The following is a 57,671-nucleotide window of genomic DNA, read 5'->3' as shown; positions in this document are numbered from 1 at the left end:
TCTTGATAGTGCAATTGGTAAGTTACGTAATAAATATGGTAGTCAATTTGCCAAGAAAATAGTTTGTGATGTCTCTAATCATGAAGATGTTAAAAAAGCGTTTGACCAACTGGAGCTTGAAGATAATAAGCTGACAGTACTGGTGAATTGCGCAGGCATTTCTGGTGGGGGTATTACTGCTGAAATAAGCCCACGAACTTGGCAAAATGTCATAAACGTTAATTTAAATGGTACTTACTTTGTTATACGTGAAGCTTTGACAAGAGAATTAATGTTATCTGGTGGCAGAATTATCAATATTGCTTCCACTGGTGGGAAACAAGGTGTTATTTATGGTGCGCCTTATTCTGCTTCTAAGCATGGTGTTATTGGCCTGACTAAATCTTTAGGGCTTGAATTAGCACGTAATGGTTCAGGTGTCACGGTTAACGCAGTTTGTCCTGGGTTTGTTGAAAGTGATATGGCGGAGCGTGTCAGAGAACATTACGCCAAAATTTGGGACACTGATATAGCCGAAGCGAAAAGAAGAGTAGAAGAGCGTGTTCCTATCGGAAGATATATTGAACCTAATGAAGTGGCTGAAATGGTTGCTTATCTTGCATCCCCTCTCGCCGGGGCTGTAACCGCTCAAGCGCTTAATGTGTGTGGTGGATTAGGTAATTACTAATTATGGACGGTATTTCTTTATCATCTGATTTTTTCGATCTTTGGATTATAAAAATCGACGATATTGATTTAGTTTCTATTGAACAGTTAATTCACCGTTCTGATATAGTTCGCCATAACCACATTTGTTTAGCGGATAGAAGAAAAAAATTTATATTTAGACGGGCTGCATTACGTTATGTTTTAAGTCAATATTTATCGGATTATGAAATCATAACGAATGATAACGGGAAACCTTATATATCCACGGAGCGAGACTTCAAATATTATTTTTCACTGAGTGCTTCAAGAAACTATTGTGCCATCGGTTTTAGCTCAAGGGAAATAGGTGTTGATATTGAAGTCACTCCTTCTAAGATAAAATTTTCTGAAATTGTTGAACGTTTTATTCAGGATGAGGCGCTGGAATATATGAAAGGTGTAATGTTAAAACAACCGTCAGGAGTCAGCCCCGGATTTAAGAATTACTATCATTTAATGTCGTTATATTATTGGGTTAGACTTGAAGCATATATTAAATTATTTGCTTCGACTTTACATGAGAAATTATTGGCTAATAACTCTGATTCTGTTAAAGGTATGAAAGAACTAGAGGCAAGCACATTATTGATTCATCATCAGCAATTTGTTTGTGCCTTATCTCAAAAGAAGGTAATTTCTACACCAAATATCAAGGAAATAAACTATTCCGAAATTATAAGGAACAGAGATGAGTAATATTATTGACTTAAGTGTTCCTATAGATTGTGAATTTTGGGAACCTGAGAAAGTAACCAGGGGAGTCGTTGATCATAAAGAAGGTGCCAATAAATTAGGTGAGAGTTATTTATATTTCCATACCAGTTCATGGTGGAAAAGAGCCTTTATAAAACTGTTCAAACGCAAAAAGTGGATCATTGATCACAATGATTTTCCTGATGGTATGGGATTATCACTGATGCATTATCAATTAACCACGCATACTGGAACGCATATTGATGCTCCCTATCACTATGGGTGGCATAAAGGGCAAGATCAGCCAGCAACGATTACTGATATCCCTTTGGATTGGTTTTATAATCATGGTGTATTACTTGATTTTAGCCATGATAATCAATCAATTGATAAACAGGCGGTAGAAAATCATTTAAAGAAAATCAATTATAAAATAAAAGAAAATGATATTGTCCTTATTAGTACCGGAGCTGATAAACTGATAGGAGCGAAATCCTATTTTACTCACTATAGAGCAATTGAAAGCAGTGCTGTTCAATGGTTAGTCGAGCAAGGGGTAAAGATTATTGGGACAGATGCATTTAGCTTTGATCGGCCATTTATAGAGATGATTAACGATTATAAGAAAACTGGGAATAAAGATTGCTTATGGCCATCTCATTTTATCGGACGGGATCATCCTTATTTACAGATAGAACGGCTTTGTAATTTAACCAGTATTCCTAAACCTTATGGATTTAAAGTGTGCTGTTTTCCAATAAAATTAGAGAAAGCAGATGCTTCATGGAGTCGAGTGGTCGCAATATTATAATAATATGTAATTATATGGTAAGACGGGAGAGAATATGAGCAGAAAAGAGACTTCAAGATCATACAATTAAATCTAATGTCCAATATGCCTGAGTATATACCCTATGGATTTCAAGATGCATCGCGACGGCAAGTGAACGAATCCCCAGGAGCATAGATAACGATGTGACTGGGGTGAGTGAAAGCAGCCAACAAAGCAGCAGCTTGAAAGATGAAGGGTATATATTGTACTGTGGGCGGGTATATCAGCTCTATGATAATAAATTTGTCATCTCCTTTCTGGATGATTTTTAAGAATAAATTGAGTAATTAAGGAAAAGATTAATTATTCTATCCATATGCAGAACGAAGGGAGTTAACTTAGTTTGGTTTAGCCTGGGATATTCATATTATTATTGTAATTTTAATAGATGAAAGGACAGTGAAAGAACCAAATGAGTATTTAAATAGAGTTATGGTTTGGTGCTTATTTTCAAGAATTTTGGTTAGGAGATAAAAATCAAATATATATGACAAATATAATTTTATAGATGAAGTAGTTTAATATTACTACTTACAGATAATGATTTTCTTAAATGAAAAAGGGTAAATTTTATATTAATAAAACTTGCCTAAATAAATGTTTATTATATTTCCATCGAGATAATTATTGTGATAATAAATAACAGAAATGAATCTCAACCACGTAGAGTTGTGGTGACAGGGCTAGGTGTTGTTGCACCGACAGGTGTAGGCGTTAATGAATTTTGGAACAATATTCATAACGGGAAATCGGGAGTGAGTAAATATGAATGGGGAAGAGAAAGATTTGGCTTTAAAAGCGGAGCAATAGGACAAGTTCACGGTAACGATAGCAATAACAAAGAGTTTGTTCTGAAAAATGAGCGTAAATATCTCCAGTTTGCTCTGGAAGCTTCTGAGATGGCAATGCAAGATGCAAACTTAAAACCTTCAGACATTGATGGCCAGCGTTTTGGTGTTGCGATAGCAACAGCGATTGCCGATGCTGCGGGAATGGAAGAGTGTTTACTCAGGATCACCAAAGGGGGCAAAGAGAATATTCACCCTGATTTAATTAAATCAGAAGATTATGACAGCTTTGATTTCAGCTCTGCCGCAACTGCTGTTGCGAAAAAATATGGCGCATCTATGTCCGTCAGTAATATATCAACCGGGTGTGCGGCAGGACTTGATGCATTAGGCATTGCGATGGAGCATATCCGTTATGGCAGAGCGGATATTATGCTGGCTGGTGCAAGTGAAGCGCCACTTTGTCCACTTTCTATCGGTTCTTTTGAAGCTTTAGGGGCACTATCATCAAGAGAGTTGGAAAATCAGCAAGCAGCGACTTGTCCTTTTTCGCTTGAGCGGGATGGATTTGTGATTGCAGAAGGGTGTGGAATATTAATTTTAGAGTCTTATGAACACGCCAAGCAGCGTGGAGCACATATCTATGCTGAATTAGCAGGGTATGCATCCGTCAATAACGCTTATCATATGACTGACTTGCCAGCGGATGGAATGGCAATGGCACGATGCATTGATATGGCATTGAAGGATGCCCAGATATCGCCATCAGCGGTAAATTATATTAGTGCTCATGGCAGTTCCACGGCGCAAAATGATATTAACGAATCAAATGCGATTAAATTTGTTTTGGGAGAAAATGCATTTGGTATTCCAATTAATTCATTAAAATCAATGACAGGTCATGCTTTAGCTGCCGCTAATGCGATTGAGTCTGTAGCATTATGTCTTGAAATAGAAAAGCAGTATGTTCACCCAACAATTAATTATCAAACACCAGATCCTGATTGCGATTTAGATTATATTCCTAATCAAGGTTGCTCATATCCAATTAAGACCGCGTTAAAATTATCAAGTGGTTTTTCTGGTATTCACAGTGTTATTGTTATGAGGGCAGTAGACAATGCGTAGAAGAGTTGTCGTTACCGGGGTTGGTGCAATACATCCTGATGGCAATGATGTCACCTCCATAAAATCAAAAGTCATTCAGAAGTTATTGGGCCAAGAATCGATAAATAATACGACCGAAAGTTCTGTAATAAGAACATTGAGTGATTTCGATGGTGCAAAATATATCAATAACCGCTTAAGACGTAAAATTGATGAATTTTCGGTTTATGGTATCGTCGCCGTTGAAATGGCATTAAAAGCGAGTAGATTGGATGTCGATAAGCTTGATCCTAATCGCGTTGGAATATATGTCGGAAACTGTTTTGGTGGATGGCAACATATTGAGGATGAAGTTAAAGCGCTCCATATTGAAGGCATAAAGGGAATGGGACCTTATGTTGCCACGGCATGGTTCCCAGCGGCACTTCAAGGGCAATTGTCACTGCTTTATGGTTTTAGTGCGCAATCTAAAACGTTTTCTACCTCCGATGTGGCAGGGATGCAAGCAATAGGCTATGCGGCCGAGGCGATTTCCAATGGTGTCGCGGAAGTGATGTTATGTGGTGCGTCAGAACATCTTTCCAGCCCATTAGTTAAAAATTTACTGGAGAAAGCGTCAAGCCAGAAACACTCTGAGGTTTTTGGCGAAAAACGGCCAGGAGATTTTTCGGAGGGCGCTGCATTTCTGGTGCTGGAAGAGAGGCAACATGCTTTAGAGCGCGGTGCTTCGATATTGTGTGAATTAACCGGTTTTGTTGATTATTTCGCACCGGATAAAAATACCAGAAATAATACCTTGGAATATACTGCTGAACTATTCAGCCATAATGAAAATGCTGTATTTATTATGGATGGAATATATGATGATGAAAAAGAAATAACGAGTAAGGCTTTCTCAAATAAAGAGATAAAAACATCATTTATAAATCTGAGGCCTTATTTGAATAATCAATTTTCAGTCAGTGGTGTGATTGATTCAGTCTTGGCGTCATCATTCTTGTCAGAAAGTCATGGAGATGGGGAACAACAATCTAATAAAATTAATGAGTTTTCAAATGCTAACCAAATAATAATTCAGCGCTTCAGTAACCAAGGTCATGTGTGTGCGTTGAGTTTTTCAGCTATTTAATCTTTAAAATATTTAAGTACGTGAGGAAAAATATATGAATAATAATCCAGAAGTAAAAATAAAAACGATTTTGTCTCTTTTTCTTAACATTAATATTGATGATTTCAATATGGATGCAAACCTTGCTGATGCCTATGATATGGATTCCACGGAATTAGCTGACTTGGCAAAAGATATTGAGAAAGAATTCGGTATTTCTGTGACTAAAAGTCAATTCAGTCATTGGGCAACAGGAAGAGCGGTTCTTGATTTCGTCTTATCAAGTTTAAACGATAAAAATTAACTGCTAATTAAAGGGAAACAGAAATGAAACTAATCTCTATGTTGTTGCATTCAGAGCGTGATAACTTACATCATGATTGTATTATCACTAAGGATTATCATTATACAAGAAAAGAGGTCATATCTTCTGTTTCCCACTTAATTGATGACTTACTTAATCGAGGAGTTCAAAAAGGTAATAAAGTCATTGTTATATTTGAGCATGATGAATTAGGTATTTTCTTTTTAGCTGCTGCGAGTGCCATGGGGCTGCATTTATTAATGCCTTATAATTTATCATCAGCGACAATCGATGAATGGATTAATTTTACCAATGAAGTGCAATACGATTTTGTGGTTTATCTTAAAAAAGATAAACATTTTGTTGGAAGATTAAAAGAAAACAACATTAATGTGATTGATATTTCGGATTATAAGATCCGGGGCAGTGATGATATCGCGGAAATTCCAATGATAACGTATTCTCCGCAATCTATTGCTAATTTCATTGTCCTGTTCACCAGTGGAAGTACAGGTAAGCCGAAAGCTATTAGTATTTCAGAATCGTTAGTATGTCGACGAATTTATTCAGTGACAGAGAAATTAAAGTTCACTCAAGATGCTAAAATATTCATGTCAGGTTTGTTGAATAATACAACTGGAGTGATTTTTTCTTTCGGTTCATTATTACATCAATCAACACTTTTTATACCTGAAGACAGAAATGTAGAGAGATGGCCTGATTATCTTTCTCGCAATAAAATAACCCATATTATGTTACGCCCAGAGTCGATGAAGTTATTCGTTAAATCAACCGCGGAACATAATGTCGATCTCTCTGACTTACGGGTTGTTGCTTATGGCGCCGCAGCTATGCCGCCTAGCGTACTGGAGAAAGGGCGCCGATTAATTAGTTGTGAATGGATGCAGGGATATGGGTTAAGTGAAACTTATGGTCCTTTCTGTTGGGTCGATGAGCAAGATCATCGTGATAAAAGATATCTCAATTCAATTTATTGTGTTGGAAAGATTGATAATACATTAGAGGTAGCGGTTAAACCTATTATAGGCTCATCTGATAATATCGGAGAAATTATCCTAAGAGGTGAAAGTATTATGGAAGGGTATTATGATGTCCTTTCTAGAGAAATAACGCCTCCTGATGAGTGGTTTGCCACTGGTGATTTAGGTTATATAGATGAAGAAGGTTATTTAATTTTAAAAGGACGTAAGCAAAATACTTTTATGAGTGCTAACGGACATAGAATTTATCCTGAAGAAGTTGAATCTATTTTATCCCGAATACCCAATGTGAATGTGGCTACGGTTGTTGGTTTCTCTTTCCATGAAAATGGTGTCGCTATTGATCAACCGGTTGCCTGTATGAGTGGAGAGATATCGAAGAAATCATTACCTGAAATTGAAGATATTATTTCATCATTTTTAAGTTGTAAACTCAGTCGAGAAAAATGGCCGGATTGGTTCTATGTTACTGATGAATACTTTCCAAAAAGCCATAATGATAAGATATTGAAATCAGAGTTAATTAAGTCAATCGATCCTAAAAAATTATTTACATTGAGGAATCAATAATGAATTATGTAGAATCACATTCAATTATTTGTAATGCTCAGGTAGAGAATGTATACCAAATCATTTTAAATTCTGAGAAATGGCCAGAAATATTTGAACCATGTCAGGAAGTAAAGACTCTGTTTAGGGATAAAGAGGGTGAAAAAATAGAAGTTAAAGCCTTACTTAACGGTGTCTTAATGCAATGGGAATCAAATCGTAAATTTTATCCAGAAACATTCAGTATAAAATCAAAACTGAACCCCCCAATGACATTAGTTAAAGAAATGGAAACGTCATGGCGCGTGATTAAAATTAATTCTCAGCAATGTGTGCTGTTATTAGAGCATTTGTATGATCTTGAGTCTGAAATCACTGGGTTAATTGATGGTGTTGAAACGATAGAACAGGCGCACGAATTTATCAGTAAAGCTATTGATACTAATTCAGTTAAAGAGCTCAATAATATAAAAAATATCGTAGAGTCAACAGAGGGAGTGGAAAAAATATTAAAAGGAACGTTTACTCATTCAGCCATATGTGAAGCTCCAGCGCAGCAGGTCTATACTTTGGTTAAGGATGTCTCTTGTTGGACTGATATTTTTTCATTCTGTGATGGTGCGGAAGTTTTAAATAGAGCAGGCAATCAAGAATTGGTTGAAATCAAAGCAAAACAAAATAATAAAGCAGTAAGTTGGCAAACGCAGCGATATTATTTTGATGCTATTTATCGGATTGACTATGTTATGCCTACACCGATGCCATTATTAAAAACAATGAATGGCAGATGGCAAGTCATTCCTATTAATGATCAACGCTGTATTCTAACGGTGCAAAGGAACTGGTCTTTATTAGAAGATATCAGTGGTATCGTTGATGGTGTTGATAATCATGACCAGGCTAATTCCCTTATTATCTCATTTATCAATGATAATACTCGAATGGAGATGGACAGTATAAAGAGCCAGGTAGAAAGTCATAAAAAATCAGATTTATTAACGTTCACGGCAGGATATTATATTCCTCACCAAGTCGATGATGTTTATAATATCTTTTTAAATATCAATGATTGGAACAAGATATTACCTCATTGTGATTCAGTAAAAGTCATTTATAATGATAATAAGTATCAAGAATTTAACATGGAAGTATCAACGCCAAATGGAAATGAGACTTTCCGTAGTATACGATTCTGTGATGCGAATAATTTATCGATTGAATATTTTCAACCAGAGCCTCCTTTAGTATTGAAGTCTCATAGTGGCTCGTGGCGTATATTGAGTAAAGGAAGTGGTTCGTTCATTGTTTCTAGTCATGATGTTGAGTTAAATCATGATTTATGTGCAGTTAAATTTGGTACGGAAGATAAAGCAAGACAACAAGAGATAGTAAAAAATGCCATTTCAGAAAATAGTAAGAAAATGGTCTTTGCCTGTAAAGAGTGGTTAGACACTCGTATTTAGTAAATCAAAGGAAAATAAGATGAATAATAAAAATAAACCCAATAGAATTTCGCCAGAACTTCTTGCTACTTGTGGTTATTTTATGCCGAGACTATTTTTCTTAAATTCTCAATATGCTCCCCAAGTTCATTGGGGAGATGTTGTTGCGGCATTGAGTCATTTTCCAGCGGAAAACTTAGACTTATCCTCTGAAGAGTTTTGGTATGAATGGATGATTAATTGGTCAAAAGTGGGTGATAGCTATATTAATATCGCTAACTCGGCTAAAAGTGAAGTCAGCCATGTTCGTGCTTTGAGGAGTGCCGCTGCCTGTTATCATTGGGCAGAATTTATGTATTTCAGTGATAGGAGTAGAAAGATACAGCTCAGAGAGTATATTCGTTCATGTTTTTTATCTAGTATAAAATATAGTGATTTGTTGGTTGAGCATCAATATATTGCCGTTGATAAATTTCATATGCCGTTTTTCCTTATATTCCCTAAAGGGTATAAAGAAGAAGAGAATCATTCTTTGCCTTGTGTTATTTTATCCAATGGATTGGATTCGATGACTGAAATTGAAATATTATCTTTGGCTGAGTTTTTCTTAGGGAGAAATATGGCGGTAGCTATATTTGATGGGCCAGGGCAGGGAATAAATCTTGGAAATTCTCCGATAGCTATTGATATGGAATTATATGTTGCTTCTATAGTAAAATTATTAGAGGATGATGCCAGAATTAATAGTGATCTTCTTTGTTTCCTAGGAATTAGTTTTGGTGGTTATTTTGCGCTACGTGTTGCGCAAAGAATTGGTGATAAATTTTGTTGTATCGTCAATTTATCCGGTGGGCCTGAAATAGCAGAGTTTGATAAGTTGCCAAGACGGCTTAAAGAAGATTTCCAGTTTGCATTTATGCAAGATAGTAGTCGTATGCAGTCTCTTTTTGACGAAATTAAATTGGACATCTCTTTACCTTGTAAAACCAAGGTTTTTACTGTTCATGGTGGATTAGATGATATATTCCCGATCGATAAAGTGAAAAATTTAGATCAGTCATGGGGTGATAATCATAAGTTATTATGTTATGAATCAGAGGCTCATGTTTGTTTAAATAAAATAAACGAATATATGATACAAGTTTCAGATTGGGTTAGTGAACAATTTTGGCTAAATGGCTATAAAAAAGGCTAACTTATTTTATACTATACCGAATAGATTTCGAGTTGCAGCGCGGCGGCAAGTGAACGAATCCCCAGGAGCATAGATAACGATGTGACTGGGGGTGAGTGAAAGCAGCCAACAAAGCAGCAGCTTGAAAGATGAAGGGTATAACTGCCTATTCCATTAGATCTCATGATTGTGGGCTATTATTTTGTAAGTTAATAGTGAATACGGATAGTGTGCAGGAGTTGCTACGTATATTGTCTTGGCTCGCTCTTTTTATAAAGAATGGGAAATGAAATAGTTTAATAGGATGGGCGTTAAATAGGACATCAGGTTGTGAATAGCTGTTCTTATATTGAAGGTAAGCTAGTGATTATTCATCTTGTCTAAAAAAATTTATTTTTTTTCAATAGAAGTTAAGGTTAAACCTATTTGGGTATGCCTTTTAGTTCCGCTGCTCTTTTACATTAGTCACAAAATCAAAACATCTTCCCAGGCATTACGAAGAGATATGTCCGAATAAAATAAGACCCTATTTTCTCTATGTTCGATGTTCGACACTTACTTCAACCTTGTTTCGGCGTAATGCATCGAATATTTACTCTTGACAGAGTTTGGTAATTATGTAAGGCGGTAATGGTATTCTCGTCAATACAGACAATTGAGGTCTATATTAAATATAGGATTTCGAGTTTATGGTTTTATAGAGAAATCTCGACATTGTTCCATGATAGATAATTAAGAATATACCTAATAGATTTCGAGTTGCAGCGCGGCGGCAAGTGAATGAATCCCCAGGAGCATAGATAACGATGTGACTGGGGTGAGTGAAAGCAGCCAACAAAGCAGCAGCTTGAAAGGTGAAGGGTATAAATAGTTATATTGGGTAATTGGCTAGTCACTCAATCTTATTTATTTAGTAAAGCCTTTCCTATTTGATTTTTATTAAAATGAGGAGTACGGAAATGTCAAGAACCGAAAGACTTATAGTATTATTGCAATATTTGAGACAAAGAAGGTATCCTGTCAGTGGTAAATTACTAGCGAGTGATTTAAATGTAAGCTTGCGCACGCTCTATCGAGATATTGCTTTATTAAATAGTCAGGGGGCAAATATAGAGGGTGAGCCAGGTTTGGGGTATATATTACGGCCGGGCTTCATGTTGCCTCCTTTAATGTTTACAATGGATGAAATTGATGCTTTAGTTTTGGGCAATAAATGGGTTATTGAACAAAAGGATGTTGTTTTGGCTAAGTCTGCTCATAGCTTTATATCTAAGATTGCCGCAGTATTGCCCGAAGAACAGCGTGATCAGTTATATTATTCGCCAATGTTTGTAAAAACAGAAGGTTACAGTAAAATTACAGATAATAATTTAATGTTATCTGATATCAGAAGAGCTATATATCATAAATCAAAAATAGTGATAACTTTTCTTGATGTAAATAATACACATACTGTGAAAACTGCTTGTCCGTTGTCGATCTTTTTTAATAATGAATTCTTTTTAGTTTCTTGGTGTGAAGTTAGTCGTAAGTTTTCTAAGTTACAAGTAGAAAAGATAGAGAAATTGGAAGTATTATCTGAAAGATATATACAAGATAGAGTGTTATTACTAAAAAAATGGAGCGAGAAAGAGGGATTGCCTGATAATAATTTATCTTAAATAAATGATTGCGAATGAATAATTTATGTGGGTATTTATCCTGTACATGTTTAATTGTTATTTTTATTAAGTATATAGTTGCAAATATATGGTAGATTCTGATGATTATCTGAACTTTTTGCTTTTATTTATACTGAGGGTTTGAAAAGTTTAGTGATTTTATTAGGTTTGCTAAAATTCGGTTTTGTTTACTAAAAACGAGGGATGAGATCCCTTAAAGGATCGAGTGAACAAGAACGATTATTAGGAAAAAGCCGCCCTAGAGTGCCGATTGTGAATAGTAAGATAAATCACTTAATTTGGTAATCTGGGGCAACGAACAACATAGGGTTGGCTTGAGATTGTGGATAATAAAATTCAAGATAAGATTTTACGTCGATTGAACAAAGATCGTGATCCTATCACGATCTTTGTTTTGTCCGCTTGTGAGCTTGTCTTTATGTAAAACTGCTATTGATATTTCCTACATGGTGCATTTTACTGACGTAATAATGAAGTGGAAGAAACGCTACCATTTCCATGCATCTGGGCTGGTTCCCGTGGGTAATACACTAATGCCAAAATCACTAATGACGACAGCGACATAGATATCATTATCATAACAATTTAATTGATAACTCCTTCCTTTTGTCGTCCATTGCCAATAATCATTTTTCCAACTTTCTGGATAGAATTCTTGGATAAGTGAAGCGGTTGCTGGATGTAACCCATCAACATTGAGAGTACTCGTATTTCCAGAGCTGCTCCAAATCACATCACCGATTAAGTTTTCATTTGTAAGATTAATAACGAAAAAATAATGATTATTAATTCCAAGCATTTCACCTTTTTCTTTTTCCTCAGTCTCTCTCATCTTCGACTCCTGGTTAATGGATAAAATGGGTGAGTGAAAGTAGCCAACAAAGCAGCAGCTTGAAAGATGAAGGGTATAGAATGTAAAGTATATCATCATGAATATTTTACATGAATATTAAATGAAGGTTAATCGTGCTTTTTGGCAAGCAGATTGAAATGATGGTGGGAGCTGAAAAAAATGATTAGATATCATCTAAGGTTAATTGTGCACTGGAAAATGGTTTGATGAGTTGTTGGATCGGATTGATATCTCAGGAAGGTTAAAATAGGTTAGTAGGGGATGAATGTTTATAATATTTTGATTTTAATGACTTAATTAATTTTATGTCTTTAGTCGGAGGAAAAATTTTTGTGATATTTATCACGATTTATATTAAAAAATGCGCACAAGTAACCATATTGGACTAAAAATAAAAAGCAATGTGATAATTTTGTATGATGATTATTTTGAGTTGTTAAACGTAATTGAAATACAAATAGAGGTCATGTTGTTAAATTATTTTCGAGGTTATGTTTTTAATCATGTTGCCTGAATGTGGGTTAGATTGGCTTTATTTTTTTTCGTATAAGAATAAGAGGTGAGTTTATACCTAATAGATTTCGAGTTGCAGCGCGGCGGCAAGTGAACGAATCCCCAGGAGCATAGATAACTATGTGACCGGGGTGAGTGAAAGCAGCCAACAAAGCAGCGGCTTGAAAGATGAAGGGTATATATAAGTGTGAGGACAGCCATTATGGTAAAAAAGGTCTCTCGATTATAAATGGATTAATAGATTAAAAATAACTGCCAGTGAAATATCTTACGATTTTTAGATGGCAATAAATAAATTCATTGTCAAATACCGTGAGAACTTATAACTCAAAGAGATGAAATTTACATAGGCGCATCTGTGATGAATGTTTTAATAAATGAATATAAGAAGAAAATGGACAGTGTAAAATTAGGTGATCCTGAGGGAAAGGGATTTTTTTACGATGTTAAAGAAGCAATATGGTATTGTTATTCGTATGATATTTGTTCTTATCTTCTGAATTCAGATTATGTTACAAAAAATAAATTGAGTATTCCGTTGGAAATATTTTCTGCATCAGATAAGCGTAGTGTTGCCAGATTCATTCTTTATCTTAATAATTCACTCATTTTTAATGATGATAAACATAATAATGATGCAGTAAGTTTTATACGTAGAAAATTTGATGAGATAGATTTTGAAATAATCGCCAATGATCTTTTGTCTCCTTTAAAAGAGTTTGATGTTATAACTACGAAGCATCTAAGGGGAGTGAATAACTTGCTGGCTGCTTCTTTAGTGGGATTGAAAGCTTCGACGTTCTTTTCTGCTCACGCCTTGAGTGTCGGTATGTTTTTTGATGGGAGGGTGAGAGGGAAGGCATATTTTGTATCGATTGCGGAGTCTTTTATTGCCATATATCAGCAAATTTTACGGCAAATAACCATTAACGGTGAGGCAACGGATTTGATCTATGTTGAGAAATTTGTGGCTGATCTGTCGGTAACATTTATTGCCGCTCATGAAACGACGATGCAATTGATAGCTGCCACCCTGTTTTATATTAAAAACCATGCAATCACAGTGACGGAAAACAATATTAAAAGCATTGTCACTGAAACCTATCGTATATCTAGCCCAGTGCTTTCCGTAGATAGAGTATTTAAAGAGAGATTGATATATAAAGATACCTGTTTCAATAAGGGAGATCGAGCCCTGTTTTATACTGGATTAGCCAATTTCGATGCTGCGGTTTTTGATCATCCTTACCAGTTTCAGCCTGATCGTGAAGGCTGCCCACTTTCATTTGGTGTAGGAGTAAAAAAGTGTATTGGCATGAATATCGCGATACATTTTACTTGCCAGTTGATAACCAGAATACTCTCTTGTTATCAACTTGATGATGTTGAAATTCATGAAGTCACTGTTGGTTCGTCAGCTATTGGTTGTTCAAAATTTACATTGAGTGTATCGAAGAAATTAAAAGCCTCATTTTGAATAGATATGAAGTTTAATAGTTTTGCATATTCGGATTTATTTGCCCAAATCTTGATGATTTTTGTAAAAATCGATGTTAAATTCACTAGCAGTATATTCCGTGAGCTCCGCATAAATAATGTAAGTGAGTAGTGGATGTCTATAGTGAACTAAATTATCGTGACACAGAATACTGAACGCCCTCGACAGCATGATAAAAAGGACTTATCAAGTGTACTAGCTCAGACTTGATCTGACATCCATTCTTGATAGCTGTCAGATCAGGTTTGAGTTCTAGTACAAGCTATTACGCCACAGAGTTTCTGCGTGTTATTCTTCGGTAATTTTCTACCCTTCCTGTCATGACATTTTCTATGCCAGACAGTATCCCAGAACAATTATGACAAGCCGGGAAGTCTTCATTTTTTGCACCAACGAGTCGTTGTGTGAATATATAGGTCTGACTCAAACTGCTTGATATATTTTCTCCCTTTTTAGCAAGTTCAGTGACCATATAATTTAAAGATTGTACTTCAGCATGTAGGCCCGCAATACCCGCCATTTTCGGTAAAATGTTTTTGTTTTCCTTAATATGTTCTCTGATCCTCTGCTCAATCAGAGGATGTAATGCAGTGCCTGATTTTTGATATGCTTTTTGTATACCAGATATAAATTTTCCTTCATTAGCAACACGATAGCTGCCAAGATCCATATTTGGTCTCCAGAGTTTGGATGTTTGGAGTTTATCGGGGTGGTATTGTTCGAAACCGGGCTTCGCTTTTTCGCTGATAAGTTGCACGCCAGGGAAGGTGTTTTTTGCACTTAAACTACCACTCAGGTTTAAAAATTTATCTTTATAGGTATCGTGCTCTGTACTGGTGCCATGGCCCATAATACCGGCATGAGCAGCATATCCTTTTAGTTTTGCATTTGTATACATCATATCTCTGGATGCTTTTTCTCTATCTTTTGGTTTCATCGGTTTGAGTGTTGTTTCATTTCTCTCTGTTTCTTGTAATATTTCGCCGGTGCTTCTGGTGAAATATTGGTATCTCCGTTCAACTCTTGGATTTTGTTTATACAAAAGTGGCGGAATATTAGGTTTGTTTTGTGGAATGGCAAGATCAAGCCAATCTAAACTTGAGAGCCCCATATTATCCGCGAGCGTAACTGGGTTATTCATCACCATGCAATAGAGGTTTAATCCATCGATAGTGCCGGCCGGGTCTGCACTTAACCATCTTCCTGCCCACGGCTGATAATACCGATAGCCGTAATAATATAGTCCAGTGGCATCCCGTTCTTTACCCGAATACCGGATCGTTTTGTAACTGGCTTCTGTCTGGTTTCTTGCGGCCCATAGCGCTGTACCGCCAAATGGATAGTACTCTTCTTGACTGATGATTTGCCCGTCACTATCTAGCTCAAGCTGGCTGGAGCCAATAAGATTGTCGTAACTGTAACGTACCTGATTATTGTTGATATTTTCTGGTTTGCCGCTTTCCCAGTGCAGAACCCGCACTTGCGCGCGACCGGCTTCACCTACTGTAATGATCTGTAATGCTTCCGTTGTGGTAGCATCGTTTTGTGTTGTACGTAGTTCTAATCCTGGCAGGTAAACGACTCGTTGTTGTCGGAGGAGATTCTGCATTTGCTGTTCACTCACTTTTAGCAGTCGCATCCCGTCGTTGCCATAGCGATACCACTCTATGTCGTTGCCACTGTCGGTGCGGTTATCTCGTTTTACGGATGTCGTCTGTTGTAGTTCACCTCGTGCATTCCAGTTTAAGTTCTGTCCCGGTAATAATGTTTCCTGATGACCGCCTGCCTGAAACAACGCATCCACTTTGGTTGGATCAGTGGTCAAGGTACTCAGTACTGCACGGTTGCTGCGATTCGAGACGGTGATGTCTGTGGTGTAGTTGTTTTGGCTCGCGGGTGAACTATGCCGGATTTGGGTCAGGTTGCCACCACGGTCATAGGTATAAGTACGAGTGTAATGGGTATAAGTGTTGTTATCGGAAGGGAGTGCTGGAGAGGGGAGCTTCTGATTCTGCTGGCCGATATTCGCCATTTCGCGCCCTGTTGCGCTGATAAGCTGATACAGGGAATCGTAGGTATAGATATTCTCCGGCACCATTTTCTGATTGCGCCAGAAGCGGGTCTCTTCTGCATCGTTACGGAGACTGATTATGTTGCCAACTGGATCATATTCATAACGTAAGTCTTGCAGGGCCTTGTTATTGGCTGAACGACGAGTAGTGATGCCAATCAGTCGCTGAGTTTCCGGCTCGTAAGTGTATTCAGTGATGATACCGTTACCGTGCTCTTCGCGTAGTTTTTGTCCCGCAGCTGAATAGGTTAGGGATTTGATAATCACCTGTTCACTCTGGCCTTTCACCGTTAGCCAACTGCCTTTTAACTGACCGGCTACGTCATACGCCAGACGCTGGATGTTTCCTTTGGCATCGGTTTGTGTCAACAGAGCGCCGGTGGCGTCGGTTCTGTTTTCGGTGGTGTATACATCGCTATTTAATTTCTTATCCCAAACCTTTTTATCATCTCCGAACCAGTTTGCTTCTTGACCATCAGCCAGTAGCCGACGGGATTGTGATAAAACTGCTCCGGTCAGGGAAAGGCGATTCAGTTGGGTCACTCCTGCTGTATCGTAATGATGTACACACTGACCAGCAAGATTTTGGTCTTTTTCTGCTGGTGTGTTTCCAGCCCAGATAAGACGTTCGGTGATATGGAATGCTCTTTCCTTTGGCTCTTGTTCGGTTACGGATAACAGACGACCGGGCAGAGAGTTGTCTTCATATTGCCGGGTCTGCTTGACACCCGTTGCAGTTACAGTCAGGACAAGACGGTTTTCAATATCATGAAGCGTAACAGTATTGCCTGCATCGACGCTCTCTGTACGCAGGACATTGCCCGTTAAATCATACTGCCAGAGAAAATTGGGTTTCACCGAGTTATCTTTCTGCCAGGCGTCATACAGGCGTGGATCAATACTTTGGTGCAGGTGTCCGAGAACATCATACTGATGACGGGTGATACGGATATCACTATTTTTTTCCGCGGTAGTTCGGTGATAACGGATTTCACGGACATCCAGCCCACGGTTATCGTGAACAGTGATAGTGGGGGTATGTTGATAAATTTGGGGGTCAAAATTGTTCATAATTTACCTCTTTGTTGTGTTGAATAATTATGGTGTTGAATAATTTTTTGTCTGCATCGCAGCGAACGAATACTAAGTTCAGCTTCTCCACATAATGAGGATAACCTTTCTATTGAGATGCTAGCGGTATGCAAGATTTCAGGAGATAAGCAGGAGTGACCTCATTCAGAAGTATGCTGCTCAAAGGTGCTGTTGCAACCGAATAACAGTAACAAGTATAGGCAGACGAGTACAAGTATCGTAGAAAACAGCGTTAGGATCTTTTGCTATCGTTCATGGCTGTTTTTTCTGTTAATTGGTGAATTTTTCAATAAAGGAGAAGTCGCCTATCCTTATTTAACATACAGTTATGTATTGGTGGTATGTTAACGGGAAGTTCAGTTATCTGTTATAAGTGTGAGTTATTTTATTGGCTAAATAATTCTTGATGTTCTTCCATATACGAAATTCGGATTGGTTAATCTGGTGCCAAACAGATCGGATGTAGCAGATTATGGTGTCAGATAGACATTCCAATGAGTATCATTGATTTATACCCGTCATCTTTCAAGTTGCCTCTTTGTTGGCTGCACTCACTCACCCCGGTCACATAGTTTGCTATGCTCCCGGGGATTCGCTCCCTTGCCGTCGCGATGCATCTTGAAATCCATAGGGTATAGGCTTTATCTTGTGCGTTATGATGGAATAAATCCATTGTGTTTATACGGTATCATAAGACACTTTCTTAATTGAATGTTCTAATGCAATAAAACATAATTTATTAAATTTACTGATAATATTTTTAAAGGGAAATGATTTTATTGGATGATTCAATTTTTCTAAATAAATATACAATTTTAATTTTCAATTAAATTAAACTGGATAATATCTGTAGTGTAAGTCTTATGAGTCAGGTTTCAAATTGTATGGAATTTATATTACATTTATAAAATAATAAATTTGCTAAATAATGTAATTATTACATGGGTTAATGTTGAAATACATTATGAGTCAGATATTTGTTAATTTACCATTGTTATTTTAACAATACAAATAATATTGGATTGTAATTCTTGGTTAAATTGTGAAATAAAGCATGGATGTCGGCGATTATAAATGTAAATGTTATATTTTTAGTATTATAAATTGAGGTTGTCCATAAAATTAAGTGTTATATTTTGTATATTTTGGATATTGATAAAATAAAAACTTTTGGTTTTTTATTGAAATATCATTATATATAATATTGCTTATTGGCAATTCTTATTTTGGTTGTTATTGAAATATTTTATTCTTCCTGGGAGTTATAATGGTTGATAAAGAAATATTAACATGAATGATTAGTAAGGTAGGTAAAGTAATTATATAAAAGCAAATTTCTATCATGTGTATAGAAATATGTTTTTTGTTTTTAACTTTTTGATGGATTTTTATTTTAATAAAAACTTGATTGGTATTGGTAATATCATATACCTAATAGATTTCGAGTTGCAGCGCGGCGGCAAGTGAACGAATCCCTAGGAGCATAGATAACTATGTGACTGTGACTGGGGTGAGTGAAAGCAGCCAACAAAGCAGCAGTTTGAAAGATGAAGGGTATAAATTGCTTACTTTTAGGTATTGTAAATATCGATAATATAAATGTGGATCGTTAATCTGCTTTTCTTAAAATAATTCTGAAAATTTCTCATCATTGAATAGAAATAGACCATGTAATGTTTTACCCGAAATAGCTTTCGCGTTGAAAATAATAAGCTTACTACTTTGAATTTGATGGTTTTATTTTGGGTTTGGCGACTTTACCTATTGGGAAAATTGACGAAAATAAAGAAGTAACATTGTTGATTATCATGCTAAATATTAATTATGTGAATATCGTGGAGATCTCAGTATTCTATTTGTTTTTTAAATGTTAAATATTGACTATAAATTCATATTTGATGAGTGATTATACCCAATAGATTTCGAGTTGCAGCGCGGCGGCAAATGAACGAATCCCCAGGAGCATAGATAACTATGTGACTGGGGTGAGTGAAAGCAGCCAACAAAGCAGCAGCTTGAAAGATGAAGGGTATAAATAATGATGTCAAAATTCGTTGATAAGGTTATTAAATATAAATTGGTTATTACATTAGCGTTTATTAAATCATAATTGTTATGTTTTTATTATTTTTCTTACAAGGAATTAACAAAATTAAATGTTAGTTTTACCAGAACGGTGACCTGTTTTTATTTGGTTAAGGAGTTGTATTCAACATGTCGTTATTTTTTCTTCGGCAGAATTTATTTGCCGGAGGTTGAAACAACGTACCTATTATTTTAAGGGAGTAAATGCCCTTTTTTCTTTAATTTCTGGAGATGACTTTTGACCTCTCTTGCTTATGTTGACGCCCTTTGTGCGCTTGATCATCCTTATCGGGTCGATAGTGTTTGCGACCAACTATTTAATGCTGCCATGCGTGAGTTGACTCTGTACCACTGTGAAAATACTCCCGGTTATTCTCAGTGGTTGAAGGCTAACGGTCTGGAAGTGGAAAGACTGGAGAAACTGGATGATTGGTCGCGTTTGCCGCCTATTTTCGCTAATTATTTCAAACGTCGGTTGTTGCTCGGTACCACTGGTAGGAATGCATTGGAGTTGACCTCTTCCGGGACAACCGGCCAAAAGAGCCGTATGCGTTACGATGCACGTAGTATGCGTGCAGCTCAAAATATGGTTGAACGGATTTTCGAGTATTACGGTTGGAATACGCCGCAGCAGCCTTGTAATTACTTGCTACTAAGCTATGAGCCTGCCGGTATGGTTACTTTGGGAACTGCGTATACCGATCAGTATTTGTGTAAATATGCACCGATAAATCAAGCCTGTTATGCACTGCGCCACAATGGAAAAGGCAATGAGTTTGATCCTTTTGGTGTCATTCGATCCTTGCAAGAGTTTGCTGCACAGGGGTTACCAGTGCGTATCTTGGGCTTCCCGGCATTCTTGTGGTTCACACTGGAGCGGATGCAGGAAATGGGGTTGCCGCCGGTGCAGTTGCATCCTGAGTCACTGGTATTTTTAGGTGGAGGTTGGAAAACGCACGTTGATAAAGCCATTCCAAAATCCTTACTGTATCAGCGTTTGGGGGAACAACTGGGTATTCCTGACGAGCGGTGCCGGGATGGTTACGGCTCGGTTGAACATCCTGTGCCTTATGTTGAGTGCCGAAATCACCATTTCCATGTGCCGGTCTATGCCCGAACCTATATCCGCGATACAGCTAACATGGCGGTTCAACCCTATGGTAAGCCAGGTTTTCTGCATCTGGTATCACCTTATATCACTTCCAGCCCGGCACACAGTATCGTGGTGAGTGATTTGGCGGTGCTGCATCCCGCTGCTGAATGTGGTTGTGAGTTAGCTACCGATTGGTTTGAGTTATTGGGTCGTGCTGGTACCAGTAAAAGCCGCAGTTGTGCGATTGCCGCTTCTGAGTTGATAAAGGAGTCCTGAAATGTACTTAGTAAATGGTAAGGTTATCTCTGACTTGGAGCCCGCCAGCGTATTGGCGGAACTTAAAGCTAATTTAGCTGAGACGCTGGCTTGTCCTCCAAGTGTACAACAGGTATTGGCGTGTGCTGAGCGTTTTGTTGATGGTCTCGATACTGTTGCGGCTACGCTTAAGCTGGATACAGCCACCATCACCGCTTTACGTCACTTCTGTCATCGCGATTCTTTAGAGGCAAAGTTGCGGCATGAACTGGGGGAACAACCTTTTTCTCTGCGTCGTTTTGACTATACACAGCCCCGTTTTGAAACTTGGCAACCGTTGGGATTGGTGGTGCATATTACGCCGTCCAACGCGCCTTTGCTGCCATTTATGGCAGTGCTGGAGAGCTTGCTAGTGGGTAATGTCAATTGGTTACGTCCTAGTAGCAGTGATCACGGCCTTAATGCGCGGATACTGGCTGAATTCCTCCGTCATGACCTGAGCGGCACGTTGGCACCTTATATATCCGTGTTGCCTTTGCCATCTGATCAATTATCAGAATTACTGGCGTGTGCTGATGCAGTATCCGCCTGGGGCAGTAATAGCGCCCTGACCGCTATCCGTAGCCAACTACGGCCCGGTTGCCGTTGGATAGATTGGGGACATCGTATCAGTTTTGCTTATTTGGACCCGATGGTTGCCAGTGATGCTGATTACGATGCATTGGCTGATGATGTTTGCCGTTTTGACCAACAAGCGTGTTCCAGTCCACAGTGTTTGTTGGTAGATAGTGCTGACGAGAACGTTTTACGGGAAGTCGTTGGTGCTGTGGCCGCCGCACTGGAACGGCGCGCGCCAGTATGGCCAGCCTTACAAACAGACATACAGGAAGCGGCGGAAATCAGCAGTCAGATGGCATTTTTAAAGTTGGATCACATTTTTGCTGAACTCTGCGGTTCGGTAGAAGAGGGCAATGGCTGGCGGATAGCCTGGATACAGCGTCAAGAGCTTGCACCATCACCGTTGTACCGTACTCTGCAAATTCGTCCGGCACCGCAGGCACAATTGGTTGAGATTTTGTTGCCATGGCGTCCCTATTTACAAAGTTGTGCTTTGATAGCGAAAGAGAAAGAGCTGCCGATGTTGAGTCGTCAGTTGTTGGCCGCCGGTGTTAGCCGGATATGTCAAGCCGGGACGATGCATGATGGCTATGAGGGTGAGCCCCATGATGGTGTTTATGCATTGACTCGGCTGGCGCGGCGAGTCTCCGTCAGCTTAAAACCTGAACAACTACCAGGCCATGTCACGTTGGATAAATTGCCGGCCAATCCGCCAGAGTTGGCAGGGATTCCAGTGATGGATAAAGCAAAGTTTCAGAGCGGCGGTGTGACCGCAAAAGCACAGGTGTTTTTCCGTAGTGGTGGCAGTAGCGGCGAGCCAAAGCTAGCGGGTTTCAGCCATCGAGATTATCACAGTCAAATGCAGGCCGCGGCAGATGGCTTATTTGCTGCTGGCTTGGACCCATCCCAAGACCGGGTCATGAATTTGTTTTATGGCAGTAACTTATATGGTGGCTTGATGAGTTTCTTCTCTGTGCTGGATAAATTATCCGTGCCGCATTACCCGATGGGTGGTCCAATAAATGATGATTTTAGCCAAATCAGGCACTTTATTGTCACTCAGGGCATCAATACGCTGGCGGGAATGTCAAGTACTATACATCGATTGTTTGAATGTGAAGAGGCTGCGTTGCGCGCCTATGGTGGGATACGTAAAATTTTTACTGGTGGTGAGCATATTGGTGAAGAGCGACATCGGTTTCTGTCCAGTTTTGGTGTACAGATAATTCGCTCGGCGATTTACGGTTCCGTGGATGCGGGTCCGTTAGGTCATGCTTGTGCTTGTTGCCAAGAGGGAGAGTTCCATCTGTTATCTGATATTCAATGGCTGGAAATCTTGGCCCTTGATAGTGATCAGCCTGTTCCGACAGGGGAAAACGGTCGACTGGTGTTTACCTCTTTGGCGCGGGAAGGGCAGGTGGTCCAGCGTTACGATGTAGGTGACTTAGGTTATTGGCTCCCTGGTCCCTGCGCCTGCGGATTACCAGCGCCGCGGTTTAAACTGGGAGGTCGTCATGGTGCGTTATTACGGGTAGGTTCTATTTTTTTGAACCCAACAGAATTATCCGCCGGGCTGCCGTTTCCGGTGCAGTGGCTGGTAGGGAACAACTCCAGTGGTTGTGATTATATCCATATATTAGCCGACGGAGATGTTGATCAGGTACGTGTGCATCTGTTGCAACATAAGATGTTGAATCAGGTGGTCAGCGGAGGGTTACTGCAACTGGAAGTTATCCCTACACCTGCTGGACAGTTCCATCGTCATCCGCAAAGTGGCAAAACGCCGCTGGTGCTGGATAGCCGATTCTGAGACCAATAATACTACTTTTTGGGTAAATCATGACACTATCATTACACGATCTGGTTGAATACGCCCGCAATCATGCTCCCTTTTTTCGGGATCTTTATCGTGATCTGCCTCGGTCTGGTTGGACGCTGACTGATCTGCCATTGATCAATCCTGTTGATTATTGGCAGCAATCGCAATCGCTGGAAAATTGGCCGGTGTTAACCGGCCCTGTCAACGGTGGTCATGTTTTTAAAACCGGTGGCTCTACCAGTGATGGTCGATTGTCGGTATTCAGTTGTAGCGAATGGCGTGCTTTTGTACGCGCATTTGGTCAAGGGCTTGCACAGCAATTACAGCCTGGTGACCGCGTTGCTAATCTGTTTGTGGCGGGTGATTTGTATACCAGTTTATTGTTTATTCACGGTGCCTTGTCCTATTCGCCGGTGCCGGTGGTGGAATATCCGTTTACCTGGTCAGTTGATGATCGGGCTCTGGCCGAGGCGATTGTTAGCTTGGGGATTAATGTTCTGGCCGGGGTAACGGTGCAACTATTACGTTTTGCCAGTACCTTGCAGCAGTGCGGCCAGTCTATACCCGGCATTGATCGTCTGTTGTACGGAGGTGAAAGCCTGTTTCCAGAGCAATTGACACTATTGAGTCGCGTATTTCCTAATGCGCGTATTGGTTCAGTTGGTTGTGCCAGCGTTGATGCGGGTCTCATTGGTGCGGCGTCTCCCGATTGCTGTTACGGTGAACATCGGGTTTTTGATACCGATACCATTGTCGAAATTATTGACGAATCTAATGGTCAGCCGATTACGGTGCCCGGACAAAATGGCCTATTAGTTGTGACCAACTTGCAACGGCGTCTGATGCCGGTTATCCGCTATCCTACTGGTGACATGGCCTGTTGGTGTGAGGCGTCAGGCCAGCCGCGCCGCAAATTCGCTTTGCAGGGGCGAGCGGGTAGCGCTCACCGAGTTCGAGTGTGCTCACTGTCTATTTTTCCTGACCATATTGCGCGGTTACTGCAACAGCAAGAGGGCATACTGGCTTGGCAGTTATTGCTGAGCCGTCAGGGTGGCATAGATAGGATAAAACTATTGTTAGCTGGCGATTCATCACTGGCACCATCGACAACATCAGTACACCAGGCATTGTTGGTAGCACAACCTGCTATGGCAAAGTTATGTGATCAGGGATTACTGCATGTAGAGGTCACTTACTGTGCTTTGGAAAATATGGTTACTCATCCACGCTCCGGTAAATTGATGCGGGTAGTTGATCATCGTGGTTATGGTGCTGAAGAGAAGGCAGCATGAGCATGAATCCAGAAATACCATTAATTCGATTATTCCGGGAAGAAGATTCTACCGGAGTAAGTGCGTTATTTCGGGTTGTTTACGGCGAAGATTATGTCTACCCGGAAGTCTATTTACCCACCATGCTTGGCCGCTATAACGCGGCAAAACGGTGGTATTCCGCCGTTGCGGTACAAAATGGACAAGTGTTGGGGCATGCGGCGCTGTGGCGGGATGAACGCTGTCCATTAAGCGCTGAACTGGCATTGATCGCAGTACATCCGCAGGCGCGTGGGCAGGGTATTGCTACCGCGTTGGGACGATATTTGTGTGATCAGGCCAAGAAAATAGGGTTAAGTATACTCACGATTAAACAGGTGTCGTCGCATAACCATAGTCAGCGTCTGGCTCAAAATCTGGGTTTTCACACCACGGGGTTGCTGCCGGACTATGTAACATCACCATTTGATCAGGCACGACCGGAAAGCATCGTACTGGGTTGTTTGCCTTTACAAAGCTGGCCGTTTCCAGAGTTACATTGGCCTTCCGGTTGGCAAAGGTGGTTGACATCGGTGACTCAAGTGTTTGGTCAAGAACCTTTGCAACCAGAGGAGTTGGCTGATGCGGATATCCGTATAACCAATCATGGATGTCGGCTGGAAGTGTGGATAGAAAAGCAGACAACTGAACGGGTAAAAGAGGTGGCCGAGTTACCGGCGCACAAACTGGTCTATGTGAAACTGCCGGTAGGGGAAGGGACTCTTCAGGCTATGGAAATCTTGCAGCAGGCGGGATTTGCCTGTACAGGGTTTGTGCCAGGTCATCATCACCATTGGGAAGCTTTATTGGTTCGGGGACATAGTAGGAAAGAGTTGACCTTAGATTGTCAGTTTGCTCGTCGTTTGCACCAGCAAAGCATGTTTGCTTGTGCGGGCGCATAGCCTTCCTGCAATTATTAGTTTAGTAAAGCCCATCAAAACCTAAATAGTTTTACAGATGATTGACAAAGTGTTGGTCTTTCGGTCAGCACTTTGAACGGATATTCAATTTATTCGTGATCCTCATGTTTGTTAATTAATTGTATTTAATTTTGTTATAAAAAATGATGAATTATAGACATTAATCCACCAAATTTCTCTAAATTTCAGAATATTCCTATATATTTTTAAGTAAAATTCATTGCACCATTGATCACTTATTAATTCATAAGTGGCAATAACATGATGATGATTTCAATTAGAGCCACTCTTCATACGGTGAATCAATGGAGAAGTGAATAGATGGCAATAGGATATTTCCTGCTCGTTGGTGATAAAACAACTTGCGGCGGTCAGATTATTACCGGTGACCACACCATGACGTTTAATGGCCGAGCAACGGCCCGTGAAGGAGATAAGGTTACCTGTGGCAAACATCCCGGTACTTATATCATTGTCGGAGGTGTATCCGATGTGTTTGATATGGGGCGTAAGCTGGCTGGTACGCTGGATAGTGTGAGTACTTGCCCCTGTCGGGCCCGATTTATTAATTCTGAGATGGACAGTTATGAGAAGCAGGATAAGGCTGCTGACCGAGTTGTCGCTCCTGCGAATATAGTGATGCAGAGTTTCTCCTCGCCGACAAAGGAAGCGGGTAGTATTCAGCCAAAGCCGCCTGTAACGCCGACACCTCCGCTGTCGATACCGGTGTTTACGAAATCCTGCCAGCGGGGTAAAGGGTGTACCGATGCTGGAACTGAACCTGAACCGGCAGATAATTTTGGCAGAATGGCGATATATCAGGTGCCGTCATCTCCTGCTCCAGCCTCGGCGCAAGAGCCTGAACCACCTCCGCAGGACAAGAAACACCCGCCAGAACCGGATAAACCGCAGGATAAAAAATTGCCGTGGTATAAGCGGTGGTTTCGTAGTGGAAAAGGTAATGCCGAAGCGGCTGCTACCGCTGTGGCTGCCACTGCCCGTAGCGCGGTAGCGGATGGCGAGACACTGGTGATGCGTTACATTGGTGGCGGCGCTATCAGTGCTGGACGCTGGCTGGCGGCGCCGAATCCGGTAACGGTTGGATTAATGGGGCTGTTTTATTCACCGTCTTTGAATCAGGGGGAAGAGGATTACTTAGATCCGTATCGCCTGAGACAGATAGCGGAACAGTACGGTAAAGCACCAACTCGTGTACGTTTTCGCTGGATCAGAGATGAAAAAAGCGGCAGGATGACGGTTCAGGGATATCACGTCAGCCCGGAAGGCGGTCTGGATAAAGTGCCGGTTCGCATGATGACGCTGAATCGGACCACGGGTAATTACGAGTTCTGGGAACCGGGAGAAACCCGGCCGACAATTTTATGGACGCCGAACGAGCAGGAATTTCAGATTCCAGCGCATACCGGGAATGAAGAACAGCCGTTTATTCCGTCGCAAATAACCGTGTTGCCGATCCCGGATAAAGTGGGCAGTGATATTGAATCGTTGCCGATGCCGGAAGAGAAGGATTTCCGCGATTATATTCTGGTATTTCCCATTCCGAATGTGCCGCCGGTGTATGTGTATTTGAGTAAACCGCCGGTGAAATTATTTGAAGTGGATTTGTATAGAAATTTTGCGGGCAGGCTAAGAAATGGAACACATGCGGATCATATGCCTTCGGCTGCTGCGATTCAGGCTAATTTAATGAAGTTATATCCAAATATATCACCTGCTGAATTAAATGAAGCAACTAAGGATGCTGCTACTATTATTATTCCGGCAGAGGTACATCAGAAAATCAGTGCCACATATGGAGGTCGAAATACTCCCGCTCAAATAGAGCAGGATTCAAAGGATTTACGGGCAGCTGTTGATAGAGACTTTGATACGATAACTCCAGCATTGAAGGATTATGGTGCAACAGAAGTACAGCTTAAAGATGCTCGGGCCAAAATGCACAAACTTAATGAAGAACAGGGGTTATACAAATGACAATTAACATAGAGGCATTAATAAATAGTCTGGGAAAATCTTATCAGGAAATTTTTGATGAAGGATTAATCCCTTATAAAACGAAACCAACAGGATATCCTGGAGCTTCGTTCATTGCTCTGAATATGGCTAAAGAGGGTATGCATTTAGCTTTTAAAAGAGATGGTAAGATTTTATTTGCTGTAGAGCTTTTTCTGCTTGATCAGAAGAGACCCTTATATCAATTTCCTAATGAATTACCTTCTCCCTTGAAGCCTTTGATGTCTAGGGAATGGGTTCATGGGCAGTTTGGTAGTCCTGAAAAGGCTCTTCCGCCGAGAAAATTTCTCAAGAAAGACGTTGGCTGGACGGAACTGTATACGCTATTGGATTTTCGGATACCAACCAGTATGCAAGTTGATTATGATCTGTTTGAGCGTGTTGATTCTGTAATGTTTTTACCTACTTCAGAAGTACGTTGGTAATCAACAATAGATGGACGGTTATCTTTGAATGCCAATTCATTTGCAAGCAGCTTGGAAAATTAAATTTCAGATGAATTGGCTAAATCAAGAGCTGAGGTGATATAAATAATGACTATCAACGTTGAAGCCCTAATTAATAGTTTGGGGAAAACTTATCAGGAAATTTTTGATAAAGGGTTGATCCCTTATAAAACCAAGCCAACAGGTTCTTCTGGTGATGAGGTGATATGCTTGGATATGGTAAAAGAAGGGGTATTTCTAGCTTTTTATCGGGAGGGAAAACGTTTAAAAGAAGTTACGTTGGCCTTATTTGATGAAAAGAAACCTCTATATCAGTTTCCTAATGAGCTTCCTTCTCCTTTGGTGCCTTTGATGTCATGACAGTGGGTCCATGAACAATTTGGTGAACCTGAGAAATCACAGCAACCCCAAATGATTATGAAATGTCAGTTTGGATGGAAAGAGTTATACACATTGCTTGATTTTCACATTCCTACAAGTATGAAGATTTCTTATGACATGATGGAACGAGTAAAATCGGTAACGTTTTTACCTACCTCAGAAGTCCGTTGGTAATCAACAATAATAGATGGACGGTTATCTTTGAAAGCCAATTCATTTGCGAACAGTTTGGAAAGTTAAATTTCAGATGAGTTGGCTAAATCAAGAATGGAGGTGATATAAATAATGGCGATTAACGTTGAAGCTCTAATTAATAGTTTGGAGAAAACCTATCAGGAAATTTTTGATGAAGGATTAATTCATTATAAAACTAAACCAACAGGATATCCTGGAGATCCTGAAATATCCCTGCATATGATTAAAGAAGGTGTACATCTTGCTTTTAGGAGGGATAACAAGGTTTTATTTTCGATAGGGATTATCTTGATTGATGAGAAAAAAGATTCATACCAATTTCCAAATGAACTACCATCACCATTAATTCCCATAATGTTCCGGCAATGGATTCATGAACATTTTGGTGAACCTGAAAAATCACTTCCACCAAGGAAAAGGTTAACTAAAGAAATTGGCTGGACTGAGTTATATACCTTATTGGGTTTTCGTATTCCAACTAGCATGCAAGTTGATTACGATTTTCTGGAACGGGTCAGATTGGTGACTTTTTTACCCACATCAGAAGTACGTTGGTAATCAATAATAGATGGGTGGTTATTTTTGAAAGCCAATTCATTTGCGAACAGCTTGGAAAGTTAAGTTTCAGATGAATTGGTTTAACTAAGAATAAAGGTCATATAAATAATGACGGATATTATTGCAATTATTAATAGTTTGGGGAAGACCGCAGATATATTAGTTGAAAATAAACTTATTTCAGCGGGAAAGTTTGAGTTTGCTTTCGAAGGCTCTTCCAGATTTAGTGTTGAACCAGAGACGGGTCTTACTTTAGTTTTCGATGCGATATCAAAGGTGTTGATTTCTGTTCAATTCACATTAATCAACACTGTCGATAATACTGGTACATATCGTGGTGGTATGCCTGCTCCATTTCTTCATCAAATGGATAAAGTTACTGTCAGAGCATTTATGGGAGAACCCGATTCCAGTAGTGACCCGGAGCGAATTCCGGTAATTGGCTTAATAGGCGGATTTGATGCCTATACTCGTAAGTTAAATGATCAATACCCAAATATAGAAATTCGCTTCCTTTATCAATCTGATCTTCGTGTAGATGCACTGTTATTTGAACGGCCGGTAAATAATGATTGATATTTTTGTAATCATAAATAGTTTAGGACAGAAAATCGATATGTTGGTGAAAAACAACTTATTTCAGATAATAGATCATGAGTATGAATAATGACAGTCAATATAGATGCACTAATAAATAGTTTAGGAAAGTCTTATCAGGAAATTTTTGATGAAGGACTAATCCCTTATAAGACCAAACCGACAGGTTTTCCCGGAGATTCTGATATATCTCTTGATATGGTTAAAGAAGGGATTTTTTTATCATTTTTGCGAGAAAATAAAATACTTACTGAGATAACGTTGACTTTAATTGATCACAAACGACCTAATTTTATATTTCCTAATGAATTGCCTTCCCCTTTGATACTGCTGATGTCTAGGCAATGGATTCATGAACATTTTGGTGAGCCAGAAAAATCACTTCCGCCAAGGGAAAGGTTAACTAGAGAAATTGGCTGGACTGAGTTATATACCTTATTGGATTTTCGTATTCCAACTAGCATGCAAGTTGATTACGATTTGCTGGAGCGGGTCAGATTGGTGACTTTTTTACCTACCTCAGAAGTCCGTTGGTAATCAATAAAGAGGCTCTTATTTAGAACCTTAGCTGTTTGGGTATACTGAATTTGACTCATTAACTACTCATTACCCTTCAATAGAATATTTTGGTTAAAAAAATAATGAAAACCCACCAGGAATATTCATCACATTGATATAACAGACGATTCTCCTGTCATTCTCTCAGTCATGTATTAATATTCCAGGACACTGGGTATTACCTTATTAATAGTGTGTTCTTATAAACTATTATTAATGATTTTGTAAATTAATCATCAATATAAGTAAATATTTACTCTAAATAATTATATAAAGGTAAAGTTATTTTATTGTCTGTATTTTATTTTTTAAGGTAAGCAAGTTTTGTGATTTATTATATTTTTCCTCACACATCATCACTGTGTGTGGCGTCTTTAGAAGGTTAAGAGACCTGATGTTCTAAAGGCATGTGTTTGTTCTGGTACTTTTCTTACACATAACGATGGTGATTATTTTTTTGCACGAAAAACCCAAACTTGCTTCTCATGATAAACCTCAATTCAGGAGTCCGTATGAATCAACTCGCCAGTCCCCTGATTTCCCGCACCGAAGAGATCCATAATCTACCCGGTAAATTGACTAACCTTGGTTATGCCTCAGTGTTTGATGTGGTACGTATGCCGCGTGAGCGTTTTATTCGTGAGCATCGTGCTGATCTAGGGCGCAATGCTGAAAAAATGTATGACTTGGCGGTGGGCTATGCTCATCAGGTGTTACATCATTTTCGCCGTAATTCTCTTAGTGAAGCTGTTCAGTTTGGCTTGAGAAGTCCGTTCTCTGTATCAGGTCCGGATTATGCCAACCAGTTTCTGGATGCGAATACCGGTTGGCAAGATAAAGCGCCTAGCGGCTCGCCGGAAGCCAACGATGCGCCGGTAGCCTATTTGACACATATTTATCAACTGGCCCTTGAGCAGGAAAAGAATGGCGCCAGGGCCATTATGAATACGTTGGCGGAACGTCGTCCCGATTTGGGCGCTTTGTTAATTAATGATAAAGCGATCAATGAGGTTATACCGCAATTGCAGTTGGTTAATGAAATTCTATCCAAGGCCATTCAGAAGAAGCTGAGTCTGGCTGATTTGGAAGCGGTAAACGCCAAACTTTCCACCACTCGTTATCCGAATAATCTGCCGTATCATTATGGTCACCAGCAGATTCAGACAGCTCAGTCGGTATTGGATACCACGTTGCAAGATATCACCTTGCCGCAGACGCTGGATTTGCCGCAAAACTTCTGGGCAACAGCAAAAGGTAAATTGAGCGAAACGACTGCCAATGCTTTAACCCGACTGCAAATCATGGCGAGTCAGCTTTCGCCAGAACAACAGAAAATCATTACAGAAACCGTTGGTCAGGATTTCTATCAGCTAAATTATGGTGACAGTTCGCTTACGAAGAACAGTTTCAGCGATATGACCATACTGACTGGCCGAACAAATCTGACTGTGCCTCAGGTAGAACTGATGTTGAGTTCAACTGTCGGGGGTTCTACGGTGGTTAAGTCTGGTAATGCGAGCACTGGCGACACGGCAGCGACGCCATTTGCTTACGGCGCCCGTTTCATTCATGCCGGTAAACCAGAGGCGATTACCTTGAGTCGCAGTGGCGCGGAGGCGCATTTTTCTCTGACGGTTAACAATCTGACCGATGACAAGTTGGACCGTATCAACCGCATCGTGCGCCTGCAAAAATGGCTGAATCTGCCCTATGAAGATATTGACCTGTTGGTGACTTCTGCTATGGATGCGGAAGCGGGAAATAGTACGCTGTTGATGAACGACAATACGCTGCGTATGTTGGGAGTGTTCAAACATTATCAGGCGAAATACGGTGTTAGCGCCAAACAATTTGCTGGTTGGCTGCGTGTGGTGACCCCGTTTGCCATTACACCGGCAACCCCGTTCTTAGATCAGGTATTTAACTCCGTCGGCGCCTTTGATACGCCGTTTGTGATAGATAATCAGGATTTTGTCTATACATTGACCACCGGGGGAGATGGGGCGCGTGTCAAACATATCAGCACGGCATTGGGGCTCAATCATCGTCAGTTCCTGTTATTGGCGGATAATATTGCTCGCCAGCAGGGAAATGTCACGCAAAGCACGCTCAACTGTAATCTGTTTGTGGTGTCGGCGTTCTACCGTCTGGCTAATCTGGCGCGTACATTGGGGATAGATCCAGAGGCTTTCTGTGGCTTGGCTGATCGATTAGATACAGGCACAGGCATCGTCTGGCAGCAACTGGCAGGAAAACCGACGATCACGGTACTACAAAAAGATTCCCCGCTGGTGGCGGATATCCTGAGTTTGCTGCAAGCGCTAAGTGCGATCGCTCAATGGCAACAACAGCGCGATTTACCCGTTGAAACCTTACTTTTACTGTTGAGCAACAACTCTACCTTCACTGCTCAGGGCACTGATGACCAATTGAATTTTATCCGTCAGGTATGGCAGAACCTGGGCAGTACATTTGTGGATGCAACATTGTTATCCCGTAGTGGTGCGCCATTAGTTGATACCAATGGTCACGTCATTGACTGGTTTGCTCTGTTCTCGGCGGGTAGTAATCCGCTTATCGATAAGATTGGTTTGGTGACTGATGCAGGTGTAGAAAGTGTCATACCTACGGTGGTCAATACACAAAGCTTGTCTGATACAGATAAGAAGCTAGCAATGACTACCCTGACGAATACGCTCAATCAAGCACAGCAAACTCAGCAAGGTGTTGCTGCTAGTTTATTGGCGCAGACCCTGAATGTGAGCCAGTCACTGCCTGCTTTGTTGTTGCGTTGGAGTGGAAAAACTGTCTATCAGTGGCTTAGAACAACTTGGGCATTGAAAGACACCGTTAAGACCGCCGCCGATATTCCTGCTGACTATCTGAATCAATTACGTGAAGTGGTACGCCGCTCCTTGTTAACCCAACAATTCACCTTAAGTCCTGCAATGGTGCAAACTTTGCTGGATTATCCAGCCTATTTTGGCGCTTCCGCAGAAACAGTAACCGATATCAGTTTGTGGATGCTCTATACCTTAAGCCGTTACAGCGATCTGCTGCTCCAGGTGGGTAAAGCCGGTGGTGGTACTGAAAATGATGTACTGGCCTATTTGCGTTCGGCCAATGCTGCTACGCCGTTGAGCCAATCTGATGCTGCACAGACGTTGGCGACACTGTTGGGTTGGGAGGCTAACGAGCTGCAAGCCGCCTGGGTGGTATTGGGCGGGATTGCCAAAACTACACCGCAACTGGATACGCTTCTGCGTCTGCAACAGGCACAAAACCAGACTGGTCTTGGCGTTACACAGCAACAGCAAGGATATGTTTTGAGCCGTGACAGTGATTATGCCCTTTGGCAAAGCACCGGTCAGGCGTTGGTCGCTGGCGTATCTCATGTCAAGGGTAGCCGCTGAACATGGCAGAAGTTCGCCACCTGAATAGGTGAATCTGATTTTTCCGTATGGCCCAATTGGGCTGATTCTAAACCGCCATTTAAGTAAGGCAGGTGTAATTATGTTATCAACAATGGAAAAGCAACTGAATGAATCCCAGCGTGATGCGCTGGTGACCGGCTATATGAATTTTGTGGCGCCAACCTTGAAAGGCGTCGATAGTCAGCCAGTGACCGTGGAAGATTTGTACGAATACTTGTTGATTGACCCGGAAGTGGCTGATGAGGTTGAGACCAGCCGAGTAGCTCAAGCGGTCGCCAGCATACAGCAATATATGACTCGTTTGGTCAACGGCTCTGAACCGGGGCGTCAGGCGATGGAACCCTCCACTGCTAACGAATGGCGTAATAATGATAACCAATATGCAGTCTGGGCTGCGGGGGCTGAGGTTAGGAATTACGCTGAAAACTATATTTCTCCCATTACCCGGCAGGAAAAAAGCCATTATTTCTCAGAGTTGGAGACGACTTTAAACCAGAATCGACTCGATCCGGATCGGGTTCAGGATGCAGTTCTGGCGTATCTCAATGAGTTTGAGGCGGTGAGTAATCTGTATGTACTCAGCGGTTATATTAATCAGGATAAATTTGATCAGGCTATTTACTATTTTATCGGCCGTACCACCACCAAACCATATCGGTACTACTGGCGTCAGATGGATTTAAGTAAAAATCGTCAAGATCCGGCGGGAAATCCAGTGACGCCAAATTGTTGGAATGATTGGCAGGAAATCACCTTGCCGCTGTCTGGTGATACGGTGCTGGAGCATACCGTTCGCCCGGTATTTTATAACGACCGACTGTATGTGGCTTGGGTTGAGCGTGACCCGGCAGTGCAAAAGGGTGCTGATGGCAAAGATATCGGCAAGACTCATTCTTACAGCATAAAGTTTGGCTATAAACGCTACGATGATACTTGGACGGCACCAAATACTACTACGCTAATGACGCAGCAAGCAGGTGAAAGTTCAGAAACACAGCGATCCAGCCTGCTGATTGATGAATCTGATAAATCGAAGACTACACTGCGGCAGGTCAATTTGCTGGCTACCACCGATTTTAGTATTGACCCGACGGAGGAAACTGACAGTAACCCGTATGGCCGCCTGATGTTGGGGGTGTTTGTACGTCAATTTGAAGGTGATGGGGATAATAAGAAAAATAAACCTGCTATTTATGGTTATCTCTATTGTGACTCGGCCTTTAATCGCCATATTCTCAGGCCATTGAGTAAGAATTTCTTGTTCAGTACTTACCGTGATGAAAAAAATGATCAGAACTGCCTGCAATTTGCGGTGTACGATAAAAAGTATGTGATTACTAAGGTTACTTCCGGCAAGCCAACAGAAGATCCCGAAAATACGGGTTGGGTAGGTAAAGTTGATGATTTGAAACAGGGGATTACCGGGGCTTATGTGTATATTGATCAAGATGGCCTGACTCTCCATATCCAAACCACGACCAATGGGGATTTTATTAACCGCCATACGTTTGGAAGTGCTGACAGAGAGAGCGATTCTAAGTCTGGTTATGGTTTTTCTTGGTCAGGGGATGAAGGTTTTTATCTGGATTACCATGATGGAAATTATTATACCTTTCATAATGCAATAATCACTTATTATCCTGCTGGATATGGTGGTGGATCTGTTCCTAATGGAACATGGGCGTTAGAGCAGCGAGTTAATGAGGCATGGTCTATTGGCCCTCTACTTGCTGAGTCTGAGCGTCATACTGTTACTGTGCAGGGCAGTTATATTGCTTGGGCAGGTAATACACCGACTGGTTATAATCTGTATATCCCTGATGGAACAGGGTTATTAGATTGGTATGATAATGTCAATTATTCTATTCGTAATAATAAGCTTGAGGCTGTATTTACATCCCCAGATTGGCCAACACTGACCACTATCAAAAACTTTAGTAAGATTGCCGATAACCGCAAATTCTATCAGGAAATCAATGCTGAGACGGCGGATGGGCGCAATCTATTTAAACGCTACAGTGATCAAACTTTCCAACTTGCCAGTGGTGCGACTTATTCTACAACCTATACTTTGTCCGAGGCGGATTTCTCCACTGATCCGAATAAAAACTACCTACAGGTTTGTTTGAATGTCGTGTGGGATCATTATGACCGCCCATCAGGGAAAAAAGGGGCCTATTCCTGGGTCAGTAAGTGGTTTAACGTGTATGTTGCGTTGCAAGATAGCAAAGCTCCGGATGCTATTCCGCGATTGATTTCCCGTTACGATAGCAAACGTGGTCTGGTGCAATATCTGGATTTCTGGACCTCATTGTTACCTGCGAAAACCCGTCTTAATACCACCTTTGTGCGTACCTTAATTGAAAAGGCAAATTTAGGGTTGGATAGTTTGTTGGATTATACCTTGCAGGCAGATCCTTCTCTGGAAGCCGATTTAGTTAATGACGGCAAAAGTGAACCAATGGATTTTAACGGTTCAAACGGTCTCTATTTCTGGGAATTGTTCTTTCACCTGCCGTTTCTGGTTGCTACACGCTTTGCCAACGAACAGCAATTTTCGCCGGCGCAAAAGAGTTTGCATTACATCTTTGACCCGGCGATGAAAAACAAGCCACACAATGCTCCGGCTTATTGGAATGTACGCCCGTTGGTTGAAGGACACAGCGATCTTTCACGTCATTTGGGTGATCCGATTGATCCCGATACTCAGGCTTATGCCCATCCGGTGATATACCAGAAAGCGGTATTCATCGCTTATGTCAGCAATCTAATTGCTCAGGGAGATATGTGGTATCGCCAATTGACTCGTGATGGTCTGACTCAGGCCCGCGTCTATTACAATCTGGCCGCGGAATTACTAGGACCTCGGCCGGATGTGTCGCTGAGTAGCACTTGGACACCACAAACCTTGGATACCCTGGCCGCCGGGCGAAAAACGGCTTTACGGGACTTTGAGCACCAGTTGGCTAACAGTGATACTGTTTTACCCGCGTTACCGGGCAATAACATTAGCCACTTGAAACTGGCGGATAATGGCTACTTTGACGAACCGCTCAATGTCCTGATGTTGTCCCATTGGGATACGTTGGATGCTCGGTTATACAATCTGCGTCATAACCTGACCGTTGATGGCAAGCCGCTTTCACTGCCGCTGTATGCTGCGCCAGCTGATCCAGTAGCGCTGTTGGCTCAGCGCGCTCAGTCCGGCACTTTGACGAATGGTGTCAGTGGCGCCATGTTGACGGTACCGCCATACCGTTTCAGCGCTATGTTACCGCGGGCTTACAGCGCCGTGGGGACGTTGACCGGTTTTGGTCAAAACCTGCTTAGCTTGTTGGAACGCAGCGAACGGGCCGGTCAAGAGGAGTTGGCACAACAACAACTGTTAGATATGTCCAGCTATGCCATTACGTTACAACAACAGGCGTTGGATGGATTGGCGGCGGATCGTCTGGCGCTGCAAGCCAGTCAGGCTACGGCGCAACAGCGTCATGACCACTATTACACGCTGTATCAAAACAACATCTCCAGTGCGGAACAACTGGTGATGGATACCCAAACTTTAGCCCAATCCCTGATTTCGTCTTCCACCGGCGTACAAACTGCCAGTGGGGCGCTGAAAGTGATTCCTAATATCTTCGGTCTGGCTGATGGTGGTTCGCGCTATGAAGGGGTAACGGAAGCGATTGCCATCGGGTTGATGGCCGCTGGTCAAGCCACCAGCGTAGTAGCCGAGCGTCTGGCAACCACGGAGAACTACCGCCGCCGCCGTGAAGAGTGGCAAATTCAGTACCAGCAGGCACAGTCTGAGGTCGAAGCATTACAGAAACAGTTGGCTGCGTTGGCAGTGCGCGAAAAAGCGGCTCAGACTTCCTTGCAACAGGCGAAGGCGCAGCAGGTACAAATTCGGACCATGTTGACTTACCTGACCACCCGTTTTACCAAGGCAACGTTGTACCAGTGGTTAAGTGGTCAATTATCCGCGCTGTACTATCAAGCGTATGATGCCGTGGTTGCTCTTTGCCTTTCTGCTCAGGCGTGCTGGCAGTATGAATTGGGTGACTACGCCACCACTTTTATCCAGACCGGTACTTGGAATGACCATTATCGTGGTCTGCAAGTGGGGGAGACGCTGCAACTTAATTTGCATCAGATGGAAGCAGCGTATTTGGCTCGTCATGAGCGCCGTCTTAATGTGATCCGTACTGTGTCGCTCAAAAGCTTATTGGGTAATGATGGCTTTGGTAAGTTAAAAACTGAGGGCAAAGTTGACTTTACATTAAGCGAAAAGCTATTTGATAACGACTATCCGGGACACTATTTGCGCCAGATTAAAACGGTGTCAGTGACATTGCCGACGTTAGTCGGGCCGTACCAAAATGTGAAGGCAACGCTCACCCAGACCAGCAGTAGTACATTGTTAGCAGCAGATATCAATGGTGTTAAACGTCTCAATGATCCGACAGGTCAAGAGGGTGATGCGACGCATATTGTCACCAATCTGCGGGCCAGCCAGCAAGTGGCGCTCTCTTCTGGCATTAATGATGCCGGTAGTTTTGAGCTGCGTTTGGAGGATGAGCGCTATCTATCGTTTGAAGGTACCGGGGCAGTTTCCAAATGGACGCTTACCTTCCCGCGTGCTGTGGATGAGCATATTGATGGCAACACATTGAAGGCGGATGACATGCAGGCGTCATTGTTGGCGAATATGGACGATGTACTGGTGCAGGTGCATTACACTGCTTGCGACGGCGGCGCCAGCTTTGCAAATCAAGTCAAGAAAACACTTTTTTAAATCAACTTTTAACTAAATACCTCCCACTCTGTTCGTCAGAGTGGGAGAGAGCTTGTCATACCTGAAATTAATCTTGCGATCTTTCTCCATTTCATTGGAAGGGAAGCTTTAAAACAAAATAGAAGGAATATGATATGAGTACGCCTGATACGACTCTTTATACTCAAACCCCGACAGTCAGCGTGTTAGATAATCGCGGCCTGTCCATTCGTGATATTGGTTTCCACCGTGTTGTGGCAGGCGGGGACACTGACACCCGCGTCACTCGTCACCAGTATGATGCCTGTGGACACTTGAACCACAGTATTGACCCTCGCTTGTATGATGCAAAACAGACAAATAACTCGGTGAAGCCTAATTTTGTCTGGCAGCATGATCTGGCCGGTAATGCTCTGCGGATAGAGAGTGTCGATGCTGGCTGTACTGTCACATTAAATGATATTGAAGGTCGTCCGGTAATGACGATTAATGCGACAGGTGTTCGTCAGACTCGTCGCTATGAAGGCAACACTCTGCCCGGTCGCTTGTTATCTGTGAGCGAACAAGTTTCCGATCAGGCGAGTTTTCAAGTGACAGAGCGCTTTATCTGGGCTGAGAATACCACAGCGGAGAAAGAGTATAACCTCTCCGGTCTGTGTATACGTCACTACGACACGGCGGGAGTGACCAGATTGATGAGTCAGTCACTGGCTGGCGCTATCTTATCCCAATCTCACCAATTGCTGGCGGAAGGGCAGGAGGCTAACTGGAGCGGTGATGATGAAACTGTCTGGCAGCGGATGTTGGCGAGTGAGGTTTATACGACACAAAGTACAACTAATGCCATAGGGGTTTTGCTGACCCAAACCGATGCGAAAGGCAATATTCAGCGTCTGGCTTATGACATTGCGGGTCAGTTAAAAAGTAGTTGGTTGACGGAGAAAGGCCAGCGTGAACAGGTGATTGTTAAGTCCTTGAGCTGGTCAGCCGCAGGTCATAAATTGCGTGAAGAGCACGGTAACGGCGTGATTACGGAATACAGTTATGAACCAGAAACTCAACGTCTGATTGGTATCACCACCCGACGCGCCGAAGAGAGTCAATCAGGGGCGAGAGTATTGCAGGATCTACGCTATGAATATGATCCGGTGGGGAATGTCATCAGTATCCATAATGATGCGGAAGCCACTCGCTTTTGGCGTAATCAGAAAGTGGAGCCCGAGAACCGCTATGTTTATGATTCTCTGTATCAGCTTATTAGTGCGACAGGGCGTGAAATGGCCAATATCGGCCAGCAAAGCAACCAACTTCCCTCACCTGTAATACCTGTTCCTACCGACAACAACACCTATACCAATTACCTTCGTACCTATACTTATGACCGTGGCGGTAATTTGGTTCAAATCCGACACAGTTCACCCGCGACGCAAAATAGCTACACTACGGATGTGACCGTTTCAAGCCGCAGTAACCGGGCGGTATTGAGTACATTAACGACAGATCCAACCCAAGTGGATGCGCTATTTGATTTCGCCGGTCATCAGAAGACGTTAATGCCAGGGCAAAACCTAGATTGGAATATTCGTGGTGAATTGCAACGAGTAACACTTGTGAGCCGCGAAAATAACAGTGACAGTGAATGGTATCGTTATAGCAGTGATGGAATGCGGCTGCTAAAAGTGAGTGAACAGCAGACGGGTAACAGTATTCAAGTACAACGGGTGATTTATCTACCGGGATTAGAGCTACGCACAACTGGAGTTGCGGATAAAATAACCAAAAATTTGCAGGTGATTACGGTAGGTGAAGCGGGTCGTGCACAGGTAAGGGTATTGCACTGGGAAAGCGGTAAGCCGGCAGATATCGACAACGATCAGGTGCGCTACAGTTACGATAATCTCCTCGGTTCCAGCCAACTTGAACTGGATGGAGAAGGTCAGATTCTCAGTCAGGAAGAGTATTATCCGTATGGCGGCACTGCGGTATGGGTAGCAAAAAATCAGACAGAAGCCAGCTACAAATTTATTCGTTACTCCGGTAAAGAGCGGGATGCCACTGGGTTGTATTATTACGGCTACCGCTATTATCAGCCTTGGGTGGGCAGATGGTTGAGCGCCGATCCGGCGGGAACCGTGGATGGGCTGAATTTGTACCGGATGGTGAGGAATAACCCAATCACATTAACTGACCATGATGGATTAGCGCCGTCTCCGAACCGAAATCGGAATACATTTTGGTTTGCTTCATTTCTGTTTCGTAAACCTGATGAGGGGATGTCTGCGTCAATGAGACGGGGACAAAAAATTGGCAGAGCTATTGCCGGCGGGATTGCGATTGGCGGTCTTGCGGCTACTATTGCCGCTACGGCTGGAGCGGCTATTCCTGTCATTCTGGGGGTTGCGGCTGTAGGCGCAGGGATTGGCGCATTGATGGGATATAACGTGGGTAGTCTGTTGGAAAAAGGCGGGGCATTACTCGCTCGACTCGTACAGGGAAAATCGACGTTAGTGCAGGCAGCGGCTGGCGCTGCCGCCGGGGCGGGTTCAGCCGCGGCTTATGGTGCGCGAGCACAAGGCGTTGGTGTTGCATCAGCCGCCGGGGCGGTAACGGGAGCGGTGGGATCATGGATAAATAATGCTGACCGTGGGATAGGTGGCGCTATTGGGGCCGGGAGTGCGGTAGGCACCATTGACACCATGTTGGGGACTTCCACCACTTTGACACATGAAATAGCGGCCGCCTCGGGTGGCGCGGCTGGTGGAGTGATCACCGGTACGCAAGGGAGTACCAGAGCAGGTATCCACGCCGGTATTGGCACCTATTATGGTTCCTGGGTTGGTTTTGGTTTAGATGTCGCCAGTAACCCTACTGGACATTTAGCTAATTACGCAGTGGGTTATGCTGCTGGTTTGGGGGCGGAAATGGCTGTCAACAGAGTAATGGGGGGCGGATTTTTAAGTAGGCTCTTAGGCCGGGCTGTCAGCCCACAGGTTGCAGGTTTAGCCAGACAATTAGTGCATTTCGGTGTCGCCAGACCGGTCTTTGAGCCTATCTTTAGTGTTCTCGGCGGGCTTGCTGGTGGCATTGGAACTGGCTTGCACAGCGTGATGGGAAGAGACAGTTGGATTTCCAGAGGGCTAAGTGCTATTGGCAGTGGTGTAGATAATATTGCTGGCATGATTGGTAATCAGATTAGAGGCCGGGTTCTGACCACAACAGGGATCGCCAATGCGATAGACTATGGAACCAGTGCGATAGGAGCCGCGCGACGGGTTATCTCTTTGTAGTAAACGTCATTATAGTCAACATCTTGTAGTAAACATCGTTGGAGATCTTCGCCCAGTATTGGGCGGAGATATCAGGCCGGATCAGTGAATTACATTCGGCAATTAATTATCAAAGTCGCCTGCGATACAACAGGCGATAGTGTAGAAGAATTAATCGGATGCGGACGGCTGGAGATCCCTCCACGCGATGCGATTGAATTTATGGCACGACTGGAAGCACTGTTCGACTGTACCTTGGGATGGTTGCGATATGAGCCTTTGTCAATAGAGATCGATGAATTTTCGGCAATCGTGAACAATGCTCTTAACGCGCACGTATCGACTGCATCAACATTATTCTCACCCCCAAGAATAGGTAAAACAGCATGAAAAATTCTGAAATCCAAAGCGTTGCGCTACCGTTGGAGAAGAATGCCCTGTTGCCTGATGAAAACAGCGACTTATTAGCAATGCCGCCGTAAGCCCTTGCATCTTGAAAATTGATTACTATATAAACATGATTAGGTTTGGCACTAAGTACGATTAAAAAGGCTGAAAAAATTTATGAGAATTATTGCATGAGCTTGTAAATAGATTTTGCCATTGCTTGTTTTTGATATGTTCAATCATCTTATGGCAGGTGAATTTATGAACGAATAACCGTTGCAGGTATTGGCGACTAAGTTGGCTAAAAATCTTTAAAAAAAACCAAAAACTTTAGCCAGCTTTCATGTTTTATATAGCCAGCAAATTCGGATCATGCTTAATTGCTATTGTTTATTAGTATTGGCCCTGCGTAAAACATTTCTTTAACCCGATATGTATTTAGACGCCGAAGTGTTTATAAAAAAGTAGGTGTAATTCAGTAGCTTATTTCTAAATTATACAAAAATTCTAATCATTAAAGCGCGAGTGGTGGCATTTTTTACCTGCTTTTTGCATTTATTCTTCAGGACTATTGAAGTGTTAAAATGGGGTTGTTATTTTATTGTTGCTCAGAAGTGATGAGCATAACAACAAACGTATTCAAACGAACTTATTCGAATGAACTCATTCAATTGGAGGGTATCATGCTAGAAAACAACAATGCGGTAATGGAAGACAGCGATGTAGCCGCCAATCAGGTAGAAGTTAATGTTGAAGACCTCGGCTTAGAAGTTGTGGAGGACATCCCCCAGATTTCAGTAGCCCGACCTGTTCGGCATATTCGCCACGCTTAATTAGGTTACATTAATGTCTGACATGACTAAATACCATGCCTTGATTTCAACATCGTCTATGCAACGATTGGAACCGCTTTATGAACATATTTGTGCTTATGAATCCTCCATTGCCGCTTATGAATATGATCCGGTCAAGGCACCATGCCAGATGGACCCTCTTCTATTGAAGAGGGTTTTCGAACCGGCAATTTTTAATGATGCTCTATTTTTTGATCTATTCGCCAGCATGTCCATGGAGGCTGAACGAGCTATCGGTGGCTTGTTCCGGGTATATATCGATGGCATGTTGAGTCCTCAGTACGAGAATGAGGTTTTGTTTAATCAGCCCAATGTGGGTGAGACGTTCAAGGAGTGTGTATCTAGGGCTACCGGTGGGCGTAAATTCGGCATTATTGTCAATGGCGCTGAGCAATGGTCCGATCAACTGGCTCGGATGGGAGCTCGCATTTTTGCGCCGATCGTCGAAGCTCAAGGCACTTGGAGGAGTACGGTTGAGGTGACATTGTTCATCGGCAACTACGGTTACACCCCTTTTGGCATCCACATTGATGATCCTTATACCTCGGTCATCCATTTCCATACTGGTCCCACGGCTAAGGAGATGACACTCTTTAGTCGAGAAGAGTTTCATCGACTGAATGGTGAACGAAAAAACTGCTTCCAGCCAGATCGTTTGGTGCCGTATGGCAAGACTTTTGTCATTGAAGCGGGTGATGTCTTTTTGCTTCCACCACATTGGTACCATATTGGTAATACGGATGGTTTCTCAATCGGTGTTGCATTTGCAGTATCAAAATATCCGGCCGCGAAGGTGACGGAGAGTATTCTTCAGCATGCGATTACCGAAGAGCGCCTACGAGGTTCTATCGATGAAGTCGTCAAGAGGGCTGAAAAAGATGAGTATTCTCAGGCAGAATGGTTAAGGCGAATACATGCTGAGAGTATGGTAAGGGCCTTAAGTCGTCGGCATCTGCGTTATTCCTTTGTCCGTTTTCAAGACGACGTAATGACTCCAGATACCCGTTTGATTCGCGATCCGGATTTTCCACTAACCACTATCGAGGTAGACGAGGATTTGTTAGTCTTTGCCCGCGGGAACCGCATTCGCTTTGCTCGAAATGAAGTTTGTATCAGATTAATGAAAGTCATTCCTGATACACCATTCTGTGCGCGCGATCTGTATGAAAAGCTTGACGGAGGGGTATCACTAGATGCATTGCTTACTACCGTGGGGCAGTTGCGCAGGCTAGGAGGGTTGCAGCTTGCCGCGTAGGACCTTGATGAAAAGGCGTTGATAAGTTCGTCTTCGCCGTCCACATTTTGTGCAATGAGTGAGATGATGTCTTATGGATATTAATCGAAACTGGGCACTACGACTCTTGGAAGCTTCAGAAGGATTGAAGTCGCCCACGCACTTGAAGGCAATCATGCCTGGCTATGCTCAGGTTCTGGATGTGGTGAGCCAGATGTTCACCCGTTTTTCTCAGTTCGAACAACCTCGTGTACGCTCTTGGGTTGGAGGAGGACAGCGCTACACTATCACGGATGCCCTGATATCTTTGGCGTCGCAAACGGATATGACACTGAATCAGCGTTTGGCTAAGGCCAATGAAAGTGCTGAGTTTTGTGTTACGTTCAACGGCTTGAATGCTTGGAGTCCCTTCTTTACCGAGCAGATGCAAAAAAACATGCTGATGCCTCTGTTCGAGGCCATCGGATCTGCACCCGATTGCGGTGTTGATTTCTATGCATTTTTTGGCAACTACGGCTACACGCCATTTGGTGTGCATGATGATATAGACCAGTCCTTGCTCTGGCACTTGGGGCCAGCGAGTAAAATCGCGTTTGTATGGCCTCGGGAGATGTACATCGAACTGAGTGGGGGAACGCTATCTACAACGGACTATGAAGCGCTTCTGCCTCACGCGCTGCGGTACGAGCTACAACCGGGCGATCTCTTGTTCATTCCGATGGGGGACTTCCATATTCTTGAGACACAGCAGTTCTCAGCAACATTAGGGCTTACGCTGTTTCCGGACAATGTGCAGCTTGAGAGTGCGGAAGGTTTGCGTTTATTTGCGCCGGATGATAAGTCGTTTGCGGCAGTGGCTGAACAACCTATCTGTTTGCAGGAACTGGTTCAGCTCAGGCGTTTGGCAGTGCGCAGCAATGGCTTCATCATAACGCCACCCGAGTTGAGTACGGTAGTGGTTACTCCAGTGGATGAGGCAGAGTTGCGTCTCAGCACTTTGCGTATTCATCCATGTTGCCCTTTGCTGTGCATGAATCTCGGCAGCAGACAGGTACTGTTGGTTAGGCGTAGAGTGATCTGGGGGCGTCCTAATGAGCTCTTCGCAACCTTGTGTGAACTGTTAAATTCTGGCGAGCGAGTACCCTATGAGGTATTAGAACGTAGTGTTACTGGAAAGGTCAATCCGGTTGCTGTGGCTGAACTCGTCAGGACGATAGTTCGCTTGGGCGGCCTGTTAATTGAGCCCCTATGAGGACCTTAATGCAATCCATTTTTCAATCGGCTTGGCGGCATAGCATTGCTCGCCTGGCCTCTTTAGATATTGCTAAGCCAAAGGCAATCCCGCTTGAACAGTCAGGTAACTGTACATATCAGTATATTCGTGCAGCGATCTTGGCTTGTGCACCGGTAAGTACCATTATCATGATTGTGGCTACTGTATTGGGTACTGTATGTAATGTTGGTCAATCTTATGTGCTAGGTGGGTTGACTGATCTAGCCTTGCAAGGCCAGCAGGAACAAGTGGTGATGATGTTTGCTATTATTATCTCACTTTGGGTGGCTGCACCACTGCTGCAAGCTCTTCACAGCCTGGCCTTACTGTACTCAAGCCAAAATCTGCGTATTGGTGTGATAGATCATCTCACTACCCGGTTGATGCATGCTAAACCGATGAGTCTGGCGGAGAACTCCGTCGGTAATCTTGTCGAACGTGTTGAGTTGGCTTCCAACAGCTTGGAAGGCGTTGTGAGTTTAGTGGCGGAGACAGTGGTTAAGTTGTTCTCTGTGGCGATTCTCGCCACGCTGGTATTGGCCAGCGTATCTGCATCTATGGCAATAGCTGCTGGGATATGGATGCTGACGGCCTTATTGCTTTCCAGTTATTTGGCCTATACCGGTATGAATATTGTTGAGGATGCTAGCGATGCCCATGCCAAGGTGATCGCGGATCTGGCTGAAATCGTGACCAATGTGCCTTTGATCAGGAGTTTTGTTGCTTATCGTTCGGAGCGACGTGGTTTTAGTCAGGCATTACGACAAGATCTTTACGCCTGTCGACAGGTACGTAGCTACTGGGTCTTTGTGTTGCTGATTGAAAGTACCTACAAATGGTTATTTGGAATAGCTATCTTGATCTATATTGGTCTGCAATATGGGCAAGGTCAACTGACACTGCCCCAGCTAATCACGACTTGCTCCCTTATTATTTCGCTGTCCTGGCACTTCGAGTCCGTTGCATTTCATTTTGTTGATATTTTTGACTCTTTGGGGGTGCTGCGGTCCAGCTTACGAGAATTATCCTCAATTCCGGTGGACATCGAATCAAAAGAGCTTTCACCAATATTACCGGTACCCGGACAAATTGTGTTATCCAACGTGTGCAGCGGTTATGGTGCAACACCTGTACTTCGTGATGTTAGCCTGCGTATCGAACCGGGCACCAAAGTGGGCATTGTGGGGCCGTCTGGATCAGGGAAGTCTACTCTGTTAGCTGTATTGCGTGGTGATATGGTACCGGATTCCGGTACAGTGGAACTGCATGGATTGCCTTTAGCCAAGTTTTCGATGAGCAGCTTGCATCGAGTATCGAGTGAAGCTTTGCAATCTGCTTTGATGTTCAACCGTTCTGTACGGGAAAACGTGACCTATGGTTCTACTGTCAGTAGTGCTGAAGAAGTCTCTCATGCGCTGACAATGGCGCAAGCTATGATATTGGTGGAAGGGTTGCCCCAGGGCCTGGATACTCTGGTCGGAGAGCGTGGAGCGTCAATTTCCACCGGTGAACGGCAGCGTCTGAGTGTTGCGCGCGCTTTGCTTAAGAAATCTCCATTACTTATTTTTGATGAAGCAACGTCCTCGGTAGATACAATTTCCGAAACTCGTATCCTCAATTATTTGCTCGATAAAATGCCAGAACGTACGGTGATAGTTGTAACCCACCGTGTTGCGACATTGAGTCGCTTTGATCTGATTGTGGTCATGGAACAAGGGCAGATTGTTGATATGGGAACACCGAGTGAATTGGAGGCACGTAATGGCCTTTTTCAGCGTTTACTGCATCGCGAAGACCAATCTGTGCCGGAACTAACATCAATGGACCCTAAGAATGAGTGAAATGATGTTGATGTCACCTACTTTGCTAAAAAGAATCACTTTGGACTGGCCTGCTCACCGGCGCTGGACCTGGGAATTCTTTGCAGGGATGCAGGAGCAGAAGTTGGCACTGAGTAGTGCAAATGGCGAGTTCGAGGTTGAAGTTCCTGTGTGTGAATATATTCAGGCTTTGAAAAGCGGTGAAGGGCGGTTGGCTAACTTGTATGCTTCTGGGTGGCGATTCTTTGAGCATAATCCAGATATGTTGCAGGACTTTAATGAGCCTATACCCGCTGTTGGTGATCTGCTACAAGGCATTCCGGAGAAGTTGTTCAAGCCTCTTCTATGGATATTCATCGGTGCTGATTGTTCGGGCACCGCTCTCCATTACGATGTGTTGGAAACTCATGCTTGGCTGGCGGTGATTGAGGGCAAGAAACGATTAGCCTTACATGCGCCAGCGTGCTGGGACCATGAGTATGAGCAACAGAGAGCTCAAGCTTTACAAGTGCTCGAAACGCGTTGCGACCAAGGAGAGTGGTGCTACCTGGAGGTCAACAAAGGCGATTTGTTATACATTCCTGCAACTTGGTGGCATGAGGTGGTGAATGAAGGGCCGACTATTAGCTTGACTAGGAATTTTGTATCGCCAGAGATTGCTCATAGAGCAGCCAATTGTGCACGAGTCCTAGAGTTTCATCAATTGCTCCCTTGGTTGGAAGGAGGGATGGCCTCATGAAGGATCGAGTAAACCTTAGATACCGTGTTCACCCAGGATTGCGCTACGATCCTGTTGAACCTGGGCGTATAGAGATCAGTATTCCCTTGGGCACTAAGCGACTGCGTGTGTCCAGCAAAATAAGATCATTATTGGAACAAATAAAGTCAGAGGCTGTTCTGGCCGGAGCAATGATAGTCCAGCGTTTGGGTTCCTCTATGTTTGAGACTATGGTGAAGTACCATTTTCTGTTTCCGGAAGATGCGAGTACCGCCTTGGAGGGAGGGCTTTGTATACCTGTTTCGGAACCGGCGGGACAGTCAATTGGCGTCTTTGATCTTGATGAACTCCAGGCCGATGATGCAGTGTTATTGCACGCCCCAATCCTAACGACAACTGGAGGAGAGATATCGGTTGCAGGTGGTGGTCAACACGTGCGTTCCCAGTTGGTACCGTGCTTGAGACATCCTCTGGGCACAGCGGGAAAAGGGGTTTTATTGGACCTTGATTTTGGTACTCGGTTAGAGCCAGAACGTCTGCGTTTGTTCGATCTCGGTGATGTCGTATACCGTCCTAGTATGGATAGTGCTACCGATGTTGGTGAACGGCTTACCTATGTGTGCCGTAATATTGTGGAGCGGGATGCATGTCCAATTATCCTGGGGGGTGACCATGCTCAGGCTTTCTACAGCATAAGTGCTTTAAGAGAGCGTTATCCACGTCTGGGGGTGTTGCAGTTTGACGCACATCCTGATTTGTATGCTATGGGGGCTCCCTGCGATTTGCAGCTTAACCATGCTAATGTCATGCATTGGGTTCGTCGTATGCCTCATGTTGTATCAATTTGGCAGATTGGTATTCGTGATTATTTTTGTCAACCTACTGAAAACCTCCAGTTAGAAGTGGATCCTAAGTTCCATGTACTCTCGGCTTTTGAAGCAGAGACAGTGGGCTACGAGCGCCTATTCAGGAATATGGATCGTTCTTTACCTTGGTTCATCAGTTTTGACGTCGATGTACTGTTTGGTACGGAAGTACCGCAGACAGCAACTCCTGTACTGGGTGGCCTGAATTTCTATCCTCTGTTGGCTTGCTTTGAGCGGTTGTTAAGCGAGTTCCGTATTGTTGGTATGGAGTTTGTCGAGATCGGTGATGCTTCGCAAGGCGCCCACGGGCCAGCCGCAGTGGCTGCCCGGCTGCTTAGTCGCTATCTCTTCCATTTGAGTAAGGCGGCGATGGCTGGCCATTGTATCTACTCTCCTTTTCATTAAAGGTGATCATTGGTGCTCTTGTTTTTGTCACGAAGAAGTATAGGAGCAGGATTTTTAGTGAGTTTTACATCAGCTGGTAATACCTAGTAGTGAACGGTGGTAGGAGAATGATGGCTGAGACCGCTAAATTACATTTCATCCCGAAATTGAGAAAGGGGATCGGGTCATCCTCGCGGTGATAATGGTCACATTAGTCGTGGGGTAGGAATGAATCATCCAGAAAAAATCTCTGCCTTTCATCGTTGGCATGATGAATCAGGGCGTTGCTCTGGTGAGGCAATCAGCAGAGATGCTGGGCAAGTGCTAAGTTAAGGAATAGGATCTCAACCTCTTAAGATATGCTGGATGCCACTAAATTCATTGCTTTTTTAATTAATTTCACTTGTTTATTATTTTGATCGTATATATCATGCGAGTGTATTTAATGATATGACTGGTTTTTGTCAATAAAGCATATTTTTAGTTTATTTTTGGTAAAATAAACTAAAAATATTAACTTTTGATTTAAGTTTAATTTTTTGTTTTAAAAATTAAGCAGCCTTAACCATAATATCCTCTCTCAAATTTTCTTATAAATATTCAGCAAAGATTAAGCATCTTATTGGTTCAACTATGGCAACGGTAATTCCCGGCAAAATGATAATGGGGCTGGTCGGATGGGCTGTATTTGCCATACAGCTAGTAAAGGCTGATGAATCGACCTTTATTTATCAAAAACAGCAGGCACAGGCACAGGCACAGGCACAGGTGCAGAGTCTGCAAGCTTCCTCAGCGGTACTGGACAGCCAGCGTCAGCAACAAAAAAACACTGCTTGAGGATGCATGGCAACAACGTGAAGATTTGCAGAAATCTTTGTCATTACCCGAGCAGGCAGTCGATGGCGTTCCAATTGCTGATACCCGATGTGTCACTATTAACGAGATTACGTTTCAAGGCGCCCACTCTTTATCTTCGTCTTCAACCTTATTTGCATCGTTGTGTCACGCTTGCTGCACTTAAGCAACTGGTACGGGCGGTAACTAATACCTATATCACTCATGGCTATATCACCTCTCAAGCTCAACTGCCCGCACAGAACCTAGCGGATGGCAAGTTCCATATTGCGGTGATAGAAGGCAGGGTTGACGTTGTTGAAATTGACGGTAAGCCACCACGTATGGAGAATATGCTGTTTCCCGGCATGGTGGGAAAGGTCTTAAACTTGCGAGATGTTGAACAAGGGGTAGAGCAACTCAACCGCCTAACTTCTTCCCAGTTTACCATTGATATTCAACCCGGCACACAACCTGGTTATTCCACAGTACACGTTCGGCAACAGGCCAGCCGTTTTCCGGGCAAGGTACAAGTAAGCGTAGAGAACAGTGGTCAAAAAGGTACCGGTGAATATCAGGCTAGCGCCGGCTTGGTGTTGGATGCCCCTTTCAGTCTTGGAGAACAGTGGTCTCTTTCCTGGACACAGGATACGGATTTTAGGCCAGCACACCACAGTCGCAATCTGGCATTATCGGTAAGTGTGCCTTATGGCTATTGGACCGCGCGTTATCACTATTTTCGTAATACTTCACGGCAAGCGTTGACGTCCATGTATAACACTTACCCCTATGACAGTGAAAACCAAACTCACCAGGTTGATACCAGTCGTACCCTTTACCGTGATGGAAAACAGAAGCTGAGTTTGCAATTAGGCAACCGTCATAAGGTAGTGAAAAATGCTATTGCTGGTGAAAAACTCGCAGTGAGTAGTCCAGTGGTAAAAACTGCCTATGTTAGTTCCCGGTACAGTACCGTACTTGGGAGAGGTTATTTCACGTTTAACCCCACATTTGAGTATGGACAGGTTGTGACATTGCCTCCCGTTGCAACCCGAAACTCGTCTCGTAAATTCAATTTGAGTAGCAGTTATTATTATCCAATTGTCTCTAATACCGCCTATTTGGCCTCATTTTATGGCCAACTGAGTCCTGACAATCTGTTATCTCCTGAACGATTGTCACTCGGAGGATTGTACTCGGTACGCGGATATAAAGCGCAGTCCTTGAGTGGTAATCAGGGGCTTTATTGGCGTCAGGAGGTCACCCATCAACTTAACGTGGGTAAGATAGGGGCGCTGACACTCACTGGTGCATTGGACTATGGTTATCTGGTTGGACAATCCCGTTATGAGGTAGAAGAAGCCCACTTACTGGGTAGTGCTTTTGGCGCCACGTTGACACGGCGTGAGTTTTCATCCCAGTTGATGATCGGTAAGCCACTGTACTATCCACATATCCTTAAGCCTGATGCGTGGGCGGTTTATGCCGCCGTTTCATTTGAATTTTAAGTTACTTCTTATAAGAAAAGATATCCCATTATGTCCGAACAACATCCCCCTAAAATGAAATATCTGAGTTATCTGCTGACTTACCTGATGGCGGTGTATCCAATGCACCCAGCAATTGGTGCGGGCATTGCAGCTGCCAATGGTCAAACACAGGTCGTCCAGCAAGGAGAAATTCCTGTTGTGAATATCGCAATACCTAATGGCGCGGGGATTTCTCATAATATCTATCAGGACTTTAATGTAGGACTCGCCGGGGGGGTGTTAAATAATGCCAATAGTGAGGTGCAATCCATACTGACAGGGCCAATCGAGGCGAATCCTAACCTTAAGGGTGGTAAATCGGCAGACCTGATTATTAATGAGGTGATTGGTACCAATGATTCACAACTGCAAGGTCAGTTGGAAGTGGCGGGGCAAGAAGCCAATGTCCTCATTGCCAATCCAAATGGAATTACCTGCAACGGCTGTAGCTTTGTTAATACCCCTGCGGTCACATTATCCACTGGTAAACCAGTGTTTGATAACAACGGGGCTTTAGAGGCCTTAGAAGTGAAAAAAGGTGCCATCACCATTGGTGAAAAAGGGCTGGATGCGACGGCACAGGATTATGTCGACATTATCAGTCGTGCCACGATACTTAACGGTAAAGTACAGGCTAAAAACTTGGCACTAACACAAGGGGCGAACCAGGTTGATTTCAAGAGCGGGACCGCAACACCTATTACAGGGGAGGGAGAGGCTCCACAACTGTCTGTTGATACTCGGGCTGTTGGTGGGATGTATGCCAATAAAATCCGCTTGGTGGGAACGGAAGCTGGCGTTGGCATTAATCTTACCAATCTGACCACAACTCAAGACGATATCAGTTTAACTGCCGATGGCAATATTACCTTGGGGAAGGTCCAGGCTAAGACGGACATCAATATCAACAGTAAAACCATTGAAACGGTGGCACAAAGCAATGTGCAAGCTGGTCGACATCTGATATTGACAGGCGAAACACTGCGGAATCAAGGACAAATCCGTGCTGGTGGTGATGTCATCATTAAAACGACTAAACTTGATAACGTAAACTTTACCAAGCAAAGTAACCCCATCATTACCGCGAGTAAAAACAACACCATTACAGCTAATGAGATAAATAATGTTGGCGAGTTAAGCGCGGTGCAAAACCTCACCCTGGCAGGTAAAAAGTTTTCAGCGAAAGCAATAAAAGACGGTCAGGAGAATATCATTGGTAAACTCAGCGCTGGTGGGGATCTGACAGCGACATTTAAAGATGAATTTCGTTTTGATTTGGATAAAGAATATTTTAAAGATGGAAAGAAACCTACTTATCCGGCTTTGATCACTGGAAAAAACATTACCTTAACCACCGGAGGTTTAATTAATAGTGCGCCAATGATGGCAGAACGAAACATAACAATTGGCGCAGAAGCATTATATTTAGGTAGAGGGAATTTAAAAGCAGGGAACCATGTCATGCTAGATGGAAAGTCACATCTTAATATGCATGGCTATGATATCTCAGGTCGTGATGTGACCTTGCTTTCTGAGGGGTTTGTTTCTGTTGAATCTGGAGACGACTATACTCCGGAAGGAATACGTGCATTAACAACTATTTCTGCTGATAACATATTGCGCATTATTTCCGATGGCCATATTAATATTTCAAGTATTCTGATTAACAGAGCGAAAGATATATTTTTGGCTGCCAATGAGAAGATAGAGATTTCTTCCTATGCTGATTTAACTGATTTTAGTGATGAGCAGAGTAGCACTGAAGGTATTCAATTAGATGATGATACTAAACAAGAGATAATCAATGATCGTCTACACAAGCTCAGTCGTCTAGAAGCGGATGAGAATATTGAAGTTCATGCTGGAAAGGTTGTTGATCTACGAACCATTTCTTTGACTGCTGGGAAAGATATTACTCTGACGAGTGGTGGTACGATTGATATTAGTACGGAAGACTCTTATGAGTATGAAAATGAACATGGAAATGGCTATGAGAAGCATTATGATGTAGATGAGTATGAGGATACCGATGACGATGAACAATCCTACTCACAATTTCAATTCCCGATAATAAAAAGTACCATCACTGCCGGTAATAATTTAACCATTAATGCCAGCGGTGACATTGTTGATACTGAAGCGACTTTGCTAGCAAAAGGGACGATTGCACTCACCAAAAACAACGCAGAATTGCACTCACCTGAAGGAAAGTATAATTCAGTTAAAGGGAAGTATACGCCAGTTACTTCTGCGCTGATTGCACGTGCGCTAAGCCATGCTCCTCAATTGACAATAAACTTCTCAGAAGTAGAAGGTGAAGTACCAGGGATTAAGCTCGCGGATAAGCAAACACGGATCACCTCTAAAAACAATCGCCCTATTATTCATATTGCGGCACCTAATGCTTATGGCCTCTCACATAACTATTATCAGGAATTTAATGTTGGGACTTCAGGATTGGTATTCAATAACTCTACTAATGATATTCAGTCTTTGCTGGCGGGGAAAATTGGAGCGAATCTTAATTTCAACGATAAGTCGGCGGAGCTGATTATTAATGAAGTGGTGGGTACTTTAGCTTCAAATCTGCAAGGGTTGTTGGAAGTAGTAGGGCAAAAAGCCAATGTCTTCATCGCCAACCCGAACGGTATTACCTGTAATGGCTGTAGCTTTGTTAATACTCCGGCTGTCACCTTATCGACCGGTAAACCGGTGTTTGATAAAGATGGAGCGTTAGAGGCCTTAGAAGTGAAAAAAGGTACCATCACCTTTGGTGAAAAGGGGCTGGATGCAACGGCACAGGATTATGTAGATATTATCAGCCGGACCACTAAGTTTAACGGTAAACTACAGGCGAAAAACCTGACGTTGACACAAGGCCCTAACCAGATTGATTTCAAACGTGGGACCATTGTCCCCATGGCAGGGGAAGATTATAACCCTTGGGAAGCGATTGATACCTGGCCATTGGGGGGAATATATGCCAATAAAATCCGTCTGGTGAGTACCGAGCCGGGTAAGGAAGTTAACCTTGCCAATTTGACCGTAACGCAAGGCGATATCAGCTTGATCTCTGATGGAAGAATTTCTCTTGCAAATGCGCTGACTAACGGGGTGAAAAATATCTTTTTGGCTAGCAATGAGGGGGTTAGAATTTTTCTCTCCCCTAATTTAGCTAAATTTAGTGATAATCAAAACAGTACGAACAGTGATGCACAGAATGATGACACTAGACGGGAACTCATTAACCAGCGCTTGCGTCAGTTCAGCCAATTGGACGCGGATGAGAATATTGAGATCCATGCTGGAGCAGAGGTAAAGCTGGAAGGCATTTCCTTGACCGCAGGAAAAGATATTACCCTGACAAGCGGCAACTCGCTTGATATTAGTAAGGTCGATGCCGGTAACAATTTAACTATGATTGCCGGTAGGGATATCACTCATACTAAGGCAATTTTGTCGGCAGAAGGGGCAGTTGCAGTCGCCGAAAACAGCACCGTGTTGCACTCCGCTGAAGAGGACTATACCCCGGTGACCTCTGCGCTGATTGACCTCGGGTTAAGGAATGTCCCCCGTCTGGCAATAAATATCCCAGAAATAGCAGGTGGAATGCCGGGGATTAAGCTGGCGGATAAGCAGGCACGGGTTGCTGTGAGAAATAACCTTCCTATTGTCCATATTGCGGCACCTAACTCCCGGAGTGTTTCACATAACTATTATCAGGAGTTTAATGTTGGGGCTTTAGGATTGGTGTTAAATAACGCTGCCGATACTACACAATCCGTATTGGCAGGACCAGTTAAGGCAAACCCTCACTTTAACGGTAAGTCGGCGGAGCTGATTATTAATGAAGTGGTGGGGACTGTAGCCTCAAATCTGCAAGGCTTATTGGAGGTGGTGGGGCAAAAAGCCAACGTCTTCATTGCCAACCCGAACGGCATTACCTGTAATGGCTGTAACTTTGTGAATACCCCGGCAGTCACCTTATCGACCGGAAAACCGGTGTTTGATAAAGACGGAACGTTAGAGGCCTTAGAAGTGAAAAAAGGCACCATAACCCTTGGTGAAAAGGGGCTGGATGCAACGGCGCAGGATTATGTTGATATTATCAGCCGGGCTGCAATATTTAATGGCAAAGTACAGGCGAAAAACCTGACGTTGACACAAGGCCCCAACCAGGTTGATGTCAAACGCGGGACCATTGTTCCCATTACAGGGGAAGGTAATACCCCTTGGAAAGCGATTGATACCGGGTCATTGGGGGGCATGTATGCCAATAAAATCCGTCTGGTGAGTACCGAGGTGGGTAAGGCTGTAGACCTTACTAATCTGACCGCAACACAAGGTGACATCAGTTTGACCGCTGATGGCGAGCTCTCTCTTGCAAATACGTTAATTAACCGGGCGAAAAATATCTTTTTGGCTAGCAATGGGGAGATTGAGATTTCTCTCCCTCCTTACTTAGCTAAGTTTAATGATAATCAGAGCAGCACTGACAGCGATGCACTGAATGATGACACTCAACGAGAATTAATTAACCAGCGTCTGCGCCAGTTCAGTCAATTGGAAGCGGATGGGAATATTGAGATCCACGCTGGCGCAGGAGTAAATCTGAGAGGCATTTCCTTGACCGCAGGGAAAGATATTACCCTGACCAGTGGTGACTCAATTGATATTGGTAAGGTTATAGCCGTTAACAGTAAAGATATTGAAGCGGCGAGACTGACCGCAAAGCAAGGCGGTATCAGCCTGACGGCGAGTGGCAAGGCGGCTCTGGGGGATGTACAGGCCAAAACGGATATCACCGTTAATGGTAAAGACATTGAAGCGGCGAAACTGACCACAGAGCAAGGTGGTATCAGTTTGACGGCGAGTGGCAAGGCGACTCTGGGGGATGTACAGGCTAAAATGGATATCACCGTTAATAGTAAAGACATTGAAACGGCGCAACAAAGTAATATGCAAGCCGGTCAGAGTCTGATACTGACAACGGAGACACTGAGAGGGCAAGGAGAAATTCTTGCCGGCAGTGATGTTACCGTTAAGGCGAGTAATTTGTTTTTATATGGAAGAAATTTAAAAGCCGGGAGTCATGTCCTGCTACAGGGAGAGAAAAATCTTACGGTGCGTGACACTGATATTTCAGGTCATGATATTACCTTAATCTCCGGCGGTGGTGGTATTTCCGTTTCATCTGGAGGAGGTAATTCCACTGCGGAAAGTACACGGGCATTATCCACTATTTCTGCGGCTAATACGTTACATATTCTGTCTGAACAGGGAATATCTCTTTCAAATACGCTAATTAACCGGGCGAAAAATGTCTTTTTGGCGGGTAATGGGCGGGTTGATATTAATCAGAGTTTGGGAGCGGATGAAAATATTGAACTCCATGCTGGAGCAGGAGTGAATTTGAGGGACATTTCCTTGACCGCAGGGAAAGATATTATCCTGACCAGTGGTAACTCGCTTGATATTGGCAAGGTTACAGCCGGTAACAATTTAACCATGATTGCAGGCGATAGCATTACTAATACAACATTATTGGCAGAAGGGGAGACTGCATTCGCCCAAAACAGCACCGTGTTGTATTCAGCTGAAGGGAGGTATACCCCGGTAACTTCTGCATTGATTGACCTCGGGTTAGGTAATGCTCCCCGACTGACAATAAATATCCCAGAAATAGAAGGTGAAGCACCTGGGATTAAACTGGCGGGTAAGCAAACACGAATTATCGTGGAGAATAATCACTTAAGCGTTGACCAGAATCATTCGAGGAGCGAGGAACTGGTCAACTGTCAGGGAGATAGTAGTTGCCGTACGACTGTCAGGGATAAGTATCGCCAAGAATACGATAAGGTTCAGGCACGAATAACAAGCTGTACCGGTGCAGAGCAATGTGTTGCTGTTGCCAAAGAGCTGCGGGCATTACAGAGTGATTACAGTGCCCGGATGAGCGAAATTCAGGAAAAAGCCAGAATGCAGGGACTGGATTCCCTCACACCGGCAGAAGTGCGGGAATGGGCAGATTTACG

General features: G+C 43.0%; 36 protein-coding genes and 1 pseudogene (1 of these 37 running past the window's edge). 34 read left to right on the top strand and 3 right to left on the bottom strand.

Features of this window, described 5'->3' with window-relative positions:
• From D3222_RS09160 to D3222_RS09105, 10 genes are all read left to right on the top strand, one after another.
• Positions 1–667, top strand: partial view of an SDR family oxidoreductase gene (locus D3222_RS09160; protein WP_118985881.1) — the 3' portion only. 110 nt of this gene lie to the left of the window's left edge; the window shows 667 of its 777 coding nt (coding positions 111–777); the start codon falls outside the window, past its left edge; its stop codon occupies positions 665–667.
• A 2-nt stretch (positions 668–669) separates the two neighbouring features.
• Positions 670–1,383 carry a 4'-phosphopantetheinyl transferase family protein gene (locus tag D3222_RS09155; protein WP_118985880.1) on the top strand — a complete coding sequence of 238 codons (714 nt, stop codon included), beginning with the start codon at positions 670–672 and terminating at the stop codon, positions 1,381–1,383.
• The gene (locus D3222_RS09150; RefSeq protein WP_118985879.1) at positions 1,376–2,191 is read left to right on the top strand and encodes a cyclase family protein; all 816 of its coding nucleotides are present in this window, start codon (positions 1,376–1,378) and stop codon (positions 2,189–2,191) included. Before D3222_RS09155 ends, D3222_RS09150 begins: the two co-directional genes overlap by 8 nt.
• Positions 2,192–2,841: 650 nt before the next feature.
• Positions 2,842–4,128 carry a beta-ketoacyl-[acyl-carrier-protein] synthase family protein gene (locus D3222_RS09140; RefSeq protein ID WP_118985878.1) on the top strand — a complete coding sequence of 429 codons (1,287 nt, stop codon included), beginning with the start codon at positions 2,842–2,844 and terminating at the stop codon, positions 4,126–4,128.
• A complete protein-coding gene (locus D3222_RS09135) occupies positions 4,121–5,236 on the top strand; it encodes a beta-ketoacyl synthase N-terminal-like domain-containing protein (RefSeq protein WP_118985877.1) in 1,116 nt (371 codons plus the stop codon). Before D3222_RS09140 ends, D3222_RS09135 begins: the two co-directional genes overlap by 8 nt.
• A gap of 34 nt (positions 5,237–5,270) precedes the next feature.
• Complete coding sequence (locus tag D3222_RS09130) at positions 5,271–5,519, top strand: acyl carrier protein (protein WP_118985876.1); 249 nt, start codon at positions 5,271–5,273, stop codon at positions 5,517–5,519.
• A 23-nt stretch (positions 5,520–5,542) separates the two neighbouring features.
• Positions 5,543–7,090, top strand: coding sequence for a class I adenylate-forming enzyme family protein (locus D3222_RS09125; protein ID WP_118985875.1), 1,548 nt, complete (start codon positions 5,543–5,545; stop codon positions 7,088–7,090).
• On the top strand, positions 7,090–8,532 hold the full coding sequence (locus D3222_RS09120; protein ID WP_118985874.1) for an SRPBCC family protein: 1,443 nt from the start codon (positions 7,090–7,092) through the stop codon (positions 8,530–8,532). Before D3222_RS09125 ends, D3222_RS09120 begins: the two co-directional genes overlap by 1 nt.
• Positions 8,533–8,551: 19 nt before the next feature.
• Complete coding sequence (locus D3222_RS09115; RefSeq protein WP_118985873.1) at positions 8,552–9,706, top strand: alpha/beta hydrolase family protein; 1,155 nt, start codon at positions 8,552–8,554, stop codon at positions 9,704–9,706.
• A gap of 938 nt (positions 9,707–10,644) precedes the next feature.
• Positions 10,645–11,346 (top strand): helix-turn-helix transcriptional regulator, encoded by a 702-nt coding sequence (locus D3222_RS09105; RefSeq protein ID WP_198672774.1) that lies wholly within the window; start codon positions 10,645–10,647, stop codon positions 11,344–11,346.
• A gap of 508 nt (positions 11,347–11,854) precedes the next feature.
• On the opposite strand, the gene D3222_RS09100 is transcribed toward D3222_RS09105, so the two are convergent.
• Positions 11,855–12,199, bottom strand: a complete 345-nt coding sequence (locus D3222_RS09100; RefSeq protein WP_118985870.1) for a hypothetical protein — start codon at positions 12,197–12,199, stop codon at positions 11,855–11,857.
• An 895-nt stretch (positions 12,200–13,094) separates the two neighbouring features.
• On the opposite strand from D3222_RS09100, the gene D3222_RS25910 reads away from it, so the two are divergent.
• Entirely contained in the window at positions 13,095–14,210 is a 1,116-nt protein-coding gene (locus tag D3222_RS25910) for a cytochrome P450 (RefSeq protein ID WP_232832458.1), read from the top strand.
• Positions 14,211–14,496: 286 nt separating this feature from the next.
• Here D3222_RS25910 and D3222_RS09085 read toward each other — a convergent pair whose 3' ends face one another.
• Complete coding sequence (locus tag D3222_RS09085; protein ID WP_118985868.1) at positions 14,497–17,373, bottom strand: RHS repeat-associated core domain-containing protein; 2,877 nt, start codon at positions 17,371–17,373, stop codon at positions 14,497–14,499.
• A gap of 2,344 nt (positions 17,374–19,717) precedes the next feature.
• On the opposite strand from D3222_RS09085, the gene D3222_RS09080 reads away from it, so the two are divergent.
• The 16 genes and pseudogenes from D3222_RS09080 (at position 19,718) to D3222_RS09010 (ending at position 44,233) form a co-directional block, all read left to right on the top strand.
• A complete protein-coding gene (locus D3222_RS09080; protein WP_118985867.1) occupies positions 19,718–20,848 on the top strand; it encodes a LuxE/PaaK family acyltransferase in 1,131 nt (376 codons plus the stop codon).
• Position 20,849: 1 nt separating this feature from the next.
• The gene (locus tag D3222_RS09075; protein WP_118985866.1) at positions 20,850–23,255 is read left to right on the top strand and encodes an acyl-CoA reductase; all 2,406 of its coding nucleotides are present in this window, start codon (positions 20,850–20,852) and stop codon (positions 23,253–23,255) included.
• 29 nt (positions 23,256–23,284) lie between these two features.
• On the top strand, positions 23,285–24,556 hold the full coding sequence (locus D3222_RS09070) for a phenylacetate--CoA ligase family protein (protein WP_118985865.1): 1,272 nt from the start codon (positions 23,285–23,287) through the stop codon (positions 24,554–24,556).
• Positions 24,553–25,476 (top strand): GNAT family N-acetyltransferase, encoded by a 924-nt coding sequence (locus D3222_RS09065; protein WP_118985864.1) that lies wholly within the window; start codon positions 24,553–24,555, stop codon positions 25,474–25,476. The genes D3222_RS09070 and D3222_RS09065 overlap by 4 nt, the downstream gene beginning before the upstream one ends.
• A gap of 339 nt (positions 25,477–25,815) precedes the next feature.
• The gene (locus tag D3222_RS09060; protein ID WP_118985863.1) at positions 25,816–27,489 is read left to right on the top strand and encodes an S-type pyocin domain-containing protein; all 1,674 of its coding nucleotides are present in this window, start codon (positions 25,816–25,818) and stop codon (positions 27,487–27,489) included.
• Complete coding sequence (locus D3222_RS09055) at positions 27,486–27,953, top strand: DUF6392 family protein (protein ID WP_118985862.1); 468 nt, start codon at positions 27,486–27,488, stop codon at positions 27,951–27,953. Before D3222_RS09060 ends, D3222_RS09055 begins: the two co-directional genes overlap by 4 nt.
• A gap of 108 nt (positions 27,954–28,061) precedes the next feature.
• Positions 28,062–28,529 (top strand): annotated as a pseudogene (locus D3222_RS09050) (DUF6392 family protein).
• A gap of 111 nt (positions 28,530–28,640) precedes the next feature.
• Complete coding sequence (locus D3222_RS09045; protein WP_118985861.1) at positions 28,641–29,108, top strand: DUF6392 family protein; 468 nt, start codon at positions 28,641–28,643, stop codon at positions 29,106–29,108.
• Positions 29,109–29,216: 108 nt separating this feature from the next.
• A complete protein-coding gene (locus D3222_RS09040; RefSeq protein WP_118985860.1) occupies positions 29,217–29,684 on the top strand; it encodes a DUF6392 family protein in 468 nt (155 codons plus the stop codon).
• 90 nt (positions 29,685–29,774) lie between these two features.
• Positions 29,775–30,242 (top strand): DUF6392 family protein, encoded by a 468-nt coding sequence (locus D3222_RS09035; protein ID WP_118985859.1) that lies wholly within the window; start codon positions 29,775–29,777, stop codon positions 30,240–30,242.
• A 533-nt stretch (positions 30,243–30,775) separates the two neighbouring features.
• Positions 30,776–33,676 (top strand): insecticidal toxin complex protein TccA, encoded by a 2,901-nt coding sequence (gene tccA, locus D3222_RS09030; protein WP_157975312.1) that lies wholly within the window; start codon positions 30,776–30,778, stop codon positions 33,674–33,676.
• Between the two features lie 100 nt (positions 33,677–33,776).
• On the top strand, positions 33,777–38,492 hold the full coding sequence (gene tccB / locus D3222_RS09025) for an insecticidal toxin complex protein TccB (RefSeq protein WP_118985857.1): 4,716 nt from the start codon (positions 33,777–33,779) through the stop codon (positions 38,490–38,492).
• 134 nt (positions 38,493–38,626) lie between these two features.
• Positions 38,627–41,758, top strand: coding sequence for an insecticidal toxin complex protein TccC (gene tccC, locus D3222_RS09020; RefSeq protein WP_118985856.1), 3,132 nt, complete (start codon positions 38,627–38,629; stop codon positions 41,756–41,758).
• 84 nt (positions 41,759–41,842) lie between these two features.
• A complete protein-coding gene (locus tag D3222_RS09015; protein WP_118985855.1) occupies positions 41,843–42,127 on the top strand; it encodes a DUF6137 domain-containing protein in 285 nt (94 codons plus the stop codon).
• 680 nt (positions 42,128–42,807) lie between these two features.
• Positions 42,808–42,957 carry a hypothetical protein gene (locus D3222_RS25040; protein WP_157975311.1) on the top strand — a complete coding sequence of 50 codons (150 nt, stop codon included), beginning with the start codon at positions 42,808–42,810 and terminating at the stop codon, positions 42,955–42,957.
• 13 nt (positions 42,958–42,970) lie between these two features.
• Entirely contained in the window at positions 42,971–44,233 is a 1,263-nt protein-coding gene (locus D3222_RS09010) for a cupin domain-containing protein (RefSeq protein WP_118985854.1), read from the top strand.
• A 115-nt stretch (positions 44,234–44,348) separates the two neighbouring features.
• On the opposite strand, the gene D3222_RS25035 is transcribed toward D3222_RS09010, so the two are convergent.
• Positions 44,349–44,750 carry a hypothetical protein gene (locus D3222_RS25035; RefSeq protein WP_157975310.1) on the bottom strand — a complete coding sequence of 134 codons (402 nt, stop codon included), beginning with the start codon at positions 44,748–44,750 and terminating at the stop codon, positions 44,349–44,351.
• Between the two features lie 72 nt (positions 44,751–44,822).
• Between D3222_RS25035 and D3222_RS25030 the strand changes: the two genes are divergently transcribed.
• From D3222_RS25030 to D3222_RS08975, 7 genes are all read left to right on the top strand, one after another.
• Positions 44,823–45,464, top strand: a complete 642-nt coding sequence (locus D3222_RS25030) for a hypothetical protein (protein WP_157975309.1) — start codon at positions 44,823–44,825, stop codon at positions 45,462–45,464.
• Between the two features lie 8 nt (positions 45,465–45,472).
• Positions 45,473–47,326 carry an ABC transporter ATP-binding protein gene (locus D3222_RS09000; protein WP_198672773.1) on the top strand — a complete coding sequence of 618 codons (1,854 nt, stop codon included), beginning with the start codon at positions 45,473–45,475 and terminating at the stop codon, positions 47,324–47,326.
• Positions 47,319–48,044 (top strand): cupin-like domain-containing protein, encoded by a 726-nt coding sequence (locus D3222_RS08995; protein WP_118985851.1) that lies wholly within the window; start codon positions 47,319–47,321, stop codon positions 48,042–48,044. Before D3222_RS09000 ends, D3222_RS08995 begins: the two co-directional genes overlap by 8 nt.
• Positions 48,041–49,294: an arginase family protein gene (locus D3222_RS08990; protein WP_118985850.1), complete on the top strand. Its 1,254-nt coding sequence runs from the start codon at positions 48,041–48,043 to the stop codon at positions 49,292–49,294. Before D3222_RS08995 ends, D3222_RS08990 begins: the two co-directional genes overlap by 4 nt.
• A 612-nt stretch (positions 49,295–49,906) precedes the next feature.
• Complete coding sequence (locus D3222_RS08985; protein ID WP_118985849.1) at positions 49,907–50,110, top strand: hypothetical protein; 204 nt, start codon at positions 49,907–49,909, stop codon at positions 50,108–50,110.
• A gap of 62 nt (positions 50,111–50,172) precedes the next feature.
• Entirely contained in the window at positions 50,173–51,615 is a 1,443-nt protein-coding gene (locus D3222_RS08980) for a ShlB/FhaC/HecB family hemolysin secretion/activation protein (RefSeq protein ID WP_198672772.1), read from the top strand.
• A 30-nt stretch (positions 51,616–51,645) separates the two neighbouring features.
• Positions 51,646–57,671 (top strand): filamentous hemagglutinin N-terminal domain-containing protein (locus D3222_RS08975; protein WP_118985847.1); only part of this gene is annotated, 6,026 nt, incomplete at its 3' end.

Origin of the sequence: Photorhabdus sp. CRCIA-P01 (assembly GCF_003545805.1) — a bacterium.
Lineage (GTDB): Bacteria > Pseudomonadota > Gammaproteobacteria > Enterobacterales > Enterobacteriaceae > Photorhabdus > Photorhabdus antumapuensis.
Note: the sequence above shows the minus strand (reverse complement) of the source record. Positions and strands in the feature narration are given on the sequence as shown.

Bases quoted from the DNA above. Each gene is read 5' to 3' on its own strand.
- D3222_RS25030 (WP_157975309.1), top strand. From the start codon at position 44,823: ATGTACATCGAACTGAGTGGGGGAACGCTATCTACAACGGACTATGAA.
- D3222_RS25040 (WP_157975311.1), top strand. From the start codon at position 42,808: ATGCTAGAAAACAACAATGCGGTAATGGAAGACAGCGATGTAGCCGCC.
- D3222_RS09155 (WP_118985880.1), top strand. From the start codon at position 670: ATGGACGGTATTTCTTTATCATCTGATTTTTTCGATCTTTGGATTATA.
- D3222_RS25910 (WP_232832458.1), top strand. From the start codon at position 13,095: ATGAATGTTTTAATAAATGAATATAAGAAGAAAATGGACAGTGTAAAA.
- tccA (WP_157975312.1), top strand. From the start codon at position 30,776: ATGAATCAACTCGCCAGTCCCCTGATTTCCCGCACCGAAGAGATCCAT.
- D3222_RS08980 (WP_198672772.1), top strand. From the start codon at position 50,173: ATGGCGTTCCAATTGCTGATACCCGATGTGTCACTATTAACGAGATTA.
- D3222_RS09060 (WP_118985863.1), top strand. From the start codon at position 25,816: ATGGCAATAGGATATTTCCTGCTCGTTGGTGATAAAACAACTTGCGGC.
- D3222_RS09065 (WP_118985864.1), top strand. From the start codon at position 24,553: ATGAGCATGAATCCAGAAATACCATTAATTCGATTATTCCGGGAAGAA.
- D3222_RS09040 (WP_118985860.1), top strand. From the start codon at position 29,217: ATGACGGATATTATTGCAATTATTAATAGTTTGGGGAAGACCGCAGAT.
- D3222_RS09150 (WP_118985879.1), top strand. From the start codon at position 1,376: ATGAGTAATATTATTGACTTAAGTGTTCCTATAGATTGTGAATTTTGG.
- D3222_RS08985 (WP_118985849.1), top strand. From the start codon at position 49,907: ATGGCAACGGTAATTCCCGGCAAAATGATAATGGGGCTGGTCGGATGG.
- D3222_RS09085 (WP_118985868.1), bottom strand. From the start codon at position 17,373: ATGAACAATTTTGACCCCCAAATTTATCAACATACCCCCACTATCACT.
- D3222_RS08990 (WP_118985850.1), top strand. From the start codon at position 48,041: ATGAAGGATCGAGTAAACCTTAGATACCGTGTTCACCCAGGATTGCGC.
- D3222_RS09105 (WP_198672774.1), top strand. From the start codon at position 10,645: ATGTCAAGAACCGAAAGACTTATAGTATTATTGCAATATTTGAGACAA.
- D3222_RS09070 (WP_118985865.1), top strand. From the start codon at position 23,285: ATGACACTATCATTACACGATCTGGTTGAATACGCCCGCAATCATGCT.
- D3222_RS09135 (WP_118985877.1), top strand. From the start codon at position 4,121: ATGCGTAGAAGAGTTGTCGTTACCGGGGTTGGTGCAATACATCCTGAT.
- D3222_RS09010 (WP_118985854.1), top strand. From the start codon at position 42,971: ATGTCTGACATGACTAAATACCATGCCTTGATTTCAACATCGTCTATG.
- D3222_RS09045 (WP_118985861.1), top strand. From the start codon at position 28,641: ATGGCGATTAACGTTGAAGCTCTAATTAATAGTTTGGAGAAAACCTAT.
- D3222_RS09100 (WP_118985870.1), bottom strand. From the start codon at position 12,199: ATGAGAGAGACTGAGGAAAAAGAAAAAGGTGAAATGCTTGGAATTAAT.
- D3222_RS08995 (WP_118985851.1), top strand. From the start codon at position 47,319: ATGAGTGAAATGATGTTGATGTCACCTACTTTGCTAAAAAGAATCACT.
- D3222_RS09125 (WP_118985875.1), top strand. From the start codon at position 5,543: ATGAAACTAATCTCTATGTTGTTGCATTCAGAGCGTGATAACTTACAT.
- tccC (WP_118985856.1), top strand. From the start codon at position 38,627: ATGAGTACGCCTGATACGACTCTTTATACTCAAACCCCGACAGTCAGC.
- D3222_RS09130 (WP_118985876.1), top strand. From the start codon at position 5,271: ATGAATAATAATCCAGAAGTAAAAATAAAAACGATTTTGTCTCTTTTT.
- D3222_RS09035 (WP_118985859.1), top strand. From the start codon at position 29,775: ATGACAGTCAATATAGATGCACTAATAAATAGTTTAGGAAAGTCTTAT.
- D3222_RS09075 (WP_118985866.1), top strand. From the start codon at position 20,850: ATGTACTTAGTAAATGGTAAGGTTATCTCTGACTTGGAGCCCGCCAGC.
- D3222_RS25035 (WP_157975310.1), bottom strand. From the start codon at position 44,750: ATGCACACCAAATGGCGTGTAGCCGTAGTTGCCAAAAAATGCATAGAA.
- D3222_RS09120 (WP_118985874.1), top strand. From the start codon at position 7,090: ATGAATTATGTAGAATCACATTCAATTATTTGTAATGCTCAGGTAGAG.
- tccB (WP_118985857.1), top strand. From the start codon at position 33,777: ATGTTATCAACAATGGAAAAGCAACTGAATGAATCCCAGCGTGATGCG.
- D3222_RS09055 (WP_118985862.1), top strand. From the start codon at position 27,486: ATGACAATTAACATAGAGGCATTAATAAATAGTCTGGGAAAATCTTAT.
- D3222_RS09115 (WP_118985873.1), top strand. From the start codon at position 8,552: ATGAATAATAAAAATAAACCCAATAGAATTTCGCCAGAACTTCTTGCT.
- D3222_RS09000 (WP_198672773.1), top strand. From the start codon at position 45,473: ATGCAATCCATTTTTCAATCGGCTTGGCGGCATAGCATTGCTCGCCTG.